General features: G+C 45.7%; 48 protein-coding genes and 10 pseudogenes (1 of these 58 running past the window's edge). 42 read left to right on the top strand and 16 right to left on the bottom strand.

Translation table 11 applies throughout. The annotated features are described in order from the left end of the window. Positions 1–181, top strand: a pseudogene (locus L1D11_RS15245) (aromatic amino acid transport family protein) (its annotated part extends 238 nt beyond the left edge of the window); the annotation flags it as partial. 157 nt (positions 182–338) lie between these two features. On the opposite strand, the gene L1D11_RS15240 reads toward L1D11_RS15245, so the two are convergent. Then, positions 339–776, bottom strand: coding sequence for a MarR family transcriptional regulator (locus L1D11_RS15240; protein WP_239831931.1), 438 nt, complete (start codon positions 774–776; stop codon positions 339–341). A 127-nt stretch (positions 777–903) separates the two neighbouring features. Between L1D11_RS15240 and L1D11_RS15235 the strand changes: the two genes are divergently transcribed. After that, positions 904–1,326 carry an organic hydroperoxide resistance protein gene (locus tag L1D11_RS15235; RefSeq protein ID WP_065681095.1) on the top strand — a complete coding sequence of 141 codons (423 nt, stop codon included), beginning with the start codon at positions 904–906 and terminating at the stop codon, positions 1,324–1,326. A gap of 86 nt (positions 1,327–1,412) precedes the next feature. Here L1D11_RS15235 and L1D11_RS15230 read toward each other — a convergent pair. Continuing rightward, a pseudogene (locus L1D11_RS15230) lies at positions 1,413–2,149 on the bottom strand (methyl-accepting chemotaxis protein); the annotation flags it as partial. A 1-nt stretch (position 2,150) separates the two neighbouring features. Between L1D11_RS15230 and L1D11_RS15225 the strand changes: the two are divergent. Continuing rightward, positions 2,151–2,345, top strand: a pseudogene (locus L1D11_RS15225) (TetR/AcrR family transcriptional regulator); the annotation flags it as partial. A gap of 116 nt (positions 2,346–2,461) precedes the next feature. On the opposite strand, the pseudogene L1D11_RS15220 reads toward L1D11_RS15225, so the two are convergent. Then, positions 2,462–3,154: pseudogene (locus tag L1D11_RS15220) on the bottom strand (fructose PTS transporter subunit IIB); the annotation flags it as partial. Here L1D11_RS15220 and L1D11_RS15215 point away from each other — a divergent pair. The 3 genes and pseudogenes from L1D11_RS15215 to L1D11_RS15205 all read left to right on the top strand — a co-directional run. Beyond that, positions 3,145–3,234: pseudogene (locus L1D11_RS15215) on the top strand (IS3 family transposase); the annotation flags it as partial. The pseudogenes L1D11_RS15220 and L1D11_RS15215 sit on opposite strands and share 10 nt — an antisense overlap. 51 nt (positions 3,235–3,285) lie before the next feature. After that, a pseudogene (locus L1D11_RS15210) lies at positions 3,286–3,489 on the top strand (IS6 family transposase); the annotation flags it as partial. A gap of 391 nt (positions 3,490–3,880) precedes the next feature. Next, on the top strand, positions 3,881–4,606 hold the full coding sequence (locus tag L1D11_RS15205) for a siderophore ferric iron reductase (protein WP_239831930.1): 726 nt from the start codon (positions 3,881–3,883) through the stop codon (positions 4,604–4,606). Here the strand turns inward: L1D11_RS15205 and L1D11_RS15200 are convergent. Further along, on the bottom strand, positions 4,603–5,811 hold the full coding sequence (locus L1D11_RS15200; protein WP_239831957.1) for an MFS transporter: 1,209 nt from the start codon (positions 5,809–5,811) through the stop codon (positions 4,603–4,605). The two genes, L1D11_RS15205 and L1D11_RS15200, sit on opposite strands and share 4 nt — an antisense overlap. Before the next feature lie 148 nt (positions 5,812–5,959). Here L1D11_RS15200 and L1D11_RS15195 point away from each other — a divergent pair, with 148 nt between their 5' ends. The 8 genes from L1D11_RS15195 (at position 5,960) to L1D11_RS15160 (ending at position 17,953) form a co-directional block, all read left to right on the top strand. After that, positions 5,960–6,727, top strand: coding sequence for an ATP-binding cassette domain-containing protein (locus L1D11_RS15195; protein ID WP_239831929.1), 768 nt, complete (start codon positions 5,960–5,962; stop codon positions 6,725–6,727). Positions 6,728–6,746: 19 nt separating this feature from the next. Further along, a complete protein-coding gene (locus tag L1D11_RS15190; RefSeq protein ID WP_239831928.1) occupies positions 6,747–7,643 on the top strand; it encodes an iron-siderophore ABC transporter substrate-binding protein in 897 nt (298 codons plus the stop codon). Beyond that, the gene (gene fhuB / locus L1D11_RS15185; RefSeq protein ID WP_239831927.1) at positions 7,643–9,637 is read left to right on the top strand and encodes a Fe(3+)-hydroxamate ABC transporter permease FhuB; all 1,995 of its coding nucleotides are present in this window, start codon (positions 7,643–7,645) and stop codon (positions 9,635–9,637) included. Before L1D11_RS15190 ends, fhuB begins: the two co-directional genes overlap by 1 nt. 218 nt (positions 9,638–9,855) lie before the next feature. After that, positions 9,856–11,649, top strand: a complete 1,794-nt coding sequence (locus L1D11_RS15180; RefSeq protein ID WP_239831926.1) for an IucA/IucC family protein — start codon at positions 9,856–9,858, stop codon at positions 11,647–11,649. Then, on the top strand, positions 11,642–12,559 hold the full coding sequence (locus tag L1D11_RS15175; RefSeq protein WP_239831925.1) for a GNAT family N-acetyltransferase: 918 nt from the start codon (positions 11,642–11,644) through the stop codon (positions 12,557–12,559). Before L1D11_RS15180 ends, L1D11_RS15175 begins: the two co-directional genes overlap by 8 nt. After that, positions 12,559–14,322, top strand: coding sequence for an IucA/IucC family protein (locus L1D11_RS15170; protein WP_239831924.1), 1,764 nt, complete (start codon positions 12,559–12,561; stop codon positions 14,320–14,322). The genes L1D11_RS15175 and L1D11_RS15170 overlap by 1 nt, the downstream gene beginning before the upstream one ends. Positions 14,323–14,385: 63 nt before the next feature. Continuing rightward, positions 14,386–15,696, top strand: a complete 1,311-nt coding sequence (locus L1D11_RS15165) for a SidA/IucD/PvdA family monooxygenase (RefSeq protein WP_239831923.1) — start codon at positions 14,386–14,388, stop codon at positions 15,694–15,696. 142 nt (positions 15,697–15,838) lie between these two features. Then, positions 15,839–17,953 (top strand): TonB-dependent receptor, encoded by a 2,115-nt coding sequence (locus L1D11_RS15160; protein WP_239831922.1) that lies wholly within the window; start codon positions 15,839–15,841, stop codon positions 17,951–17,953. A 695-nt stretch (positions 17,954–18,648) separates the two neighbouring features. On the opposite strand, the pseudogene L1D11_RS15155 reads toward L1D11_RS15160, so the two are convergent. The 3 genes and pseudogenes from L1D11_RS15155 to L1D11_RS15145 all read right to left on the bottom strand — a co-directional run. Then, a pseudogene (locus tag L1D11_RS15155) lies at positions 18,649–18,760 on the bottom strand (QacE family quaternary ammonium compound efflux SMR transporter); the annotation flags it as partial. Positions 18,761–18,863: 103 nt separating this feature from the next. Continuing rightward, complete coding sequence (gene pflB / locus L1D11_RS15150; protein WP_239831921.1) at positions 18,864–21,161, bottom strand: formate C-acetyltransferase; 2,298 nt, start codon at positions 21,159–21,161, stop codon at positions 18,864–18,866. Positions 21,162–21,392: 231 nt separating this feature from the next. Beyond that, positions 21,393–21,737, bottom strand: a complete 345-nt coding sequence (locus tag L1D11_RS15145) for an SMR family transporter (RefSeq protein WP_239834869.1) — start codon at positions 21,735–21,737, stop codon at positions 21,393–21,395. 322 nt (positions 21,738–22,059) lie between these two features. On the opposite strand from L1D11_RS15145, the gene L1D11_RS15140 reads away from it, so the two are divergent. From L1D11_RS15140 to L1D11_RS15110, 7 genes and pseudogenes are all read left to right on the top strand, one after another. Continuing rightward, a complete protein-coding gene (locus tag L1D11_RS15140; protein WP_239862608.1) occupies positions 22,060–23,457 on the top strand; it encodes an S-(hydroxymethyl)glutathione dehydrogenase/class III alcohol dehydrogenase in 1,398 nt (465 codons plus the stop codon). Between the two features lie 168 nt (positions 23,458–23,625). After that, complete coding sequence (fghA, locus tag L1D11_RS15135; protein ID WP_239834673.1) at positions 23,626–24,465, top strand: S-formylglutathione hydrolase; 840 nt, start codon at positions 23,626–23,628, stop codon at positions 24,463–24,465. A 149-nt stretch (positions 24,466–24,614) separates the two neighbouring features. Then, complete coding sequence (locus L1D11_RS15130) at positions 24,615–24,947, top strand: multidrug efflux SMR transporter (RefSeq protein ID WP_239834672.1); 333 nt, start codon at positions 24,615–24,617, stop codon at positions 24,945–24,947. Between the two features lie 186 nt (positions 24,948–25,133). Continuing rightward, positions 25,134–25,535, top strand: coding sequence for a hypothetical protein (locus tag L1D11_RS15125; protein WP_239834671.1), 402 nt, complete (start codon positions 25,134–25,136; stop codon positions 25,533–25,535). Between the two features lie 240 nt (positions 25,536–25,775). After that, positions 25,776–26,513: an NUDIX domain-containing protein gene (locus tag L1D11_RS15120; RefSeq protein ID WP_239834670.1), complete on the top strand. Its 738-nt coding sequence runs from the start codon at positions 25,776–25,778 to the stop codon at positions 26,511–26,513. Positions 26,514–26,615: 102 nt separating this feature from the next. Further along, a pseudogene (locus L1D11_RS15115) lies at positions 26,616–28,110 on the top strand (deoxyribodipyrimidine photo-lyase). Between the two features lie 379 nt (positions 28,111–28,489). Next, complete coding sequence (locus tag L1D11_RS15110; protein ID WP_239832998.1) at positions 28,490–30,604, top strand: methyl-accepting chemotaxis protein; 2,115 nt, start codon at positions 28,490–28,492, stop codon at positions 30,602–30,604. Positions 30,605–30,708: 104 nt separating this feature from the next. Here the strand turns inward: L1D11_RS15110 and L1D11_RS15105 are convergent, their stop codons facing one another. Then, complete coding sequence (locus tag L1D11_RS15105; protein ID WP_239832999.1) at positions 30,709–31,560, bottom strand: LysR family transcriptional regulator; 852 nt, start codon at positions 31,558–31,560, stop codon at positions 30,709–30,711. 98 nt (positions 31,561–31,658) lie between these two features. Here L1D11_RS15105 and L1D11_RS15100 point away from each other — a divergent pair, with 98 nt between their 5' ends. Next, positions 31,659–32,306 carry a glutathione S-transferase family protein gene (locus L1D11_RS15100; protein ID WP_239833000.1) on the top strand — a complete coding sequence of 216 codons (648 nt, stop codon included), beginning with the start codon at positions 31,659–31,661 and terminating at the stop codon, positions 32,304–32,306. A gap of 71 nt (positions 32,307–32,377) precedes the next feature. On the opposite strand, the gene L1D11_RS15095 is transcribed toward L1D11_RS15100, so the two are convergent. Beyond that, a complete protein-coding gene (locus L1D11_RS15095) occupies positions 32,378–32,611 on the bottom strand; it encodes a helix-turn-helix transcriptional regulator (RefSeq protein ID WP_239833001.1) in 234 nt (77 codons plus the stop codon). A 10-nt stretch (positions 32,612–32,621) separates the two neighbouring features. Next, complete coding sequence (locus L1D11_RS15090; RefSeq protein ID WP_239833002.1) at positions 32,622–33,170, bottom strand: DUF2975 domain-containing protein; 549 nt, start codon at positions 33,168–33,170, stop codon at positions 32,622–32,624. Positions 33,171–33,412: 242 nt separating this feature from the next. Between L1D11_RS15090 and L1D11_RS15085 the strand changes: the two are divergent. Continuing rightward, a pseudogene (locus tag L1D11_RS15085) lies at positions 33,413–34,044 on the top strand (hypothetical protein). 69 nt (positions 34,045–34,113) lie between these two features. Here the strand turns inward: L1D11_RS15085 and L1D11_RS15080 are convergent. Then, on the bottom strand, positions 34,114–34,521 hold the full coding sequence (locus tag L1D11_RS15080) for a hypothetical protein (RefSeq protein WP_239833003.1): 408 nt from the start codon (positions 34,519–34,521) through the stop codon (positions 34,114–34,116). A 258-nt stretch (positions 34,522–34,779) separates the two neighbouring features. Between L1D11_RS15080 and L1D11_RS15075 the strand changes: the two genes are divergently transcribed. From L1D11_RS15075 to L1D11_RS15065, 3 genes are all read left to right on the top strand, one after another. Beyond that, on the top strand, positions 34,780–35,445 hold the full coding sequence (locus L1D11_RS15075; RefSeq protein WP_239833004.1) for a flavin reductase: 666 nt from the start codon (positions 34,780–34,782) through the stop codon (positions 35,443–35,445). Between the two features lie 144 nt (positions 35,446–35,589). Next, the gene (locus L1D11_RS15070; protein WP_239833005.1) at positions 35,590–36,381 is read left to right on the top strand and encodes a CLCA_X family protein; all 792 of its coding nucleotides are present in this window, start codon (positions 35,590–35,592) and stop codon (positions 36,379–36,381) included. A gap of 88 nt (positions 36,382–36,469) precedes the next feature. Then, positions 36,470–36,793 carry a DUF4144 domain-containing protein gene (locus tag L1D11_RS15065; protein WP_239833006.1) on the top strand — a complete coding sequence of 108 codons (324 nt, stop codon included), beginning with the start codon at positions 36,470–36,472 and terminating at the stop codon, positions 36,791–36,793. A gap of 91 nt (positions 36,794–36,884) precedes the next feature. Here the strand turns inward: L1D11_RS15065 and L1D11_RS15060 are convergent, their stop codons facing one another. Further along, positions 36,885–38,213: an anaerobic C4-dicarboxylate transporter gene (locus L1D11_RS15060; protein WP_239833007.1), complete on the bottom strand. Its 1,329-nt coding sequence runs from the start codon at positions 38,211–38,213 to the stop codon at positions 36,885–36,887. A 411-nt stretch (positions 38,214–38,624) separates the two neighbouring features. Here L1D11_RS15060 and L1D11_RS15055 point away from each other — a divergent pair, with 411 nt between their 5' ends. The 10 genes from L1D11_RS15055 (at position 38,625) to L1D11_RS15010 (ending at position 50,162) form a co-directional block, all read left to right on the top strand. Further along, positions 38,625–39,284 carry an HAD family phosphatase gene (locus L1D11_RS15055; protein WP_239833008.1) on the top strand — a complete coding sequence of 220 codons (660 nt, stop codon included), beginning with the start codon at positions 38,625–38,627 and terminating at the stop codon, positions 39,282–39,284. Positions 39,285–39,495: 211 nt separating this feature from the next. Beyond that, the gene (locus L1D11_RS15050) at positions 39,496–40,122 is read left to right on the top strand and encodes an HD domain-containing protein (protein WP_239833009.1); all 627 of its coding nucleotides are present in this window, start codon (positions 39,496–39,498) and stop codon (positions 40,120–40,122) included. 42 nt (positions 40,123–40,164) lie between these two features. After that, the gene (locus tag L1D11_RS15045; RefSeq protein WP_239833010.1) at positions 40,165–40,662 is read left to right on the top strand and encodes an N-acetyltransferase; all 498 of its coding nucleotides are present in this window, start codon (positions 40,165–40,167) and stop codon (positions 40,660–40,662) included. Positions 40,663–40,759: 97 nt separating this feature from the next. Further along, positions 40,760–41,446: a DNA-3-methyladenine glycosylase I gene (locus L1D11_RS15040; RefSeq protein WP_239833011.1), complete on the top strand. Its 687-nt coding sequence runs from the start codon at positions 40,760–40,762 to the stop codon at positions 41,444–41,446. Between the two features lie 193 nt (positions 41,447–41,639). After that, complete coding sequence (locus L1D11_RS15035; protein ID WP_239833012.1) at positions 41,640–42,374, top strand: GntR family transcriptional regulator; 735 nt, start codon at positions 41,640–41,642, stop codon at positions 42,372–42,374. A gap of 468 nt (positions 42,375–42,842) precedes the next feature. Next, positions 42,843–44,288 carry a xanthine dehydrogenase small subunit gene (gene xdhA, locus L1D11_RS15030; RefSeq protein WP_275665927.1) on the top strand — a complete coding sequence of 482 codons (1,446 nt, stop codon included), beginning with the start codon at positions 42,843–42,845 and terminating at the stop codon, positions 44,286–44,288. After that, on the top strand, positions 44,281–46,686 hold the full coding sequence (gene xdhB / locus L1D11_RS15025; protein ID WP_239833013.1) for a xanthine dehydrogenase molybdopterin binding subunit: 2,406 nt from the start codon (positions 44,281–44,283) through the stop codon (positions 46,684–46,686). Before xdhA ends, xdhB begins: the two co-directional genes overlap by 8 nt. Positions 46,687–46,752: 66 nt before the next feature. Next, on the top strand, positions 46,753–47,634 hold the full coding sequence (xdhC, locus tag L1D11_RS15020; RefSeq protein ID WP_239833014.1) for a xanthine dehydrogenase accessory protein XdhC: 882 nt from the start codon (positions 46,753–46,755) through the stop codon (positions 47,632–47,634). A gap of 59 nt (positions 47,635–47,693) precedes the next feature. Next, a complete protein-coding gene (guaD, locus tag L1D11_RS15015; protein WP_239833015.1) occupies positions 47,694–49,028 on the top strand; it encodes a guanine deaminase in 1,335 nt (444 codons plus the stop codon). 255 nt (positions 49,029–49,283) lie between these two features. Beyond that, entirely contained in the window at positions 49,284–50,162 is an 879-nt protein-coding gene (locus L1D11_RS15010; protein WP_171367479.1) for an AEC family transporter, read from the top strand. Between the two features lie 85 nt (positions 50,163–50,247). Here the strand turns inward: L1D11_RS15010 and L1D11_RS15005 are convergent, their stop codons facing one another. Beyond that, entirely contained in the window at positions 50,248–50,691 is a 444-nt protein-coding gene (locus L1D11_RS15005) for a hypothetical protein (RefSeq protein ID WP_239833016.1), read from the bottom strand. Positions 50,692–50,907: 216 nt separating this feature from the next. Continuing rightward, a complete protein-coding gene (locus L1D11_RS22660; protein ID WP_275665928.1) occupies positions 50,908–51,036 on the bottom strand; it encodes a hypothetical protein in 129 nt (42 codons plus the stop codon). 16 nt (positions 51,037–51,052) lie between these two features. Between L1D11_RS22660 and L1D11_RS15000 the strand changes: the two genes are divergently transcribed. The 6 genes and pseudogenes from L1D11_RS15000 to L1D11_RS14980 all read left to right on the top strand — a co-directional run bounded on the left by L1D11_RS15000 (position 51,053) and on the right by L1D11_RS14980 (position 56,970). Then, on the top strand, positions 51,053–51,415 hold the full coding sequence (locus tag L1D11_RS15000; RefSeq protein ID WP_345772741.1) for a transposase: 363 nt from the start codon (positions 51,053–51,055) through the stop codon (positions 51,413–51,415). Then, entirely contained in the window at positions 51,391–51,531 is a 141-nt protein-coding gene (locus tag L1D11_RS22765; RefSeq protein WP_345772742.1) for a hypothetical protein, read from the top strand. Before L1D11_RS15000 ends, L1D11_RS22765 begins: the two co-directional genes overlap by 25 nt. Positions 51,532–51,712: 181 nt before the next feature. Further along, on the top strand, positions 51,713–53,050 hold the full coding sequence (locus tag L1D11_RS14995; RefSeq protein WP_239833017.1) for a Tat pathway signal protein: 1,338 nt from the start codon (positions 51,713–51,715) through the stop codon (positions 53,048–53,050). An 84-nt stretch (positions 53,051–53,134) separates the two neighbouring features. Beyond that, positions 53,135–54,976, top strand: coding sequence for a phospholipase (locus L1D11_RS14990; protein ID WP_239833018.1), 1,842 nt, complete (start codon positions 53,135–53,137; stop codon positions 54,974–54,976). 334 nt (positions 54,977–55,310) lie between these two features. Beyond that, positions 55,311–55,756, top strand: a pseudogene (locus tag L1D11_RS14985) (IS5 family transposase); the annotation flags it as partial. 110 nt (positions 55,757–55,866) lie between these two features. Further along, the gene (locus L1D11_RS14980; protein ID WP_239833019.1) at positions 55,867–56,970 is read left to right on the top strand and encodes a hypothetical protein; all 1,104 of its coding nucleotides are present in this window, start codon (positions 55,867–55,869) and stop codon (positions 56,968–56,970) included. A 3-nt stretch (positions 56,971–56,973) separates the two neighbouring features. Here L1D11_RS14980 and L1D11_RS14975 read toward each other — a convergent pair whose 3' ends face one another. Both L1D11_RS14975 and L1D11_RS14970 read right to left on the bottom strand, forming a co-directional pair. Continuing rightward, entirely contained in the window at positions 56,974–57,444 is a 471-nt protein-coding gene (locus L1D11_RS14975) for a hypothetical protein (RefSeq protein ID WP_345772743.1), read from the bottom strand. A gap of 12 nt (positions 57,445–57,456) precedes the next feature. After that, a partial coding sequence (locus tag L1D11_RS14970; RefSeq protein WP_239833600.1) for a transposase domain-containing protein occupies positions 57,457–57,671 on the bottom strand: 215 nt, incomplete at its 5' end.

Genomic DNA, 57,671 nt, shown 5'->3' with positions numbered 1-57,671 from the left:
GTTTGTGAGCATGTTAGATAATGCGGGAATGGTATTAGTGTTCTTAGCTATCTGGGGGCCACTCGCGATGGTGGTTAAGGTGCGCCGCTTATCAGGCAGCTATGTCGCAGCCGGTAGCGACACAGCACTGATGGAAACATTTGGTTTTGGCGCTTTAACTTTCGAGTCTTGGTTTATGGGGAAAATTTCGATAGACCAAACTATCTGTTGGTATTTAAACGACAGCAGATACAAAAAGCCCGCTATTCTTAGTTGAATTAGCAATCGCAACTAATTAAAAGTAAAGGCTAACGGGCTTTTTCAATGTCTAATTGTCATTGCCGAGATCTAAAAAGTACTTACTTGGCTAAGTTACCAAGCAACTGCTCACACTGTACTTTCAGTGATTTAAGCTCACCTTCACTCATCTTAGAAATGCAAAGCATTTTTACTGGCACGGTTTGCGCTTGTTCTTTGAGTTCGACCCCTGCAGGTGTCAGTGTGATCACTCGAACTCGTTCATCTTCAGTACTTCGGCTTCTAAGCACGTAACCTTTCATTTCCAAACGCTTGAGCAATGGCGTCAATGTACCAGAATCTAAATGCGTTTTTGCGCCTAGGGCTTTGACATTTATCTCTTTTTCTTCCCACAGCACCATCATCACAATGTACTGCAAGTAAGTAAGATCAAGCGCTTTTAGTAAAGGTTGATACGCTCTACTCATTGCATTCGACGCACTATACAGCGCGAAACACACCTGATTATCTAGCTTTAGATAGTCATCTTGGTCGCTCATGATCACTTCACCAATAAATTAAATTGTGCACAATATACTTGCGCGCTCAAATTTTATCAATTAAGCTAGCTTTAAAATTAAGTTGCGTACAATTTAATTTTACACAACCAAAAAAAGGACTAGATCAATGACAACGCTCTACACAACTTCTGCAACTGCAACGGCAGGTCGTAACGGCCAAGTATCAACAGATGACAACCTGCTTTCAGTAGCGTTGAGCTACCCTAAAGAAATGGGCGGAACAGGTGAAGCGACCAACCCTGAGCAACTGTTTGCTGCGGGCTACTCTGCGTGTTTCTCAAATGCTCTACTTCACGTAGCAAAAGAGATGAAAATTAAGATTGTATCGGCGCCAACGACCGCGACAGTTGGCATTGGCCCAAATGAAAATGGCGGCTTTGCTTTAACTGTTGCTCTATCGATTGAACTGGATCTAGAGCAAGAACAAGCTGTGACGCTTGTGAAAACCGCGCACCAAGTCTGCCCTTACTCAAATGCTGTTCGTGGCAACATTGATGTGAAATTGTCGGTTAACGGACAAGCGCTTTAAGCGAAAAGTTTTACCTTTCCCTATAAAAAATGTCCCGCACTGGGTGGGACATTTGTTTGCATAACTCTCAATTTCAAGTCAAGCACTTAGCTCTTAAACGTGTTGGCAATCTCTTTCAATGAAGCTGCCAGTTCAGCTTGCTCTTTGGCAGTTGCTGCAATTTGGGTTGCGCCAGTGGTCGACTCTGTCGACTTCTGTTCTACCGCCATGACGTTTTGTGCAATATCTTGAGCCACACCGCTTGCTCTTCTGTTGCGGTAGCGATCTGTTCCGTCATGCTCAAGATCTCACTTATCGAAGCTAAGATGCTTTGTAAGGTTTGCTCGACCTCTTTTGAATCCTGTACTGCGTTTGATGACATCTTCTTACTGTTATCAATCACGTTGAAGACGGTCTGCACATCTGATTGTAGAGAACTGATGAAGCCTTCAATCTCCAATGTCGATTCTTGCGTACGCTGAGCCAGTGTACGAACTGCATCAGCAACGACCGCAAAGCCACGGCCTTGCTCACCAGCTCGCGCTGCTTCAATCGCTGCATTCAATGCCAATAGGTTGGTTTGTTCTGCTACCGACTTAATCACATCAATCACACTGTTAATATTATTGCTACTCTCGTGCAGATGAGTAATTTTTTCGGCTAGGTCATTAATTTCAGATGCTAGCTTTTCGATAGAGTGGTAAGACTCTTGAACCGCACTCAAACCTTCTTGCGACTGCTCATCAACCATCTTTGCAGAGCTTGCTGTCTGCTGAGTTTTCGCAGCTACTTCATTTACTGTGGCCGACAACTCTTCCGTTGCCGTCGCAACCAAACCAATTTGGATGGAAGGTGAGTTCGCTAAGCTGATTACCGAAGCACAAGAGCTTGGTGAAATAAGCAAAGAGCGTGAACCTGTTCAACTTGCTCGACATGTTCAAGTTCAAATAGCAGGCCTGCGTACCTACGCAAAAACATGCGATGACATCGATTTGCTTAACTCAATGGTTGAAGACGTATTTAAGTATCATCCTTTTTAAGTACTGAACTCAGGCATAACAACAAAAAGACTCCACTGTTAGCCAAGGGCTAGAGCGGAGTCTTTTTAGTTTTGATCTCGTTAACTTTGTAGACGATTAACTCTATAGCTTAAGGGTTATACCTTTCTCATGATCAGCGCCTGCGCATTGAGCATCGCCTCTTTGGTGCTGACATCTAAGATCTTCACATTCGCAAAACGCTCAACTTCTTTAATCGCCACATCATGAGCGAAGATCACCAACCTCGCCCTTTCAATATCTTTCTGTGTAATGCGATTACCTATTCCGTTGGCACCTTGGGTCTCAACCTTTATCCGAACTCCAAGGTGATGGGCCGCTTTTTCTAAAGACTTAGCCGCCAAGAAAGTATGTGCGACACCTGACGGACAAGAAGTAATCGCGAGTACATCCGCTTGCCCTTCTTCCGTCACCGAACAACCTGCAGACTGATAAGAAAGCTCGTCGCCTTCTACCACATTCTTTTTAAGCAGTATCACTATGAATGCCGTGGTTAGCGCCCCTGCAAGAGTACCAATGATGTAGCCAATTTTGCCATCGACTACAGGCAGAACAATCCATCCGCCCCATGGTGCATGGTTTACCACATGGAACATAAAGCCAACCACGTTACCGACAATACCGCCAGCAACCACAGCAGGTAGCACTCGCGCAGGGTCAGCGGCGGCAAAAGGAATTGCCCCTTCACTAATACCAATCATCCCAATGATGCCTGCGGCTTTGCCCGCTTCGCGTTCGTCTCGCTTAAACTTCTTCGGTGACAGAAAAGTCGCCAAAGCCATACATAGAGGTTGATTATAATCGGACAAGAAGGCACAGTGCTCTTGGGTATCTAAGCCCAGTTAACTTTGAAAATCAAAATGTCGCTTAATGAAGTGTCCAGTCTGGCTGGAGCAGATCAAAACGGGGCGTACCATACACTTTGGACATTAAATACCTGAACAATATCGTTGAGCAAAGCCACCGTTGGGTGAAGCAGAAAACACGTCAAGCTCTAGGTTGGAAGTCAAAGGAAGGAGCCTTGGCCAGTTTGCATGGGCGTGAAGTGTGGACGATGTTGAAACAAGACCAGATAGATGTTGAAGGCCAAACGGCCTTTGAGCGATTCTACGCACTAGCAGTATAATTGTAACTGTTGGATAGGTCTGTCACGCCTCTAACTAGATTTGCGACAGAACCTGATAGTACCCACTCGCACATATCACAACTAAAGTAAAAAAGTGCGCTTGAAGCAGACGAAATTAATTTGGTGTTAATGCTCATTTTTGCTGCTCCACGATGAGATCAGCGCATGGTCGGGCGGTTTCAACGCAGCGTTCAAGGGTAACGGGCACATGCCAGCTTTGCTTGGGATCAAATAATTCCCCCTGACGTGCTCAGGGACTTACCATGGCAACACTAATCGGCGATGAACATTTTTTAGTCTTTAACACAAATCGTAATGAGAATCGATTGTATTAACTGACACAATTACTTATCCTGTACGCTTCCTAGGTAGCACAGATAAGCACTATCCAATGAGTGATCATTCGTTCTTTGAACATCTGTTTGAATATTCCAAACAGGTCACCCCATATCTAGATGGACAGTTAGCCCCTTTGGCAACTAGTGATCCGTCGCTAATTCATCTTGGCCATCCTAGCTCGCAGTCTATTCGCGAGCTCTATGTAAGCCTGGAGAAAGAACACCCAGAAGCTGGCGCCCCTTACTGGTTGACCCGAAGCTGGACTCTACTCTGCTGGCAACCGATTTATGTCGCATTTATCTCCATTTACGCCTGTCGCGGCTTACCTGACCTAACTAAAATGGCGCAAAAGGTTCAGCCAAGGTTTATTAGCGGCTTTCAATTTGAATCATCCGACTTTTCTCAAGGCACAGAGTCAGAGCTGATTGAGCAGGCAGGTAAGCAACTCGTTGAACTATTTGAGTACTTCCGAAATGAGATGAGCCAGTGGACGCGCATCCGGCCCGGATTTACGCGTCATCTGTTCGCCGACAGTATACTTGGCTGCATAGTCAAACTTCATCAGTTGGCCCCTGCTTTGGATGAAGAGTACCTAATGCAACAGGCTCGACTGTGGTTACATGCCTGCCGGCTACCAGAGAAACTACTTAGCTCTCTTAGCTATGACCCTCACTCCAACAGTCTGAAACTCTTTCGAACCAGTTGCTGCCTAGTTTATAAATGCCATGGGCGTCAGTTATGCAGTGACTGCCCAAGGCATCCGGCTAATAAACGCTAAGCGGTTTTTATCTCCTTCTCCTGTTGTCGGTTCACCGCGAGATAAGCAATCAACACGATTATCGCGGAAAAGGTAATACACAGATATATTGGATAGTTGGCGGAGATGGTGGCAGTCACCGCCATTAATGACGCCACACCGTAACCTATGGTGTGGAACATCGAGATGTAACCTGCCACGGCGCCCGGATAGTCGCGTTGCTGCTCGGTCGCCGAGCTGGTATATGCTGGTACAAGTAATGCTGCGCCACTGGCAGCCAGCGTCATCGCTACGCCAAATACCCATATGTTAACGGTAAGAAACAGGGCGAATCCGACCAATAACAGGACAGAACCAATTCGATACATAGATAGTGGCGTGAGCTTTTTCTTTTTGATCACAATAACTTGCGTAACAAACGTGCAGGCAGCACTGATAGTCAAAAGCACTCCAATCGCATCACTAATTTGCCCGGTATTCCACTGTGTCACGCTGCCAATCAATGGAGAGAAGCTGTATTGCAGCAACGCAATCGCCGCGCACAATAGCAGTCCACTGAACAGATATGGCAGTAGTTTTCTTTGCGGTAACCAAGGCAAGGACTCCTTCTTAGCTTGAGTTTTCTCTTCTACCGATGGCGAAGGAAGCATCATTGCAGCGACCAGCGCCACGCAGGGCAACGCCACCATCACCATTAACGGCGCATAGGGAGACAGCTTTAACACCAGAATTGAGATCAGTGGACCAATCAACCTACCCGCACTCAAACCAATGCTGACAGAAGTGATGGCTTGTAGCCGGTTCTCTTCACCGCACAGCAGAATAGTCCAGTGCTGACTGGCTGGGACCATGCCTGAAACCGTACACCCATAAATCATTCGCGCCAGCAGTAGCCCTACCAGACAGAGACTGACCAGTGCTTCATTAGTGTGACTGACAAAAGCAAACACGCTGAGTAACGAAAAGCTAAGCGCCATACCTGCCAGGGCTCTCACCACGACGATCTTTGGTCCATGGAGATCGCTGTAACGCCCCCAATAAGGAGCCGAAGGAAGAAACAGTAAACTACCGACTGCAATAAGAATTGACCAGGTCGACAAACTAAAAGCGGACTTCTCGACCAGAAAAGGCAAAGAGACCAGCAGGCCATTTTGCCCAATCCCCATTAAGGCGGCCGCAAGGCCAACGACACCCAATTGGGCGGTTTTATTTTGTGTAACTGACATCATATTGAAAACACTATAAGCGCAAGAGAAAGTGCAGTGTAGCTAGAGAAACTCACACCACAAAGTGATTATGAAAGTAATTATCATTTCTATTTCGATATGTTAACATTACCGACTCGTAATCAATAACACAACTTGATATTTCGTCATGTACCAACTTGTCGACGCGTCGTATGAAATCGACGACAAGACCATACTTTCCCCTACTAACCTGACTTTCGCCCAAGGAGAGATCACCACTCTGCTAGGTCATAACGGTTGTGGTAAGTCGACCCTGATTAAACTCTTAAGCAGGCAAAACGCGCCAAGTCATGGCACGGTATTGTTCCAAAATGAGCAAGTCTCTTCCTACAGTCATCTGGAATTTGCCCATCAAGTTGCTTACCTGCCACAGCATCCACCAGTCACCGATGGCGTAACAGTGCGCGAACTTGTCTGTTTCGGTCGTTATCCATGGAAAGGGGCTTTTGGACGCTATAGTCAACAAGATTACGCCATCGTCGAGTCAGCAATTGAAAAAGTAGGTCTGAGTAATCTGGCCGAACGATATGTGGCGACCTTGTCCGGTGGTGAAAGACAGCGCGCATGGGTAGCAATGCTGCTTGCACAGCAAAGCCAGTGCATCTTACTCGATGAGCCTACTTCTGCGCTCGATGTCGCCCACCAGCATGAATTACTCGCTTTAATCCGCGAACTTAATCAATCATTGGGTCTGACCGTGATTATGGTTTTGCATGACGTCAATATGGCCGCCAAATTCAGTGACCGCTTAATCGCCCTTCACTCAGGCAAAGTGATTGCTTCGGGCATTCCAGAAGAGCTGATGACACCAGATACGCTGAGGAAGATTTACGGTATGGAACTGGCACTGTTCCCTCACCCGACGACTGGTCAGCCAATAAGTTATATCCCTTAACCCAAAAAAGGAATTCATTGTGAAAAAGTTCATCGTGATGTTGTGTGCAGCTTTAGTCTCTACCCACAGTTACGCTCTTGAGATTACTCATGAAATGGGGGTGAGCACTTTTGAACAGCCACCCAAAAAAGTGGTTGCGTTAGACTGGGCACTTACTGAAACCGTACTTAGCTTAGGTATTGAGCTAGAAGGTGTCGCCAACCCTCAGGGCTACCAGCAGTGGGTAGCAGAACCAGAGCTAAGCCCAGAGGTCACTAATGTAGGCTCGCGCAGAGAACCTAACCTTGAACTGCTGAGTGAACTTAAGCCTGACGTAATACTGGTCAGTAAACATATGGCCGCAGCTTACCAGCCGCTTAGCCAGATCGCTCCTGTCCTTGTATTCACTATCTACAGTGAAGAAAAACAACCGCTAAAATCAGCAGAGTCCATTACTCGCTCTTTAGGTCAGCTATTCGACAAGCAACAGCAAGCAGAGATGGTGATCAGTCAGACACACCAGCGTCTGGCTGAAAACGGTCGTAAAATCCAGGCCGCTGGTTCTGCACAAAAACCGGTTATTTTTGCTCGTTTCATCAACGACAAGACACTCCGTGTCCATAGCAAAGGCTCTTTAGCTCAAGACACGATTGACGCAATGGGCATGCGCAATGACTGGAACGAAACCACAAACATGTGGGGATTCACCACTACCGGAACTGAAAAGCTTGCCGAACACCAAGGTGCCAGCGTGATACTTTTTGGCCCTCTTAAGGAGAAAGAGCGTAAACAGCTTAACCAGTCGCCACTTTGGCAGGCAATGGAATTTACCCGCACTGATTCAGTCTATGAACTTCCTGCAATCTGGACGTTTGGCGGCCTTATCGCTACACAACGTTTCAGTGACCATATCACTCAACAGTTAGTTAGACCTTAATGGACGCAGGCAATATCGCGCAGCGCAGTAGCCAAAACTTCAATATCAAATCGATTCTACTAACCATCGCTGTCATGGCGCTGGTTAGTGGGTTACTGCAAGTGACCGCTCCCTATTCACAGGGAATCGGTTTAATTTGGCAATCGCTGTTTCACTTCGATTCGGCCAACTACCAACATATCATTACCCATTACACTTACCTGCCAAGGCTCGCTGTGGCGCTGATTTGCGGCTTCGCACTCGCGGTTTCTGGCTGCGTGATGCAGTTTGTATTGCGCAATCCAATCGCCTCTCCGACGACGCTTGGGGTCGCAGCAGGAGCTGAGTTCGGCATGGTGCTCGGTCTGTTACTGCTCCCAGCCACCAGTTTAATTCCTAATTTTGTTCCGGCCTTTATCGGTGGCTGCCTCGCTACAGGACTGGTTTTTCTCCTTAGCTCTAGCAGAGGGTTTTCACCATTGCATATGGTTTTGGCCGGTCTGGTGGTCAGCCTTTTCCTTGGTTCGGTTAACACCATGCTGTTGCTATTGCATGAGCAACGTTTAACGACTGTTTTTGTCTGGGGTGCCGGAGTACTCAACCAGAATGACTGGTCGAGCACTCAGGTACTTTTGCCGCTTGTTACCCTACCCACTATCCTACTGTTGATACTGCAGAGACCTCTGTCTGTACTTCAGTTCGGTGACAATGTTGCCACTTCCTTAGGGGTCAACATCAAGCAGATTAAATTGCTTTGCCTGTCACTGGCTATTTTTATTACTGCAGCCGTGGTCAGTGAAGTTGGTCTGATCGGCTTTGTCGGTATTGTTGCACCGGCAATAGCGAGAATGTTGGGCGCGCGAGCACTGGCAAAACAGATTATTGTCAGTGGCTTAGTCGGCAGTCTACTGCTATTGATTGTCGATCTTGTGATTCAGCCTTTCTCAGGTGTCGGAGGAGAGTTGCTACCCACAGGAGCAATGACCGCCCTCATTGGCGCACCATTTTTACTCTGGTTATTGCAACGAACCAAACTACAATCTGACCTCAAAGCCCGCACCGATTCGGTTGGCCAGTATAGAACCATTGGCGCGACCAGAATTACCGTCATGCTTATTTGTGTTCTGTTAGCTGCTGTCATCATTGCTTTAATGGTCGGCAAAACTCCGTCATGCTGGAGCACAACACTCACTCAGTCTCTGTTTGATCTGAGAGCGCCACGAATCATGGTTGCGCTATTGGCAGGGATCGGGCTGGCCTTTGCTGGCACAGTGATTCAGCGTATTTCCAACAACCCAATGGCTAGCCCTGAAGTACTGGGGATCAGCTCTGGCGCAGCATTGGCTCTGGTTCTCGGTACTCTGACTGGCGTAGCGATTGAGCGGGAACAGCAAATGCTACTCGGTACCCTTGGAGCGGCTTCAGTAACAGGCTTAGTCTGGTTAATGGGCAGACGACACAATTTCGCCCCAACGCAAACTTTATTGACGGGTATCGCACTTAGCGCAGGACTGGACGCCCTGCTAAGAATTGCCATGAGCTCAGGCCACGACAACGCCGCCGCCCTGCTTACCTGGCTGTCAGGCTCAACCTATTTAGTCAGCCTTGGTGACATGTGGCTATTAGCTGGCGGTGTCTGCCTTGTTGGAATTTTGGCTCTCTCGCTTCATCGCTGGGTTACTCTGGTCAATCTCGGTGAAGTGACTGCCACTAGCCTCGGCCTCAACGCGACTATGGTCAGATTGGTGCTGCTTATCGTTGCGGCGTTAACAACCCTCTGCACTATAGTTATTGGCCCATTAAGCTTTATTGGCTTGCTAGCGCCACATATGGCGCGTTCACTCCATCAATATCGCGCGATACCGCAAATGATCACAGCAGCACTTCTAGGTGCAATTATTATGGTCACGGCGGACTGGATAGGCAGAACGCTATGGTTCCCTTGGCAATTCCCTGCTGGACTATTAGCCTCGCTGATCGGCGGTGGTTACTTCCTCTATTTAATGAGGAAATAGCAGCGAATGGTCGCGAAACAGCGATTAAGTTGCGCATATGCGGAGGTCTCGATATGGACCTCCACTATGCAACCATACCATAAAGCTTATTGATAAATTAAACACTTAGACCTCTCGTTACCATTTTCGACAAATTATTAAAAAGCAGTTGATTATACGAATGATAATAATTAGCATTCATACTGTCAGTTTAATTAATAATAATTTGAGAAAGAAAAATGAATCGTAAAAACGATCGGCTCAACCCAGAGAACTCAAACCAGCAGGTCAGCAATAATGACCCCGCCTTAGCTTGTTTTCTCAACTCTCTCGCCCGAGAAAGTCATACCGTACAAATCGAATCACGTCCGCAAGGTTACACTTATCAGTTGCCACTATCAGGTGGACGAACCATTCACATACCGCTTAGCTACTTTTCGCAATTGGGTAGTCACGAGTACCAACTGCCTGCCCTGCTACTTAGTGGTGATTCGGTAACGACATTATCCGACAATCAGCTTATCGAATTGATGGTGTCCGAACCTGCGATTGTCGGATTCATCAGTGAAGAACAGAAACAGATCTTCGTGACTCGCGTGCTGGAAAGTCAGCGCAACACCAGTCAAGGTATCCAACATTCTCCTTATCAAACCCGACTCTTTACCGACAAACTGGACTTCAAAACCGCAGAACAAGGTTTATTAATAGGTCATTCATTCCACCCAGCACCGAAAAGTCGTGAACAGTTTAGTCTTGAGGATGCCAAAGTTTACTCACCAGAACTTGGTGGTCAGTTCCAGCTCTACTGGCTAAGCGTTGATAACCAGCTTATTGCCCAGGGAAGTTCTGCAGGTATCCAATGCCAACAACGTATGTCAGAGCTGGTCGCTCATGAACCAAAACTACAACAAGCGTTAACCGAAGCTATCGCACAAGACAAAAGCCTGCTGCCTGTCCACCCTTGGCAATGGAGCGTAATGGCAAGTAACCCTTCGATAGAGGAATACCTTAAGAACGGTCAACTGAATAACCTTGGCCAAATCGGTGTCAACTGGTATCCAACCTCTTCAACCCGTTCGCTCTACGCGCCTTCACTGCCTTATATGCTTAAGTTCTCTCTAAGCGTAAAGCTGACCAACTCAATTCGTAACCTGTCGCTTAAAGAAGTGGTTCGCGGCACACGTCTCAATGACTTGTTCCAGCAAGAAATTCTTGATCAGCAGCTTGGTAAAGGCTTTGGTTTCCAACTGATGCAAGAGCCAGCTTATATCGGCCTTAAAGATAGTCAGGGAAATATCATTGACGAGAGCCTTGTGGCATTCAGAGACAACCCTCTCGAAGATAGACCCGAGCAGGAAGCGGTAGTTCTCGCGACATTAACCCAGCAAAACCCTTATGGTGGTTCCAGCTTGGTAGCCGAGCGAATTCGCCATTACGCGCAACAGGACAATCTGTCTCATCAGCAAGCTGCGAAGCAGTGGTTTGATGCTTACTGTACCCACAGTGTCGTTTCTCTTTTCCACTTACAGGCTAACTTCGGCATTGTTTTCCTCGCCCACCAGCAAAACATTGTGATGCAACTTGAGCAAGGTTTCCCTGTCGGTATGTACTACCGAGATTGTCAGGGAACTGGATATACAGACCTTGCACTGCAGCGCTTCGGCAGCCTGCTCGGCGATGAGAAAGAGACGCTAGAAAACTACTGGAACCAAGAGAAGGTCGAGCGCTATTTCGCTTACTACCTAATCATCAACTCTACCTTTAACGTTATCTCAGCAATCTGTGCCAACCTCGATGTGCAAGAGTCACAACTGATCGAAATTCTTCACGATAAGCTCGCTGCTCTGCTGCAAAGCGGTGTTAATGATGATCGCTGTCTGAACTATGTACTGAACAGTGAGTCATTGTGTTGCAAGGGCAACTTCTTCTGCTACCTGCAGAACTTTAACGAGAACTCTATTCCCGATCCGGCAGTCATTTACTTTGATCTGCCTAACCCTCTCGCTCGCGTCAAGGAAGCCGCAGATGTCTGATTTCACCACTTTTATCTATCAGGATAACCCCACTCCCAATGTACGCGTTACCGTTCAGGCCAGTGACCTTGATCACTCGGCCTTATTCGAGACATTGGTTAATGAACTTGACCAACTGTTTAGCCTGCACAAGCAGTTAGAGTCCATCGCCCTCGCCAGCGACGATCAACAGGTAGAGCAGCGACTCACTCAAGAGTTTCCTGTCATCAACGGTGAGCTTCATCGCAGCGGTTTTTATCAATTACCGCTGTTTTGGCATCGCCACAAAACTTCAACCCATTTCCCAAAGCGTTTAGTTCAGTCGAACGACCAATACCGACATCACCCTTTAAGGCCGTCAAAGCCCGAAGGATGCGTTTATCAGAGATATGACGTTGATGCTGAGTTGGAAGTAAGCTTCCGTACCGTTGATATCGACAAGGATCTGGCTCAGTTTACTCGCTGGATGAACGACCCGCGCGTGGCCCATTTCTGGGAGCAGGCATGGAGTGAGGAAAAGCTGGCAGAGTTCCTACAGCAACGCATGGCAGACCCCCACATTATTCCACTGATTGGTGAGTTTAACGGTCAACCTTTTGGCTATGTGGAAGCTTACTGGGTAGCAGAAGACAGACTCAGCCCTTACTTCGACGTACAGGACTTTGATCGAGGTATTCACCTGCTTGTCGGTGAACAACAGTTCCGTGGTCCTAAGTTCTTTAATGCCTGGATGAAAGGGATCAGCCATTACTTGTTTATCGATGACACGCGGACTCAGCGTATCGTTCTCGAACCGAGATCGGACAATCAACGCCTGTTTAATCGCATCCTGCCTTTCGGTTACGAGAAGTGTTTCGAGTTTAACTTCCCACACAAACGTTCAGCTTTGCTGATGATGACACGTGACCGTTTCTTCTCGGAGCAGTGGTAATGGAACAGATAGCGCTACATAAATACTGGCCGCTGGCTAACCAGAAAATGGTCGCCAAGATCATCAGCGAATTCGCCTATGAGCAGGCGTTTCGTTTCGAGCAGGATGCTCAGGGTTATACGCTAAAGCTAGCCAATCAAGTCAGCTACCAATTCCAAGGTAGTGAAAACATTTGGGGTCAGGTTCTGATTGAACCTGGCTCAATTGTCCGCCAGCCACAACAGAGCATTTCCGCAGCCCTTTTAATGCGTGACTTACAGTCTCTGCTCAACATGACTGATGACGCATTCGCCGAGCACTTAGAGGATCTTAATGCGACTCTACTCGGCGACTGTAAGTTGATGCAGCGAAAAGAGGCGCTGACCGCTCGAGATTTAGCCCTGCTCCCTTGCGAGCAGCAGCAGACCTACTTCGACGGTCACCCTAAATTTGCCTTTAACAAAGGTCGACGCGGCTGGGGTAGTGATGATTTAAAGCTCTACGCACCGGAATCAGAACGCGCCTTCCAACTTGGCTGGGTGGCAGTGGAACACTCCATTCTGCAACTCGCGACTAACGATAGCGTCAGCTGGCAAGAGCTACTTAACTCGTCAATGAATGAATCAGAGCGTAAAACCTTGGATAGCATTGTCGCTTCCTACGGGGTTGATATTGCAGACTACAGCTATGTTCCAGTTCATCCGTGGCAATGGAGCAACAAGCTATCGCTACTGTTTATCCGTGAAATGGCTGAGAAGAAACTGATCTACCTCGGCGAGTTTGGTGATCAGTTTCTGCCACAACTCTCATTACGAACGTTAAGTAACATCACTCGACCTGACAGCTACGACATTAAGCTACCACTAACAATCATGAATACCTCATGCTACCGAGGCATTCCCGGCCGCTATATTCTTGCAGGTCCTACTGCATCGGACTGGATAGAATCTGTGTTTAGTTCAGATCAACTGCTGGTTGAAAAGCAAGCTGAAGTTCTTCAGGAGCCCGCCGCAGCCTTTGCAGCTCAGGCCGATTACCAGTTACTAGAACAGGCACCTTATCGCTACCACGAACTGCTTGGCGTTATCTGGCGTGAATCTGCTGCATCAAAGCTCAAGCAGGGTGAGCAGGCAATTCTGATGGCGGCTTTAATGGAAAGCGACAATCAGGGCAATCCGCTTATCGCAGAATACATTGAACGTTCAGGCGTCTCTGTTGAAGCGTGGCTGAGTACGATGTTCGATGCGGTCGTTATTCCTTACTACCACCTGTTGTGTAAATACGGTGTCTCTCTGATTGCTCACGGGCAGAACGTCACTCTGGTATTAGAAAACGACCTTCCAAAGCGCATTCTACTTAAAGATTTTCAGGGCGACATGCGTCTGGTTGATAGCGATTACCCAGAGCAGGCTGCGCTTGAGTCGAGCGTAAAAGAGGTAACAGTGCGCCTCGAAGAAGAGTTGATCATCCACGATCTACAAACTGGACACTTCGTTACCACGCTGCGTTTTATTTCGCCTTTGGTCGCTAAGCTCGGCTTCTCAGAGTCGCAGTTTTACGCCCTGTTGGGTCAGCGAATCAAAGCCTACATGGAGCAGCAGCCTGACTATCAACACCGATTTAGTAAATTCGATCTATTCAAACCGCGCATTTTGCGCATAGGCCTTAACTTAGCCAAATTCCGCCACAGTACCGATGCCAGCGCATCGAGAATGTTACCCGATATGGACGACATGCTCGACAACCCGCTAGTGGCCGCACTGCAAGCAGAAAACAAGCTTTAAGCGACAAAACAATAATAATGGCAAGTTAAGCCGCATAAATAACCCAAGAAAAGGATTGTGCTCATGGAACACACTCACAACGTCAAACTCGATCTAGCTGGTATTGGAGCTGGCCCATTTAACCTTAGCGTCGCTGCGCTGTTAAATGAAAAGCCACAAATTAAGTCACGCTTTTTTGAGGGCAGAGAACACTTTGCATGGCATCCAGGCTTACTGTTGGATAACACCAACATGCAGACCATGTTCCTCAAAGACTTGGTCACGGCGATCAGCCCGGAGAGTCGTTATTCGTTCCTCTCGTATCTGGTCAAAACTAAGAAGTTTTATCGCTTCCTGTCGGCAGAACTGCAGTGTATCAGTCGTCATGAATTCTCTGACTATCTAGCGTGGGCTGCGCATCAGATGGACAATGTTCAGTTCTCTACTCGCGTAGAACAGGTCGAATACACAGGTAAAACCTTCAACCTGCATACAAACCAAGGGGTTTATCAGGCTGACAACTTGTGTATCGGTACAGGTAAAGTGCCGTTCATCCCTGAATGTGCTCAATCTCATATCGGTGAACGCGTTTTCCACGCCGCTGAAATCGGTCTGCGTGACAGAGATTTCACGAACAAACGTGTGATGATTATCGGTGGCGGTCAGAGTGGCGCAGATATCTTTATCAATGCACTGCAAAGTAAATGGGGTAAACCGAAATCGCTCGATTGGTTGTCACGTCGTTCTAATTATCAACCGCTTGATGAAGCTTCGTTTACTAACGAGTTCTTCACACCTGATTACGTTGATGCGTTTATTAACCTGTCTCCGACGGTAAAGAACACCGAAATCACCAACCAGAAGCTCACCTCTGACGGTATTACCCAAAAAGCGCTGCTAACGATTTATCAGGAGCTCTACCACCGCTTTGATGTTCTTAAAGAGGATAAGTGGGTCAAATTGTTGCCTCACCGCACCCTGACTCACATGAGCCAGAACTCTGAAGGCTTCAAGCTTACCGCCAACAATGCTCTGGGGCAAAACCTCGAAACTCATCAGGCTGACATCGTTATTCTGGCAACTGGTTTTGAAGCACCTTACCCAGCGTGTCTGCGCGATCTGCTGCCGCTATTAGATATGGATGAGCACAACCGTTATCAGATGAATGCCGACTTCGAACTTAAGTGGGAAGGTCAGCAAACTAACAAAATCTTTGCGGTGAATGCGGGCATGCACAGTCATGGAATCGCGGAGCCACAGTTAAGCCTGATGGCGTGGCGCAGTGCCAAGATCATTAACCGTCTTGCCGGTGAAACCTTATTTGATAACGATGCAGGCCGCGGAATGATCGACTGGCTGAGCCCAACGCCAAGCAGCGAAAAAACCACTATTTAAGCCAATTTTTTCATTACCAGTTTGAGCACTTTGTCTCGGAGAACACCCGGGGCAAAGGCTTAATTACCAAAGCAATAACCAAGGTCATCACACAAGGGAACAACTCTTTTGGAGCCTATAAACAATAAACATAGAGAAGAAAATGAACGTTATAAAAGGAAGTTTTCCACTATCCGCCATCGCATTAGCAGTCGCTGCTACCACTGTATTCCCCACGCACGCAGAACAATACAGCAATCAAGAGAAGATGGTGGTTGTTTCAAGCCACATGCCAAAAGCGATCAGCGATATTCCGGGCACCGTTTGGTACATTGACTCAGAGACTATCGAGCAAGAATACCGTGGTGGTAAAAGCCTTGATGAGATTCTGGCAGCGACTATCCCTTCACTGGATGTAAGCAGTGGTGGCCGTACCCACTCAGGCCAAAACCTACGTGGCCGTAGCCTGATGGTAATGATTGATGGTGTTTCGCTACAATCAGTTCGCTCTTTAAGCCGTCAGTTAGACTCAATTGACCCATTCAACATCGACCGCATCGAAGTACTCTCTGGTGCAACATCGATTTATGGTGCTGGTTCTGCGGGTGGTGTTATCAACATCATCACTAAAAAAGCGTCTGGTGAAGAAGTCGAATTTGAATCATTTGTTGGTGGGACTTCAGGCTTCTCATCAAGCGAAGATTTTGACTACAAACTGGCTCAGTCAATAGCAGGTGGTAACGAGAAAGTTCAGGGACGCGCATCGGTTGCTTACACCAAAACACAAGGCTATTTCGATGCCGATGGTGAGATGGTAACTCCGGATATTACTCAGGGTTCGACTCAGTTTAACGAAACCATTGACCTGCTAGGTAACCTACAGATTAACATTGCTGAAGGCCAGCAGCTAAACTTGTTAGCGCAGTACTACGATAGCCAACAAGACACCCCTTACGGCCTGTACTTTGAAAAAGATGGCAGCGGTAACTTCCAGTTTGTCGATGTCAGAGAAGGCTACTCAGCAGATCGAGAACAAGGCACAGAGCGTGTCATGTTAAGTGCGGCATACAGCAACAACAACTTCTTAAACCACCAGCTCATCTCCGAACTCTCTTACCGTACCGAAGATCACACCTTCATGCCTTACACAGTTGATGGCAAGGCAACTCTGTCGACTAACTCCTCTCGCCAATCTACTGATATTTTGGCAATGAAAGCGGCACTTAATAAATCATTGGGTTCTTGGAACCTGACCTACGGTATCGACGGTTACATCGATAAGTTTGATAGCGACAAAGCGATCTACGATCAAGCTACGACCGAGGCAACGGGCGGTTTAGTACACGTCATCAGCGAAATGCAAGGTCGTTACCCGGGGATCGACACTCAATCCATCGCCAGCTTCATTCAAGCGGAATACCGCATCATGGAAGATTGGTCACTTCAGGCGGGTTATCGCTACCAGAAAATGGACATAGACGTGTCTGACTTCCAAGCGACGTCTAGTTCGGACTTCATTCCTGGTGGCTCGACAGATTACGCTGAAGGCTTGTTTAACCTTGGTACTATCTATCACATAAACCCTACTTCTCAGGTTTGGGCTAACTTCTCACAAGGTTTCGATATCCCTCAGCTATATCGCTACTACGGTAAGAGCGCTACTCAAGATGTCGCAGCCTCTAAGCTAGATGGAATCAAAACCGACAGCTACGAGATCGGTTACCGTAACGATTTAGATAATCTCTCACTGCAATCTGCAATCTACTACTCGCACTCAAGCGCAACCGTTCAGTACGAAGATGACCTATCTATCTCAGGACTTGCAGATCCAAAACGTGTCTACGGCGCGGAAGCTCAAATCAGCTACTGGGCAACAGACATGCTACAGCTTGGTCTATTAGGTCACTATGTTGTGACAGAAACTGAAACAGACACTGGCTGGGAAGATCACAAAGCGATGGAGGCGAGTACTTCTAAAGCCGGCGCTTGGGTTGGTTGGTACGACAACGACTACAGTCTGAAGCTACAAAGCCTGACTATGTTTGACTACGAAGATGCTGATCAACGTGAGCTAGATGGCTTCACAGTCGTTGATTTCACAGGTAACTACCAGCTTCCAGTTGGTAGCTTAGGTTTCGGTATTAAGAACCTGTTCAACGAAGACTACTACACAACCTGGAGTCAACGAGCTCAACACTGGTACACGGGTAGCGATGCGCTCTACCAATACAAAGGTCGCGGCCGTACTTTCACTCTCAACTACAAAGTGAAGTTCTAAACGCTTAAAAACCGAGCTTGTTACAACAATCACGACCCGGCAAAATTTAGCTGTGATTCATCACTAAGTACAGCTTTTTGACCGGGTCCGAATTTAAGTACCTTCAAGCAACAAGTTTTTACTATAGAATGTTGAAAATCGGTGAAAAATAGAAAAAGCGTCTCTTCTAAGCGAGCAAAACCAATATTGAATCTTTTACGCTACACCATAAGTGCTTACTTTGCCTAGCTTCGACTAGGGTGGTTCAAAATATGCAAGAATTAATTTTTGTTTTTATGAATCATGAGATAGACCAGCAATACCAGTGGGTTCATGGCTTTCTCAACAAAAAGGCCTTTCTCTAATCAAAACCTGAGAAGATCATCCCAAAATTCTCAACTTTCCATCAACGCGAACAAAGCAAATCTCGGCATTTGTTGCTAGCCAGCGCTCTGCTATACACAACGCACTCTTCCAAAGAACTATCCATCACATCATACAGTGCAATGGTGAACACATTTGCTAGAGATAGCTGCTAACTCACCTTTGTCCCTAACCGACCTTACCAACATAAAAAATCATTTTTATTGGATGATTCTTGTTGCCGTCACATGAGCAGAATTAGGTTAAATTCCGGTTGTCTTCGAACACGCCTGTTATAGCTGAAAATAATAATGGGGCAAAAGCGAGGTAGAGTTCTTAATGACTCACAGTTCTTAATGACTCACCGACGTCGAAAACAGGTTGATAATCACCATACCTGCCAAAATCAAAGCGATGCCAATGATCGCGAGATATCGAGCTTTTCCCGTAGACCAGCCAAACAACGCAGAGCCAACAACATCATTACGCTATATTCGACGCACAAAAAGCGCGAGAGACGGATGTCATTCTCGCGCTTTTTTAGAACCGTATAACTCGAAGTTTTTGGTTAGATCTTAGCAGTAAACGTACGACTAATTACATCTTGTTGCTGCTCACGTGTTAGCGAGTTGAATCGTACAGCGTAACCCGATACTCGGATGGTTAACTGTGGGTACTTTTCTGGATGCTCAACAGCATCCAACAACATGTCACGATTAAGTACGTTCACGTTAAGATGTTGCCCACCCTCAACGCGAATCGAACCTGCACTTTCCTCGTGGTGGAAGTAACCATCCATTAGTGCTGCCAGGTTCACTTTTTGGCTTAGGTCATCTTTACCTAGTGCATTTGGTACGATTGAGAAGGTGTAAGAAATACCATCTTTAGCGTATTCGAACGGCAGTTTGGCAACTGAAGATAGTGACGCTACCGCACCTTTCTCATCACGGCCATGCATTGGATTTGCGCCTGGGCCAAATGGCATACCAGCACGACGACCATCTGGTGTGTTACCGGTTTTTTTACCATATACAACATTTGAAGTAATCGTAAGAATAGATTGCGTTGGAACCGCTTCACGGTAGGTGTTCATTTTCTGAATTTTCTTCATAAAACGTTCAACCAAATCGCAAGCAATTTCATCGACACGTGAATCGTTGTTGCCGAATTTTGGATATTCCCCTTCAATCTCAAAGTCGACAGCGATGCCATCTTCGTTACGTACTGGTGTTACCTTCGCGTATTTGATAGCCGCTAACGAGTCAGCAACAACCGATAGTCCTGCAATACCACAAGCCATTGTGCGATGAACATCACGATCCATTAATGCCATTAGCGATGCTTCATAGCTGTAACGGTCATGCGAATAATGGATCACGTTCAGCGCAGTGACGTATTGCGTTGCAAGCCAATCCATCATGTCATCAAAGCGTGGCATTAAGCTTTCAAAATCAAGAACTTCATCTTCGATACGAGCAACTTGAGGGCCAACCTGCATGTTAGATTTTTCATCAACACCTCCGTTAATGGTGTAAAGCAACGCTTTAGCAAGGTTTGCGCGTGCACCAAAGAACTGCATATGTTGACCAACCACCTGTGGGCTCACACAACATGCAATTGCATAATCGTCGTTATCAAAATCCGCACGCATTAGATCATCGTTCTCATACTGAAGTGATGAGGTTTCGATAGACACTTTAGCCGCGTATTGTTTAAACGCGATAGGCAGTTGCTCAGACCATAGAACGGTCATATTCGGCTCTGGCGCTGGGCCCATCGTGTGCAATGTGTGCAAGTAGCGGAAAGTCGTTTTGCTAACTAGGGTACGGCCATCAACACCCATACCAGCCATCGCTTCTGTTGCCCAAATTGGGTCGCCAGAGAACAATGAATCGTACTCAGGTGTGCGTAGGAAACGAACCATACGAAGCTTCATGATGAAGTGGTCAATCAATTCTTGCGCTTGTTTTTCATCAATCAGACCAAGTTTAAGGTCACGTTCAATGTAAACATCGAGGAAGGTTGATGTGCGTCCTAACGACATCGCAGCACCATTTTGAGACTTAACCGCAGCTAAATAGCCAAAATAGGTAAATTGGATTGCTTCTTGCGCAGTACGAGCAGGAGAAGACATATCAATGCCGTACTTCAAACCCATTTCTCGCATTTCATCAAGGGCACGAATTTGATCCGTAAGCTCTTCACGTAAACGTAGTGTCTTATCTAAATCACCACCCGTTTCAAGCATCTTCTGAGTCGATTTGAACTGCTCATTTTTGTCTGATTTCAGGAAGTCGATACCGTACAAAGCAAGACGACGGTAGTCGCCAATGATACGTCCACGACCATAAGCATCTGGCAGACCAGTAATAATACCAGAACGACGACATGCTTTAATTTCGTCAGTATAAAGATCGAACGCTACTTGGTTATGCGTTTTACGGTACTCAGTGAAGATCTTTTCTATTTGTGGTTCTAATTCACGACCGTACACCTCGCACGACGTTTTCACCATTCGAATACCACCATTAGCGATAATGCCGCGTTTCAGAGGTTTATCGGTTTGTAGACCCACGATTTTTTCGAGGTTTTTTGCAATGTAACCTGCATCATGTGAGGTGATAGTGGAAACGATATCAGTATCAAAATCGACCGGGGCATGAGTGCGACTTTCTTCTTTAATACCCTCCAGCACAGATTCCCATAGCTGTGTCGTCGAATCCGACACGTCCTCAAGAAAAGATTCATCGCCTTCATAAGGGGTATAGTTTCGCTGAATAAAATCACGTGTATTAACGGATGTTTGCCAGTCGCCGGCTTGAAATCCCGCCCAAGCTTCCATCATATCGGTTGTCGGAATAGTCATAATGACCTCCTAAGTTATTGATAAACAGATAATATTGATGATTATTTATAATCATTGGTTTCTGCTAGCTATACTAAACCGACCAATCTATGAGTAAAGTGAGCTGTTTTCATGGAATACATGCATAAAATGCATCTATTAGAATTACTATATTATATTCAATATCTTATGAAGGTTAACAATCTTTAGTATTCCAATTCGTTTGTTGCTTAAGAAGTAGGGGGTTGTCTCTTAATGACTCACCGAACTCGAAAACAGGTTGATGATCACCACACCAGCCAAGATCAAAGTGATACCAATGACTGCGTAGATATCGAGCTTTTTCCCGTAGACCAACCAAGACAAAGCTGCGACTAGCACTATCCCAGCCCCGCACCAAATCGCATACGCCACGCCTAAAGAAATGGTTTTCACTGTGAGAGACAATAGGTAAAAAGCAAAGCCGTAGCCAGCCAATACTGCAGCAGTCTCGGGCAAAGAAGTAAACTGCTGCGTTTTAGGTAATAGAGAAGTGGCGATCACTTCAAGAACAATGGCAAGTGATAGCAGCACTGGTGGTGGGAGAGATAAAAGCATGTTCAAGCCTACAACTGGAAAATAGGCGGCAAGCTTATGTTCTATTTATTTCCAATAAATGTCCCTTCTACTTAGTTACTGTTTAGAGTCTCGATAGATTCTCTTAGCAACACCTTCCCTTTCACGCCCCCTTCAAATTTCATTAATTATTACACGTGAGTAATAATTATTTTCTATTTAATGGGATTATCAAAACCTGTGACCACACATATACTGGCTCCAACAAAACGAGAGAGCGGGAGCAATTAAGCTCGACTACGCTTAACGGGTTGAACTAAATTGAAAAGTTATCCGCTGTACTGACATATAAAGGAAGCATCCAATGACTATCGAAATCAAACCTGGTCAAACTCATATCCAATCTAAAGCTATGGTTGCTTGGAAAGCTGGTGAGCCACTAAAGCGTGAAACGGTTGACGTTGAACTGCCAAAGGCTGGCGAAGTACTTGTTCGTATCGTTGCTACTGGTGTTTGTCACACTGACGCATTCACTCTTTCAGGTGACGATCCAGAAGGTATCTTCCCTTCTATCCTTGGTCACGAAGGTGGCGGTATCGTTGAAATGGTTGGCNTGACTATCGAAATCAAACCTGGTCAAACTCATATCCAATCTAAAGCTATGGTTGCTTGGAAAGCTGGTGAGCCACTAAAGCGTGAAACGGTTGACGTTGAACTGCCAAAGGCTGGCGAAGTACTTGTTCGTATCGTTGCTACTGGTGTTTGTCACACTGACGCATTCACTCTTTCAGGTGACGATCCAGAAGGTATCTTCCCTTCTATCCTTGGTCACGAAGGTGGCGGTATCGTTGAAATGGTTGGCGAAGGCGTAACAAGCGTTGAAGTTGGCGACCACGTTATCCCACTTTACACAGCTGAGTGTGGCGAATGTAAATTCTGTAAGTCTGGTAAAACTAACCTTTGCCAAGCGGTTCGCGAAACTCAAGGTAAAGGCCTAATGCCAGATGGCACAAGCCGTTTCTCTATCAACGGTGAGCCAATCTTCCACTACATGGGCTGTTCTACTTTCTCTGAGTACACTGTACTTCCAGAAATCTCACTAGCGAAAGTAAACAAAGAAGCACCTCTTGAGGAAGTTTGTCTTCTAGGTTGTGGCGTAACCACTGGTATGGGTGCGGTACTGAACACAGCTAAAGTTGAAAAAGGCGACACTGTTGCTGTATTCGGCCTAGGCGGTATCGGTCTTTCTGCAATCATCGGTGCTCGTATGGCTGGTGCAAGCAAAATCATCGGTGTTGATATCAACGAGAGCAAATTCGAGCTAGCGAAACAACTTGGCGCGACTGACTGCATCAACCCAATGAAATTCGATAAGCCAATCCAAGACGTTATCGTTGAGATGACAGACGGTGGTGTTGATTACTCATTCGAGTGTATCGGTAACGTAAACGTGATGCGTCAAGCTCTTGAGTGTTGTCACAAAGGTTGGGGCGAATCTGTAATCATCGGTGTTGCAGGCGCAGGTCAAGAGATCTCAACTCGTCCATTCCAACTAGTAACAGGTCGTGTATGGCGTGGTTCTGCTTTCGGTGGTGTTAAAGGCCGCTCTGAACTACCAGAAATCGTAAACCGTTACATGGCGGGTGAGTTTGGCCTTCAAGAGTTCATTACTCACACAATGAGCCTTGAAGAAGTAAACGACGCATTCGACCTAATGCACAAAGGTGAATCTATCCGTACTGTTTTACACATGGACAGATAATTCTCCTTGGTCTCGGCACCTAGGTGTCGAGACCACAGTTCTGACGTAAACATCAGAGCGAAACTGTCTTCACCACCTCCTGCCCGGTGGGTGGTGAAACCTCTAGCCTAAGCTAGACAAAATACAATACATTAATTCCGAAACCATCAACCTAACGGAGCACAATCAATGACAATCGAAAACATTAGCCAAGCAAAGGTTGCTGGTGGTTGGCACAAACAATACACCCACTTTTCTGCAACGCTTGACTGCGATATGCGTTTCGCGATTTTCTTGCCACCAAATGCAAGCAAAGAAAACCCAGTTCCTGTTTTGTATTGGTTATCAGGCCTAACCTGTACCGATGAAAACTTCATGCAAAAAGCCGGCGCATTTAAAGCTGCAGCTGAGCAAGGCATCGCTATTGTTGCACCAGATACAAGCCCACGTGGTGAGAACGTTGCTGACAATGAAAGCTACGACTTAGGCCAAGGTGCAGGCTTCTACGTGAATGCCACTCAAGCGCCATGGGATAGCCATTACCACATGTACGATTACGTGGTAACAGAGCTTCCAGCACTGATTGAGTCTTTCTTCCCTGTGACATCTGTGAAATCAATTTCTGGTCACAGCATGGGCGGACACGGTGCCCTAACGATTGGCATCAAGAACGAAGATAGCTACCGTTCTATCTCTGCATTTAGCCCAATCAGTAACCCAATGCAATGCCCTTGGGGCCAAAAAGCATTTAACCAATATCTAGGCTTAGATATTGAAGAGTGGAAACAGTACGACGCCTCTGAGCTTCTAAAAACGAAAGGCACTAAGCTGCCAATGTTGGTTGACCAAGGCGAAGCGGACAACTTCCTAATTGAACAACTGAAACCTGAACAGTTAGTTGAAGCAGCCACAGTAAGCAATGCCGATTTAGAGCTACGTATGCAGCCTGGTTATGACCACAGCTACTACTTCATCTCTAGCTTTATTGACGAGCACATTGAGTTCCACGCTACTTACTTAAACAAGTAGTCACTCCTATTTAGCCCGCACCTTGCAAAAGCGTGAGGTGCGGGCTTTTTTGTGCCTGCAATATGAGCTAATCCGCGATTAGCACCAATTACCACTTTCAAACACTCTTGCTATAACAACACAAACAATACAAAGATAAAGGTACGAATATGAGCTGGTTTTTCTTGATAATGGGCGTAATGGCTGAAGCACTTTCTCACGTTGCACTTAAAGCCACCGACGGATTTAGTTTGTCTAAACCAGTCCCAGCTTTACTGGTTATCTCAGGACACTTGGCCGCCTTTTTATTCTTAAGCCAAGCCATGAAAGAGATGCCGGTTGGTGTGGTGCACTCTTTATGGGCTGGACTAGCGATTTTGACGGTGAGCTTAATCTCGAGCTTTGTTTACAGCCAACATCTGGACACTAAAGTTTGGATTGGCATGGGGCTTGTTGCCGCAGGCGTCATGTTGATCAATCTATCACAAGGGCACGCTCATTAATTGAACAATGAGTTATCATAAGGGGCTTACCCGTTCAGATTTACAAGAAACAAGTTATGAACAGTGAGTCAATTCGTTCAAATTTCCTAACAGAGTGATGCCGCCTTCACTTATTCATACTCTTACAATAGACAAATCAAACCTGTTACCATAGCGCCTTCAACATCACCTATTTTGAAGGTTGTTATGAAAGCAATTAAGACTCTTTTCTTCCTGATGGTTTTATTGAGCGGTCTGTTTACCGCTTGGCTGTTTATCCCGATTCCAGCAACAATGGACAAGCAAACGCTCGACATTCCATTAACGGAACCGTTCAAGCTTGTGGCATACCGCAGCAACCCGAATGATGCGAGCAAGCCGCTAACCTACCACTACTATGTGATTTCAGATGTGGTTGGCGTGGACGACATGGACCCGTTCCTGATTACGACAGACCAGTTTGTGAAGCTTGGCGAATTCGACGAGAACACATTCAACTTAACGGTTAACGGTAAAATTGAGAGCTACACCAACGATTTGTGGATCAAAAAAGCCGACGGCAAACTACAGCACTGGTACGTGAGCATCGATGCGAACTATATTCGCTAAGATCAAACTGCAATAAACCTAATTTTAAAACTGCGCTTTGGCTTCCAAGCGCAGTTTTTGTTTTTAGCCTCCCGCTTCAAACTCTCCCTACCCTCTCTACATTCACTCACGATATTCCTCTCCAAGGTGATACAAACAATCTAAATGTCGCGCTCCGTGTAGGTGTTATAAGCTATTGAGATACGATAAGCTCAACCCATACTCGACTCCCTATAAATCAAAAACAATAAAGGATCACCCGTGGAATTTACGCTCGACAAATTTAACGGCATCATCATCGACCCAGCGACAGCGCCTCAAGACGCTGACTCATTTCATACCGAACTCAGTGAAATCACCGAATTTTCAAAACAAAACAACAAAGGTATTACTTGGATTAGCTTACCTATTTCACTCTCGCACCTTATCCCTGTCGCGACTGAGCTTGGCTTTGTGTTTCACAACTGTCTAGAAGACGAGATAACGCTGATCCACAAATCCGAGATTGTAGAGTTTGTGCCTTTCATTCCGACCCACACTTTAGGTGTTGGCGCGTTAATAACTAACGAACACAACCAAGTACTGATGATTAAAGAACACGGCATGACAGATTATAAATTACCTGGCGGTCATATTGAGCTAGGTGAGGGTATTGAAGAGTCTGTGGTTCGAGAAACCTTTGAAGAGACAGGCATAGAAGCCAAGTTCGTTTCAGTGGTTGGGATGGCAACGCGCCATCGATATCAATTTGGCAAATCGAACCTCTACTTTGTTTGTCACCTTATCGCTCAGACTCAAGAGATTGCGATTCAAGACACGGATGAAATCGCAGAAGCCAAATGGGTAGATGTGGAAGAGTTCATCCACAACACTGAGAACTACCCGTTCAACCGTCAGATGGTCGCGTCGTTGGTTGGCAAACACGGTTTGGAGCTCACTCAGCTAAAAGGTAATTCAGGCCCAACCCACAAGCCAGAGATCTTCTTTTCGAAAAGCTAGAACGCTCATAGTTAGCCCTTCCATTATCAATAAATAAAATTCACTTCCAGTGAGACATTTAGCCCTCTGATTCGTAATGCTTCAAAACGAAAGAGGGCTCAGATGCAAACAATCAACATAGTGTGGCTAAAGCGCGATTTAAGGCTTACCGACCACACACCTTTACAACAAGCATTATCAGGTCAACACCCAACGATATTGCTCTACATTTTCGAACCCATGCTGCTAAACAATACCCACTATTCTGAGCGACATTGGCGGTTTGTTTGGCAATCACTCCAGTGCATGAATCAGTCGTTGAAAGAGTATGGACATCAGGTTTCCATACTTAGTGGCAATGCGATGGACTGCTTCGAAGCGATCCAATCTCGTTACCACATCAAAAACGTCTTCTCTCATCAAGAGATAGGATTAAATTGTACCTTTGAGCGTGACATACAACTCTCTGCTTGGCTTAAAGAGCACAACATCCCATGGCAAGAGTTCGCACAGGGCGCTGTCGTGAGAGGGTCGAAAGACAGAATCGGTTGGGACAAGCATTGGAACAGTGTGATGCGTGCTCCCATAGAAGGAAGTCAGTTAACTACGGAATCACTGCATACCCTAGATGCTGAAGAGCTTGAACTCGCTATCGAGCCTCCACAAGCATGGTTAACCAAAGTTAACGGCATACAAACTGGCGGAAGTGCACTGGCATGGGCAACGTTACACGACTTCTTTGAGCGCCGTGGGCGCGATTATTATCGCAGCATCTCAAGCCCAGAAGCCTCACGCCATGCCTGTACTCGACTATCCCCATATTTGGCTTGGGGCAACATATCGCTGCGTGAAGTTTATCAACACCTATTGGGGCACTGGCAAGTCGCGGGATTTCGTCGCAGCTTGATTGCGCTCTCTTCAAGGCTTCATTGGCACTGTCATTTCATGCAGAAGTTTGAATCGGAATGCGCGATGGAATATCGCTGCATCAATCACGCCTACGAAGCACTCTTACAAAATGAGACGGTAAAAGATCCCTCATATCTACAGGCATGGAAGATGGGGGATGACAGGCGTGCCGTTGGTCGATGCCTGTATGCGCTGCCTGCATCATACGGGATATATTAATTTCCGTATGCGCTCAATGCTGGTGAGCTTTCTCACTCACCATATGAACATGGACTGGCGTGATGGTGTCACTCACTTAGCGCAGCTGTTTCTCGATTTTGAACCCGGCATTCATTACCCACAGTTTCAAATGCAAGCTGGAGTAACGGGCATCAACACCATCCGAATTTACAACCCAACAAAGCAAGCCCAAGAACACGACTCTGATGGAGATTTCATCCGAAAATGGGTACCAGAACTTTCAGACATACCCAATCCACTTCTGTTTGAGCCTTGGAAAATGACGCCTATGGAAGTAATGATGCACGAGCTTGAACCGGATTCTCGTTACCTTAACCCAGTCGTCGATCTCGACACTAGTGCTAAAGAAGCACGAATGCGTTTGTGGTCGTGGCGAAAGCTAACAGAAGTAAAACAAGAGCGAAGTCGTATTTTGACTCGCCATGTCAGGCCATCAAAAAGGCAAAGCAAATCGACACGGGTGAGCTAATACAACGGCGCCCTATCTTTAAATCACTTATAAGAAGAGTGGTAATTCACCGGGCTAAATAAAATTAATAGTGATATGAGTCACATTATGAGTAATCTACATATGGTCACAATATAAAAAAGCAGAAGCGTAATCTTAGCAAGAAACTAGGCTACCCAATCATCATTAAAAATCAATAAATACATATAATTAGCAATATATCAATGATGATTTATGCTTTCATCTAAACCTAGCTCTCAAAACCAAAACTGCACGTCATGCAATCTTATTTATAGCTTTGATCACCCTATTCTTTTTGTGTTCATTATTTTGTATTTTCCGTTCACTTATCTTGTTTAAAATCTCTGCAAAACTACCACTATTTAGATAGAGAGAGCATATGTTTAACAGTATACGAACGCGAATTGCGGTGAGTGCGGGTGGGGCGATGGCTTTCACCCTGCTGATCGCAATGGGCATGACCACTAGCGCTTTTACCGACGTGAATAAACAAGTCACTGAGAAAGTGAAACTGCAGTTAACCGATGCTACGGCAACCGATTTACAACACACGGCACTTCAGCAAGGGTTGAATATTTCCAACCAACTTAACCCAGTATTAGCCAACCTAAAACAAGCGAGTGCAATTATTGAATTGAGTTCAGAAACTGACGCTAGCGCAGACCTTATCGTTAAACAGTTTACCGCCGCTTTAGAAGCACAAAACAAAGCCGTATTTGCTGGCTACATGGTGTGGGAGAACAAGACTTGGCCACAACAAACCGATCTCAATGGCGAGATAAGCTTGGACAGCGAATTAGGTTTTAATAGTGAGGGCTACCTTGCCCCTTTCTTCTCTCCCAATGACCAAAACAGCTTTGATGCGGTCGCAATGGAGAGCTTCAGCAATACCGAGTTAAACAGCAATGGCGAACGCAAAGACGACTGGCACTTAATGCCTTACCAAACAGGTAAAACATTCGTAATGGAACCGTACTTCTATCCGGTTCGTGGTAAGCAAGAGCTTATTACTACCATCAGCCAACCAATCAAACAGAACGGTAAGATCATCGGTTCACTTGGCTTCGATTTGTCACTTCATGAACTGCAAATCCAGAGTGAAGATCTTGCTCGTCACCTGTTCGACGGACAAGGTAGAATCCTCATCACTTCATGGAAAGGCATTACCCTAGCCAACAGCAGTGCCGGAAACATGGTGGGTAAGAAAGTCTCGCCAGAGCTAAAAAAAGAATGGTCGCGAGTTCAGTCTATCGCTAAACAGTCTGGGGCTGGGTTGGTTACATTTGGCGGAGATGAGTACGCCATAACTGCTATCGATACTAGCGACGCACCGTGGGTAGTCATGGTATCGGTTCCCAGTAGTCACCTTGCAAAAAGTGTCGACGAGTACACCCAGTGGAGTGATGAACAGAACTCGAAAGCGCTTGATAAAGGTGTGTGGGCGGGGATCGTCGCCGTTCTTCTAGGCATTATATCTATGGCATTGATCGCCAACTCTCTGGGCAAAGTTCTCAATAACTTGGTCGAGCGATTCAAAGATGCCGCACAAGGCGAAGGCGATTTAACCTATCGCATCGAAGTAAAAGGCAAAGATGAGACCGCGCAATTGGCTCACTGGTTCAATACCTTCCTATCTCGTATACAAGAGATGCTACTTACTGTAATGGCGACAGCAGACCAAGTCGATAAGAACGCAACTGAAGGTCAAGCCCGTGCAGAGGTTTCACGTGACCAGTTGAATGCTCAAGTAAACGAAGTGAACTCACTGGCCACTGCAATCAATGAGATGAGTGCAACTGCGCAAGAAGTAGCGAACTCAGCCGTTCAAGCCGCTGCGGCCGCTAGCCAGGTACAAAGTAATAGCCTTAACGGCATGACACGCATGGACAATGCCGCCAGCGCAGTTGATAGCTTAGCGGTTCAGGTGAATGATGCGCAGCAACAAACGCAAAATTTAGTCGATTCGAGCACCGCTATTCAAGGTATTTTGAGCGAAATTGGGGGTATTGCAGAACAAACGAACCTACTGGCTCTGAACGCTGCCATTGAGGCTGCTCGCGCGGGATCAGCAGGGCGAGGCTTTGCGGTGGTGGCCGATGAAGTGCGTAATCTAGCAAACCGTACTCAAGGTTCGACCGAAGAGATCCGCTCAATGCTGACGCGTCTAGAGCAAGAGACCCAATCTATCGTGGTATTGATGGAGCAAAGCCAAAAGCAAGCGAACGATACCAAAGGCGAAACTCAAGCAGCTCATTTAGCGCTGTCTGAGATTAACCAAGCCATTGAAGTCATCAACGACATGAACAATCAAATCGCTTCTGCAGCTGAAGAGCAAAGTTCAGTATCTGAAGAGATTAACCGTAATGTAGTCATCATTAACGACACCGCCGTGGAAGTGATGGACACCATGACCTCCTCAGTAGAAATCAGTAATGAGCTGACAGTAAAAGCCGGAGATTTACACGGAGAGTTGAGTAAATTTAAGCTCTCTTAATTCGCTCTCTCCTCCATAAAAACAAGGCCGAGAAACGCAATGTTCTCGGCCTTTCTATTTATGGTTCGCTCTCAGCATCAATGCGTCTCACCGAGCAACCAATCTTAATTGGAATCCAACTCAATCAGCTGATTGAGAACCTCTTTGTCCAACACAGGGTGATGCTTACTCGCGAGCAACAGTACGATATCCACCGCAGGTAACGGCGGCATGTCGTCGAGAATCTTCAAATCAGGTGTGACACTGAGCTTACCCATCGCACCAATTGCCAACCCAGCTTTGACGATTGCACGCTGCGCTGAAGCCGTATTACTGCACGCCAAAAGTTGATAAGGCGTGTCTTGTTTGGTTAAACCATTCACCGCCGCAGCATGGTATTTACAATCCGTCTGGAACAGGGCGAGCGGGACAGGTTTAGAATCATCAAACAAAAAATCAGGGCTGCTTATCCAAACGCCCACATCATTGGTTAGCCAATATCCCTCTTCGCTATCGGGAGCACGAGTGACAATCGCAGCATCAAGCCTACCATCATCAAGCCACTCTCTAAGCGTAATGCTTGGCAAGCTAAATACTTGAATGGAACACGTGGGTTCTGCGTTTTGCAACAGCTTAATCACTTTCGGCAAGATGCTGTCGTTATAGTCTTCAGGGCAACCTAATCGCAGAGGCTGTTTGTCTTCATAACGTTTTACTTGTTTCAAAGCCGTATTGTGGAGTGCGACGAGCTGCTCCGCATGAGAACGCAATGCCAAGCCCGCCTCAGTCAAAACTAGGTTACGTCCTTCCTTTTGAAACAGGGTGACGTTCAGTTTTTCCTCTAACTTGCGCATCTGAGCACTAAAGGCCGATTGGGTGCGATTAATCTGCTTCGCAGCACGTGTAAAACTGCTGGTCTCCACAAACGCGAGAAAGCCTCGCAACGCATCAATATCCATATTGAAATCACCATCCATCGTTTTTATTAATGTATTGCATCAAAATTATCCGTTAGTGCGCCGTAATACAATCCCTTAAGCTCAAATGCATACCCACCAAACGCAAGGAAGCATTTATGCAGCTTTATATTGCTAATCAGAACTACTCCACTTGGTCACTGCGCGCATGGCTAATATTCGATCACTACAACCTCAACGCAGACGTCATCAAACTTAAGCTGTTCACACCAGATTTCTACGACACGTTAGCGAAAGTGACACCCACTGCAAAAGTGCCGACTCTGGTTGATGGTGACGTTGCAGTGTGGGATTCACTCGCCATTCTCGAATACGTTAATGATGCCTACCTAAACGGTGCGGCATGGCCAGCTTCAGTTGCAGAGCGCGCCTTGGCCCGAGCTATCTCGGCAGAAATGCACTCTGGTTTTTTCAACATCAGAAATGAGTTACCAATGAATTGCCGAGCTAAAAGAAAGCTGGTTTTGAGTGAGGGCGCCCAGAAAGACATCGCCCGCATCGATGCCATTTGGTATGAGCAAATGGAGCGATACCCAGAGGGCTGGCTATTTGGTGAATGGTCGATTGCTGATGCGATGTTTGCACCAGTAGCACTGCGAGTCGAAACCTACGGCATCAAGCTTTCGGATAAAGCCCAACAGTATCAACAACGTGTGTTGAATAGTCCGTCGATAAAGAAATGGTTGGCAGAGGCGAGTTTAGAAAAAGATATCGTTGAAGAAGACGAGTCAGGAGAGCCGGTTTAATTTGGATCGAATGAGTCTCGAATAAGTTCGAGACTCATTGTTTTCATAAGGGAATACGATCTACTGACTCGCTATTCAGCAGTAGCGCTGTCTTGGTGAACGTTCGCTTCAAATTCCAATATGTCACCCGGTTGGCACTCTAACACTTCACACAACTTGTCTAGTGTAGATAGCCTTACCGCTTTGGCCTTGCCATTCTTTAACACCGACAAGTTGGCTTCAGTAATCCCAACCTCTTGTGCCAATGTCTTTAATCGCATTTTTCGCTTGGCCATCATAATGTCTAAATTAATGCGGATAGTCATGACAAGTCCTTTAAATCGTTTGGCTGTGCTCATCAGCCAGAATATAACCTTCTTTCATCACCCATGAGATGATTAAAATAATTATACCGACTATAAGGGTCAAAAAGTCCATCCCCACAAAACTAACCTCAAATATACGCTCACCTGGTGGGTTATTGAACGACAAAATCACTGACATCAATGAACCATAGATAACGGAGCCGAATACCCAATAGAACAAGCTATATCCGAGCTTCTGGTAAAACATGGCATTTTCTAGTGAGAAGATTTCGCCTCGCTCATAGTTACGGAATAAACGTATCAGAACGACTAGTGCGTATACCAGGATGCTAGACATCGCTAAGCTTGTGAACGCCGCAACCATTCTTGTTGTCATAGTAAGCGGCAACATCGTGTAACTCCCGATATCATAAGTGAGGTAAAAAATACCAGTAGAACTAATAAAGTCATAGGGAGTCTCAACAGTTAACCAGAAGTAGCACACCATGATAGGAGTAAGTACAAGAAAGGACTGCAATAGCATGCGAACACGTCGGCTCTGTTTTTGGATGTTAGACATAGTTAATGTTCCTGTGGAGTTGACAGGAGGATACTAAGATCAAAAAAAACGATGATCAACAATAATTTATCGAAAAACGATAATTTATTGCTTATTTACAACGTTTAATGAGTGAGACCCACATAGTCCTTCATCTACACCACAATAATTTGGTCGATTGTGATCGCCGAATCACAATGTGCAGGTGTGATTGTTTATATTCAAATAAATCCAAATAAATTCAAATAGTTAAGATAAACATCATGCTACGAGCAACGATCGCATGACTAAGTGTTACTAGCTTCGCCGTATCTGCCAACGCACCTCTTCCTTCTGGTGAAGACCGGATCAATCATGCTACTGAAGGGTTAGCACCTTACTGATTGATGCCTAGCGCTCAAGGGGAACTGATAGGCAACATCCCTACTTTCCGCTGTGATGACGGTACCTTGCTCGATGTTTCCGATGTGTGACCTGAACTGAACAAAGGCTGGATCATGCCGCACTTTGGCAAAGAGTTCACTCGGATGAAGTCACGCCAAACCTATGCCTATGGCGTGCTCTACCATCTTACCGGAGACAAGCAGGCTTTAGCGCTTACCAAGCAAGGTACCTACTACATCATTGACCAACTAGAAAATAAGCAAAATGATGGTGTAGGGCTTGAACCTAAGCGTACCAAGGCTTTTTATTGGGGCAATGGCTACCATCAATTTGAGCATACTTTGATTGGTTATTTATACGCTCAGCAAGTTGCCGCTAAACCAGAAACCCTTTACTACGCTAGAACAGTGAAATGCCAATGGAACCGTATTACTACCAAGGGGATGTAGTTAAGTTGGAGAATCTTAGAGATGGAACACAGAAGGTCAGCTTTAATAACATTCGACCTTAGCGTGGGGTTAGCTCTGAATAAATAGACTCACGACAAAGCCTGAAAAACAATTTTCAGGCTTTTTAATGACTACTTTCTTTTACCCTGCTCAACCAGCTTTTCATTCCACGCCGTGTTACCGTCACGCTTGGTCACATCATATTCAGAACAGAACTGAGAGATGGTCATGTTGCTGTCGCCAGTAGCAAGTTTAAGAGCCAACTGAACTTGTTGAAGCTTGCTTTGTAAACGCAAGATTTGGCCAGCATTTGGGCTTTTCTCTTTGGCATATTTTAAAGCCGCATGTTTACGCTCGGCAGCACCCGCTCGGCGATCTGCTTCTGATAACAGATACTTTAATTGAGCAACACTTTTACCTTTCTTGAAGGCAGGATCAAGCAACTCAACGCATTCATCAAACGATGGGTTGATAACGTATGGATCAACTTTATGAGCTTGTTGGCGCATCCACTCTAGAGCGAGTTTTTCATCTGACATAATTAAATCTTTACCAAAGAAATAGCCCTATATGGTATCGCTCAATAGCAAACCGCTGCAATAACAAATTTAATCAGCACGCCTTTTAATGGGCTTAGAACGAAAAAGCACCTAAATGTGACAAAGGCGAACCAATATACCCAGTTAACAACTCGCACAACACAGATTACTGAGCGAATGATTTCTTTGATCGGTAAAAAGCCCATGTTCGTACATATGGGTTCAAAAAAAGTTCGTTGAATCAAATAGGAAGAGAATATGAAAGACATCACCCTGTCAAAGAACGATCTTCAAACAATGGATCAACGCCAGCGCATTCGTTTAGTTAATTCCCTGTCTGGGTTCAAAAGCGCCAACCTCATTGGTACTTGTGATAAACAGGGTGTCGAGAACCTTGCGACAGTGAGCTCGGTTATCCATCTTGGGTCTGATCCTGCTCTGCTTGGCTTTATTGTTCGTCCTGACAAAAGTCGTCGTCATACGCTAGAAAACATTGTAGAAACTCAGCATTTCACCGTTAACAGCATTGGAGCCGATTTTGTGAAAAAGGCCCATCAAACCTCGGCTCGCTACCCCAAGCCAGTCTCTGAATTTAACGCGGTCGGTCTCACACCCTATTATGACGACTTTTTTCCCGCTCCCTTCGTCTTGGAAAGCAATTTAAAAATAGGGTTAGCGTTCAAAGAAAAGATCACAATCGAAAGCAATCAAACTCAAATGCTGATCGGTGAGGTTGTAACGATTCACGCACCCAAGCACGCTCTAATGCCGGATGGCTACCTTGATTTAGAAGCGTTGGATATAGTCACGGTATCAGGACTTGATAGCTACCACGTAACTCAAAGGCTGCACCGATTAAGCTACGCCAAACCCGGTGAGCCATTGTTTCCGCTCACCCGAGAAGGCGATCCCACCTCATGGTAAGTCCTTCAACCTAACTCAAAGTCATTTTGTTCAGCAATTTGCCATCAAAAGTGCTAACTTCCTTTAATTCTAAGAGATGCATCTCCGACAAGTGCGTCTCGCTGAGCATCCCATTCATTCTTCTGTCTGTTTCCAAGGACTCTTTTGAAGTTAACTCGCTTTAAATACAAAACGCGCGAAGGCCCAGACTACCGACATGGCGACCAATTGTCTTTCATGGACATTAAACAGACCTTCGGTATGGGCAGCATTCGTGTGGGCGCTTGGGTAACCAAAGAAGAGAAGGACTTGGCTGCGAACTTGATATTCGATTCGCTAGCAGACTTAGCTTACATCTTGGCTTTGCCACCAGAAGCAATTGGCCTGCGCGGAACCTTAGGTTTAGCGTTCGGCAGTGGCGGCAGAAAAGGCGTGCAAGCACACTACGCGCCTAACCAACGAGAACTAGCCCTCGCTAAGAATGCCGGAGCTGGCGCGCTCGCTCACGAGTTTTGGCATGCATTTGACCACTACATTGCTGAAAAAGCGTTTGAGATTGGTGACACCTCAGGCCCGAGAAAACACATCTTGTTTGCCAGCGATTGTTGGTTACACGATCGAAAAGTAAGACCTCATCCATTAAACGAGAGTCTGATGTCGCTGTTCGACACTACACTACTCAGTGAGAATAACTTGGATAAACACGATTACGTTACCCGAAGTGTCATAGCCGACAAAGCGACATCTGCCCGTTATTTCTCGTTACCAACAGAGATGATGGCACGCGCTTTTGAATCTGCCATTGAATCCTGCTCAGATATCGAAAACTCATATCTAGTCGATGGTACAACAAAGCCGGATATGTTCCCCCTCTATCCAGACCTCACGCATAGAGAAGAAATCTACAATGCGATACAAGGCTATTTTGCACCGCTAGGCCGCTCTTTAAGTAAGTAGCGTTTTGAACAGCTAGAACAATAGATGATCCAAAGTTCAAAACTGTTTATAGTCGATACACTTCAACATATATGATTCAGAGGCTGTAATGATCCGTTGGCCATCTTTAGTAAAACTCGACGGCGATGATGAACTGATTTACGTCGCATCCGAGAGTGACTTTCAGGCAGAATGCTCAGACATGATCTTGGGCGAAGATGATTACCTCATCGATTCTGAAGGTAAAAACTATTCGCTTAGATCCAGCTCACACCAACTATCTCTCACCAAACGACCTGAGCAATATTCGGTTGAAAACGTGACCAAACTGATTCGCAACCATGAGTTCCAGAAAGCCGAAGTGTGCCTAATGAAAATTCACTTCCCAACTATTGAAGAAGCGATTCAGTCTTTGGCTTTTGAAGCTCGTTAATATCGACTCAGAAAGCCAGTGCTTCAAATCTCCCAAACAAAAACAGCGCCAATACAGGCGCTGTTTTTTTGTTTATGAGCTTGATAATACATTAAGCGATAAAAATCTGTGCCAGTGCGTAGCCCAAGCAACATGCGCCTACTACACCGATTAAACCCACCGACATGAATGAGTGGTTAAAGTACCACTTACCAATCTTGGTAGTGCCAGAGACATCGAAGTTCACTGTTGCGATATCTGATGGGTAGTTCGGAATGAAGAAGTAGCCGTAAACCGCTGGCATCAAGCCGATAAGCAGCGCTGGGTCTAACCCTAAACCAAGGCCAACGGGTAGCATCATACGTGCAGTAGCCGCTTGTGAGTTCACCACAACCGATACGATGAATAGCGCTAGCGCGAACGTCCAAGGGTAATTCGTTACCATTTCCACGATGCCAGATTTGAACTGAGGCATTGCGTATTGGAAGTAAGTATCCGACATCCAAGCGATACCGAAGATAGCAATCGCCGCCACCATACCCGATTTAAATACCACGCCATTTGGCACGTCACGCGGGTCAGTTTTGGTCGCCAACAAGATGATACCGCCGAAACAGAGCATCATCATTTGGATGATCACCGACATCTTAATTGGCTTATCGCCGTCTACGATAGTTCTGATCTCAGGCACCATAGCCACGATAACAATCACGACAATCGACAATAGGAAAATCAAAACCGCATTACGAGCCGAACTAGGTAGCACTTCATCTAATGATGTTGCTGTGGTGCTCTCAATACGCTTTTTCCACTCAGGATCTTTCAAACGCTCTTGGTACTCAGGATCGTCATTCAGTTCTTTACCGCGTTTTAGGCTGTACAAAGAAAGTAGAAAGGTACCGAATAGCGTTGCAGGCACCGTCACCAATAGAATTGAAAGCAAAGTGATAGAGTGTTGAATATCCGACAACTGCGCTAAGTAATAAACCACGGCCGCCGAGATTGGTGATGCTGTAATCGCTAGTTGAGATGCAACAGAAGCTGCTGCCATCGGGCGCTCAGGACGAATCCCATTCTTCAATGCCACATCACCGATAATAGGCATGATGGAATACACCGCGTGGCCAGTACCCAATAAGAAAGTCATCGAGTAGGTTACGAAAGGGGCTATCATGGTAACGCGTTTCGGGTTCTTTCTTAGCACCCTTTCCGCCACTTGTAGCATGTATTTCAAGCCACCAGCCGCTTCGAGGATCGAGGCACAAGTAACAACAGCAAGGATGATCAACATTACTGTGACAGGTGGAGATGTTGGTGGCATCTTGAAGACAAACACCTCAATAACCAAACCAATACCAGAAACAACACCTAAGCCAATACCACCATACCGAGAACCGATATAGAGAACGACAAGTAAAAATAGAAACTCAAAATACAACATAAGCAACCCTACTAAAAATCTGGACTAATGATATTTTCTTCCTAAGCTCAGCCATTTACTTATTGCTTGGTCACACTATGATTGCAGGCTCCCACAAATTGTTTTTTCTAAGATTATGGTCACGCTAACCTACCTGTAAGTTTATGAAATGTAATAAGAAACCAGACAAACGAGCTAAATTTGTTATGTGGAATAATCATAATTGTTTCTATTAGAACTGGATAGCCTATAAAATATCAAGCTCATAACTGAACGATATTATCCCAACCACAATCAATCACACTTTAAGTCACTCAGAAACATATTATCAAGCCGATCGGATACATTCTTACTGAACGCTGACTCGCCTATACCTAGTGGCTATGTCAAAATACTCGCCCTCACGACCACAACACATAAAGAACCACGGATATGAAATTCCAAGCAGCTATTTTTGATATGGATGGCCTACTCCTTGATACTGAGCGCCTGTGTATGCAGATTTTTGAAGAAGCATGTCACGCGCAGGGTGTCCCATTTTTAAAGGACGTTTACTTAGGCATCATCGGCTGTAACGCAAAAACTATCGAACAGATTTTTAGAAATGGTTATGGCGAAGATCTTGATTATCCGGCTCTAAATAATGAATGGCGTACTCGCTACAGCGCGATTGTTAAGAACCAAGCGATTCCAGTCAAAGATGGCGTGATTGAGTTGCTTGAATGGCTAAAATCAAACGACATTCCAATTGCGGTGGCAACCTCCACTCAGCTAGATATCGCAAAGAAGAAGCTTGAGTTAGCAGGCCTAGATTCTTACTTCACTTCACTAAGCACAGGCTGCGAAGTGAGTCACGGTAAGCCTCACCCTGAGATTTACTTGCTGGCGGCAGAACGCCTAGGTGTTGCGCCTGAAACCTGCCTAGCGTTTGAAGATTCAAACAACGGCATTCGTGCATCAATGGCGGCGAATATGATTAGCTTCCAAATTCCAGACTTGGTTGAGCCTTGCGAAGAAGTAAAAGCGCTTGGACACACCATCAGCCCTTCTCTGCGTGATGTGCTAGCACAGCTTCAACAAGCTGCAGCTTAAACTCTCACTACTGTTGATAATGTTTTTATCTGTCTCGTCCTAAAATACGTAGACAAGCCTCTCTATCAAGCCGACTCACAGAGTCGGTTTTTTTGTTGATATTCCTTTAATAAAAGATAAAAACTCGCCCTTGAAACTGTTAAGGTCGATGTGAAATATATGCTAAGTAATAAGCAACATTGCTAACGTCTAAATATGGAGAAAGAGACGCGTGAAGGAAAAGTTTGAAGACCAACTGCTTGATTTTGCACAGCGAGAGATGACACAAGATGCCGCGCACGACATCAGCCACATCAAGCGCGTAGTCAAAGCTGCAAAGGCTTTATGTATCAAAGAACAAGCGAAGCTTGAGGTCGTACTGCCTGCTGCTTATCTTCATGATTGTTTCACCTTTCCTAAGAATCATTCAGACAGAGCCCAAAGCTCAATAATGGCAGCAGACAAGGCGATATCTTTCCTTAAATCTATCGACTATCCCGCGTCCTATCTGGATGAGATCCACCATGCGATTGTCACGCACAGCTACAGCGCTAACATCACGCCAGAGACCTTGGAAGCTCAAATCGTCCAAGATGCCGATCGCCTTGACTCTCTCGGTGCAATTGGCATTGCACGCTGTCTCTACGTTGGTCAAAGCTTCAATGCCGAACTCTATAATCATGAAGACCCGTTCGCGAAGCAGCGCGACTTGGATGACAAGAATTACAGCGTCGACCATTTCTACGTGAAGCTGTTTAAGCTCTCTGAAACCATGAATACAGAATCCGCCAAATTAGAAGCCAACAAACGCACTGACTACATGCGTGGCTTTATTGAACAGTTGGGTGCGGAAGTTTAGCGGCTTAGAAAAAGAGACACGCGATAAGGAAGAGACAAAGATATGGAAATAAACCGCTTTAAAGCCTCCAATGCCGACGAAATCGTCACTTGGTTCACATCACTCGAAGACTACGTACTATGGGGCGGACGAACCTTTGGTTGGCCGTTAGAAGCGGCTTCAATCATCGAACGGTCTCAAGAGCCCCATGTCGAGCTTTACACATTCTCCACGCCTAGCACTAATCCAAATACCAATGAATTGCTCGGTTTTATGGAGTTTCAGCGCATGTCAGACAATGAGCTTCGCTTTTGCCGAGTTGCGATTCACCCAGACCAACGAGGCAAAGGACTAGGGCAATCTATGATAGAAAGTGCATTAGAAGCTGCGAAACAAATCCCTGATGTCACCATCATCAGCTTAGCGGTCTTCCAGCAGAATATCGGAGCAAAACGTTGCTACGACAAAGTGGGTTTTCAGGTGGTCGACGAAGAGCCGAGCGTCAAAGAATTCAATGGTAAAACATGGCCCTTGTATCAGATGGAATTAAAGCTCTCTTAATTGGCTTTCATTTGATTTGAAGACAATGGCTTAAGCTCCTTTTCATATAGAAATTAGTCCCCATATCATAAAGAATCGCTTTAGTTTGGAACCTCCAATGACCCAAGAAAAATTCGACACCATTTACCAACGTGCCGCTCACCGTAAAGGTGGCGCAGCCGAGTTAGAAAAGATTGTTCGTGCGCCTCTTTCACAAGCCAAGCTATCGCAAATCACCGACGACCGCTGGCTGGCAGCCTTTACCGAAAAGGTATTCCAGTGCGGTATTTCATGGAATGTAGTGAGAAAGAAATGGCCGCAATTTGAAGAAGTGTTCTTTGAGTTCGACATCGAGAAAATGTTAATGCTGCCAAATGAGATGTGGGAACAGAAAGCACAAGATCCACGCATTATTCGCCACCTCACCAAGGTGATGACCATCCCTGCCAACGCCACCATGATTCACAATGCCAAGCGTGAAGCGGATTCATTCTCTCAAATGGTAGCCGACTGGCCTGCAGAACGGATAACAGAGCTGTGGGATTACCTGAAGAAACACGGCAAGCGATTGGGCGGAAATACAGGCGCCTACACCCTGCGTCAAATGGGCAAAGACACCTTTATCCTTTCTTCTGACGTTGAAGCGCACCTGCGCAGCACCGATGTGGTCGATAGCGGCCGTAACACCAAGCGAGCACAAGTCGCGGCAAGTAAGGCTTTCAACGAATGGCAGCAGCAATCAGGTCGTAGCCTGAGCGAAATCAGCCAGATCGTGGCATACAGCTGTGGCGATAATCGCGTCTAGTTTTAGGGCGAATGACTTAAAGATCTAGATTGCACACAGTTTCCTGCAAATAAATGTTACAAATCATTAACAAATAAGCGTGTGTCGCACTTTCATCCGGTGGCATTGTATAGATAAGTGTATACAATAGAGAGTAATACTCATGAATTATTCTCGACCAACCCAACTCGACTAAACAAGGGTCCTTATCTCTATGACAGTTCTCAAAAACTCTGTCTCCAAAGGTGTAAAAACGAAAGTAACAGGCCAGACTCAAGACGATGTTGTTTACTGCCATATCTTCGACGCGATACTAGAACAAAGGCTGCCACCAGCCACCAAATTAAGCGAAGAAGCCCTAGCAGAAATTTTTAGCGTTAGCCGCACTATCATTCGCCGTGCCTTACTGCGTTTATCGTTAGAACAAGTTGTGGTGATCCGTCCTAACCGAGGTGCTGTGATTGCAGCCCCAACAGTAGACGAAGCCAAGCAGATATTTAAAGCACGTGAAGTGATGGAAATTGCTATCACTGAGCTAGCGGTTAAGAACGCGACCAAAGCTCAAATCAAAGAGTGTAGAAAACTGGTTGCGAAAGAAAACTGCGCCTTCGAGCAAGGTGACTACGGCTCTGGCTTACGTTTGTCTGGTGAGTTCCACATCAAACTGGCTGAAATGGCTGAGAACGCGCCACTGCTGGCATTCCAACGTAGCTTGGTATCGCAAACCTCTCTGCTTATTGCCCAGTACGAAACCGGTAACCATTCAAATTGCTCTCTCGATGAGCATGAAGGTTTACTTGATGCAATAGAGTCTGGCGATGAAGAGCAAGCCGTTGACCTAATGCGAGAGCACCTGAGCCACATTCGCTCCAAGCTAAATCTAGACAGCAACACAGCTTCGAGCGATCTGCATGTTGTGTTCTCTGATTTGCTTAAAAACAAGTCATAACGAGTTGAGTTCCAGCCTAGCTCTAACAGCTTCCTGTTGACAACTTTTTGTTAATAACTTTCTGTTAACAAAAAAAGAGAAGTAAGCCTCAGGGTTTACTTCTTTTTTATGCCTTCCCCATAATGATAGACGCGAAGATTGAATCATTTTCGTCTCAAAATACTCTTGATTTAGACCTAAATAGCGCTCTTAGCTTCTACAACATTTAATCCACCAAAGCCAAGACCGTGCCTTAATTTTGTATACATAGCCATTAATACACTCACACCATAAAACTCAACACTTCTAATTTAAATCCTAATAAAACAGATGATTAAATCCAAAGTAAAATTGTACACAACCCCAAACCAGCCTTGATTGTTGCATTTTTGTAAATGAATAGTTGACCATAGGGTCAGGATGAATAATTATTGACCTAGAAGTCAAAAAGAATACACATTGAAAAATGTCGATTTACAAGGAGGTCTCTTGATTACTTTTTTGCTCAATCAGGAAATAAGACGTGAAGACAATCTGTCGCCGAATATGACAGTGCTCAACTACCTTCGTACCAAGGTTAATAAAACGGGTACCAAAGAAGGTTGTGGGTCAGGCGACTGCGGTGCATGTACGGTGGTTCTGGGTGAAGTGGTTGATGGACAGCTGCAATACCGCTCGGTGAACTCTTGCCTTACGTTCGTTTCAGCGCTGCACGGTAAACAGCTAATCACAGTAGAAGATCTGCAAAACCGAGATAAGTCACTGCACCCAGTGCAAAAAGCGGTGGTTGATTTTCACGGTTCACAATGTGGTTACTGCACGCCAGGCTTCATCATGTCGATGTTTGCGCTAGGCAAAAACAAACCCGATGCGAGCAAAGAAGATGTCATGGAATCACTGGCAGGTAACCTCTGTCGTTGTACCGGTTACCGACCAATTGTTGATGCTGCGATGTCGCTTTCAACAGACCAACCTTTGATCGACCAATTTGCTGAGCTTGAACGCAACACCATCAAGAAGCTAGAAGATATTCAAGACACCGAAGCCAACTTACGCCTTGGTCACCTCACCGCTTTTTCCCCGAAAAGCACTGACGAGCTGGCCAAGCTTTTTCAAGCACACCCGAACGCTAAGCTGGTTGCTGGCGGTACGGACTTAGCGTTGGAAGTGACACAGTTCCATCGTGAAATTGAAACACTGATCAGCGTAAACCTTGTTGAAGACATGAAGGTATGCGAAGAGACAGACACTGACTTAATCATTGGTGCCAACCTGCCTATCAGCAATTCTTACGCACTACTGAAAAAACACTACCCGGATTTTGGTGAGCTGTTACACCGCTTTGCTTCCCTGCAAGTACGTAACCAAGGCACCATTGGCGGTAATATTGCCAATGCTTCACCTATCGGTGACACCCCTCCTCTGTTGATTGCCCTGAACGCAAAGATCAAACTTCGTTGCGGTGATGAGTCACGCACCATGCCGATTGAAGATTACTTCATCAGCTACAAGGTGACGGCTCAAAAAGAGAGTGAATTCATTGAACAAATCATCATCCCTAAACCAGCCAATGACAGTTTCCGAGCTTACAAGCTATCTAAACGTTTAGACGATGACATCTCTGCAGTATGTGGTGCGTTTGATATTCAAATCGAAGAAGGCAAGGTAACACATGCTCGTATCGCCTTTGGTGGTATGGCTGCAACACCTAAGCGCGCAACCCTTTGTGAAAATACGTTATTAGGCAAACCATGGACAGACGCTAATATTAAGTTAGCGATGCGAGAACTGTATAACGACTTTGAACCGCTATCTGATTTCCGTGCAAGCCAAGAATACCGTTCATTGTCGGCAGCAAATATGTTGCGTCGTTACTTCATTGAACAGCAAAACAAAAATAACCAAATCGAAACAAGGGTAACGTCTTATGTCTAAATCAAATTCCTCTGTTCACAAGAGCAATGCGATGACCCACGAAGAGATGGTTACCATTGCAAAACAAGACCTAAAAACTGGCGTAGGTAAAAACGTTAAACACGACAGTGCAGCCAAGCAAGTCACGGGCGAAGCGGTATACATTGATGACCGCCTAGAGTTCCCAAATCAGCTGCACGTATACGCACGCCTGAGCACTCAAGCACACGCCAACATCACCAAGATAGATTTATCACCGTGTTACGAATTTGAAGGCGTGGCTATTGCTATTCAAGCCAAAGACGTACCGGGTGAGCTAGATATCGGCGCAATTCTTCCAGGTGACCCTCTGCTTGCCGATGGCAAAGTAGAATACTACGGCCAACCTGTGATTGCGGTAGCAGCCAACGATTTAGAGACCGCACGCAAAGCCGCACATGCAGCCATTATTGAATACGAAGAGCTACCTGCCATTCTTGATGTCAAAGAAGCACTGGCAAAAGAGCACTTCGTGACAGAGAGCCACACTCAACAGCGTGGTGACTCGAAAGCCGCATTGGCAAAATCGAAACACGTGATCTCTGGTGACCTAGAGATCGGCGGTCAAGAACACTTCTACCTAGAAACCCAAATCAGTAGCGTTATGCCAGCCGAAGATGGCGGTATGATCGTCTACACCTCGACTCAAAACCCGACCGAAGTTCAAAAACTGGTCGCGGAAGTGATTGGCGTACCGATGCATAAAGTCGTGATTGATATGCGTCGCATGGGTGGTGGTTTCGGTGGTAAAGAGACCCAAGCAGCCTCTCCAGCCTGTATGGCTGCGGTGATTGCCCATCTCACAGGCCGACCGACCAAAATGCGTCTACTGCGTAATGAAGACATGCAGCAGACGGGGAAACGCCACCCGTTCTACAACCAATATACCGTCGGTTTTGACGACAACGGTGTGATTCAAGGTACCGACATTACCGTTGCAGGTAACTGTGGCTACTCACCAGACTTATCAAGTTCTATCGTCGACCGCGCGATGTTCCACTCAGACAATGCTTATTACCTTGGCGATGCAACTGTGGTCGGTCACCGATGCAAAACCAACACAGCATCGAACACCGCATACCGTGGCTTTGGTGGTCCGCAAGGCATGATGACCATTGAACACATCATGGACGAGATTGCGCGTTACCTGCAAAAAGATCCTTTGGAAGTACGTAAGGCGAACTATTACGGCGAAGAAGGCCGTAACGTGACCCATTACTACCAAACCGTTGAAGACAACTTTTTACCTGAGATAACCGAACAGCTTGAACGCAGCAGTGACTATCACGCACGTCGTAAAGACATTGCCGAGTTCAACAAGCAAAGCCCTATCTTGAAGAAGGGCCTAGCGATCACACCAGTGAAATTCGGTATCTCATTTACTGCGACTTTCTTGAACCAAGCAGGTGCGCTCATCCATATCTACACCGATGGCAGTATTCATTTGAATCACGGCGGTACGGAAATGGGGCAAGGCTTAAACATCAAAGTGGCACAAATCGTTGCACAGGAGTTCCAAGTCGATGTCGAACGTATCCAGATCACCGCTACAAACACAGACAAAGTTCCGAACACATCACCAACCGCAGCCTCATCGGGCGCCGACCTCAACGGTAAGGCCGCGCAAAACGCAGCAATAACCATTAAGCAGCGCCTGATCGACTTCGCTTCTGCACACTTCAAAGTGTGGCCTGAAGAAGTAGTATTTAAGAACGGTATGGTGCAGATTCGCGATGAGATCATGACCTTCAACTCGTTTGTTGAACTGGCTTGGTTTAACCAAATCTCGCTATCGAGCACTGGCTTCTACCGCACGCCGAAGATCTATTACGATCACGAGAAAGCACGCGGTCGCCCGTTCTACTACTACGCGTATGGCGCCTCTTGTTCAGAGGTTATCATCGATACCCTAACCGGCGAAAACAAGATTCTGCGTGTCGATATTCTGCATGATGTAGGCGCTTCATTGAACCCAGCAATTGATATCGGCCAAGTCGAAGGTGGCTTTGTGCAAGGTGTCGGCTGGTTGACGACAGAAGAGTTGGTTTGGAACCAGCAAGGCCGCTTGATGACCAATGGCCCTGCGAGTTACAAGATCCCAGCGATTGCTGATATGCCAATTGATTTCAGAACGCACCTTTTAGAAAACCGTAACAACCCAGAAGACACCGTCTTCAACTCGAAAGCAGTGGGTGAACCGCCTTTCATGTTGGGTATGTCGGTATGGAGTGCATTGAAAGATGCGATTAGCTACGTGGCCGTTGATGGCGCAATTCCTAAGCTCAACACACCAGCAACGCCAGAGCGTATTTTGATGGCGATTCAGGAAGTCTCTGAAACAGCCCCGACTTCGGTCGATACTCAATCAGAAACGGCTTAAAGCTGATAGATATGGCTAGGGCGTAATAAACAGCTCAGGAAGCATAGAAGGGATTTAGGAGGACATATGTTTAAGGATAATTGGATTCACGAACTGGCAAAACTGGAAGAGAACTACGAACCATGTGTGATGGTGACAGTGCTTGAAGACAGAGGCTCAGTGCCACGTGATGCGGGTACCAAAATGCTTGTCACTCGTGACCGAATCATCGCTACGATTGGTGGTGGTCACCTTGAACATGTGGCCACTAAAATGGCGCGTGAGATGCTGATAGCCAGTGAAAAATCGCTCAAAGTAGAACGCTTTAACCTAGGGGCTCGTTTGGGACAATGTTGTGGCGGAATGGCAACATTAAGCTTTGAGCCGATTGGTACTCAACAGAACCATCTCGTGCTGTTCGGCGCTGGCCATGTTGCCAAGGCGCTGCTGCACATTGTCGCGACCCTACCCTTCCGTGTGACCTGGATTGATGAACGTGAAGAAGTGTTCCCTGACACGCTTCCTCACGGTGTCAAAAAGCTAGTCACAGACGATCCGGTTGGCGAAGTTAAACACATGCCACCGAACAGCTACTACCTAGTAATGACCCACAACCACCAGCTTGATTTCGATTTAACGAAAGCCATTATCGACCGTGAAGACAGCCGTTACTTCGGCATGATCGGCTCGCTGACCAAGCGTAAGAAGTTCGACTTCCGCTTAGAGCAACGTGGTTACAGCCAAGAGCAAATTGAAACTATGGTTTGCCCGATTGGCATTAGCGCCGTGAATGGCAAACATCCTGCTGAAATTGCGGTATCGGTTGCGGGTGAACTGATCGCACACTATCAGGGCCAAGCACTTGAACAAAAGCGCCCAACCAAACAATATCAAAATCAGGATTTGACCGATCAACACAGTCAATCAAGCGATGTAGGCGAACCTCCTTTGGAAGAGAAGATCGCCTAATACAAGTCGCAAAGCTTCGGTAGCCATAACGTTACTGAAGTCATTAAAAGGAAGTAAACATGACAACGCAACGCAAAGCTTATCGCGCCAGTATTTTACACAGCGTAGCCGACCCAAAAGACGTCGGTATCGATGAGTCTTACGACTATTTTGAAGATGGTGTTTTAGTGGTTGAGAATGGCCACATCGTAGACTTAGGCCATGCCGATGACGTATTGGCACGTCAGCCTAAAACACTCGAAGTAAAAGAATACAAAGACAAACTGATCACCTCTGGTTTTATTGATACGCACATCCACTACCCTCAAACGGGGATGATCGCGTCTTACGGTGAGCAGCTTCTTGATTGGTTAGAGAACTACACCTTCCCAGAAGAAAAGCGCTTTAAGAATCCAGTCTACGCACACAAAGTGGCAAAGCTATTCCTAGACGAATTGGCAAGCAACGGCACCACCACAGCACTCGTGTTTGGCACGGTACACAAAGAGTCGGTCAACGTATTCTTCGAAGAAGCTGAGAAGCGCAACCTACGTATGATCGCAGGTAAGGTTTTAATGGATCGCAATGCGCCCGATTACCTTACCGACACACCAGAATCTGGCTATATCGATTCAAAAGAGTTGATCGAAAAGTGGCATAAGCGCGGTCGTTTACACTATGCTGTGACACCTCGCTTCGCGCCAACCAGCACACCAGAGCAACTTGCTACTGTAGGTAAACTGCTAGAAGAATATCCAGACGTTTACATGCACACCCACCTTTCTGAAAATAAGAAAGAGATCGACTGGGTTTTAGAACTCTTCCCGGAACGCGACAGTTATTTAGACGTATACGACCACTATGGCTTACTGCATAAACGCTCTGTATTTGCACACGGTATTCACTTATCAGACTGCGAATGCAAACGCCTAGCGGATACCGAATCAGCCATTGCCTTCTGCCCTACTTCAAACCTGTTTTTAGGCTCTGGCTTATTCAAGTTGCCAAAAATGGAAGAGCACGGTATTCGTGTTGGAATGGGGACAGACGTTGGCGCTGGTACCAGTTTCTCGATTCTTCAAACCATGAGCGAAGCGTACAAAATCATGCAGCTTCAACAAGAGAAACTTCACCCAGCTAAATCGCTATTCTTAGCCACATTAGGTGGTGCACGTTCTCTGCATTTAGAAGATAAAATCGGTAACTTAGAAGTAGGCAAAGAGGCCGACTTCGTGGTACTGGATCTGCACGCGACACAACTGATGCGCTTCAGAATGGAACAAGCGACCAAGCTTGAAGAAAAACTATTTGTACTGATGAGCTTGGGTGACGACAGAACCGTCAGCGAGACTTACATCTACGGTGAGAAAGCCTACGACGTCAATTTCAAAGATTACAAAAAGCTTGTGAGTTAGCGAATAACTCACTGTTGTTAGGTAACCTTTGTTGTTAAAGAACCCGTCCAGATTCGCCTAACCTTAAAAGACCAGTTGCTAATGCCACTGGTCTTTTTTGTGCTTCATTCAAAGAAATACAAATTATTGCCAGTGGTGTGCTCAACACCCATGACGCAGCCAAGTTATGTTGGTACGTTAGACGGTGGTAGACCAAATATTGTCCGTTTAAAACTATTGTCCGCTTAAAACAACACACGCTTAGAAAGGAATTCTATGTTCGAACAGGTCGTTAGCATTCTGTTTCCCGTTTTTGCACTCGCCAGTGCTGGCTTTGCAGTTGGTCGTTGGCTTAAGCCCGATTTCAAGCCAATCAATCGGATCAACATGGATGTTTGTATCCCTGCTTTGGTGTTTGCATCGCTGACCACCATGCCACTCGACACCGAACAACTGCCGCTAATTTCTGCTTCTTTAGTTGCGGTGTTAGTGCCCGCACTGCTGATGATTCCGATCTGCAAAATCTTTAAACTCAACTTCAAAGCTTGGGCTCCGCCACACATGTTTCGTAATAGCGGTAACCTTGCGATCCCCCTATTCACGTATACCTTTGGCGAAAGTGCCTTAGCTCCAGCGGTACTGCTGTTTGTGGTATCGGCATGTGTTCATATCAGTGTAGGCTTAGCGTTATTAAGCGAAGGTAACCCGATCAAGCAGATCTTCAAGATGCCAATATTCTTGGCCGCTTTATTAGCAATGACACTAAATTTGTCCGGTATTGCAGTGTGGAATCCTATCTACGAAGCCACATCGCTGCTTGGGCAAGCTGCTGTTCCTATCATGCTGCTGTCGCTAGGCTCACAAATGGTCAACTTGAGGCTGAGCGGTCTGAAAGTCGGCTTATTATGTACAGCGCAATCTCTGTTCACTGGAGCGATCGCTTTTACGATCATCTACTTCTTCATTCCTCTACCCACTCTACACTTGCAGATGATGGTACTGTTCACCATGCTGCCACCTGCTGTGATGAATTATCTGTTTGCAGAAAGGTTCAACGTAGAGCCGCCTAAGGTCGCCTCAATGGTTTTATTTGGCAACTTCTTAAGCGTGGTAACGCTGCCGATACTGCTGTCTTTTGCCTTGTCGATGTCCTAAAAATTACTGCGAGACCGCTGTACGACAGGCACAAAAAATGGGCAGATAGACTGCCCATTTTTACATTAGGATGGAGGTAATAGGCTTACTTCCAGAACTGAATGCTATTGAAGTTACTGTATTTCTTCACTGCACCATCGTACTTCGCTTTCATTGCAGCGAAGTCGCTATCCGTTAAATCAGATGCTGTTGAAGACTCTAGATCCACAGCTTTAAGCGTCTCAAGTGCACTTGCTTTTAGGCTAGCTGCTGAGATTTTCTTGCTACCATCATTAGTAAGCGTTGCAGACGTCACTTTCTCGCGTCCCGCAAGGTCGGCTGCAGTTGCAGTACAATTCTCGTCTCGGTTGAAACCTTTGTACCAAGTCAGCGTTTTTTCACCATCAGCGATTTGTTTGATCGTACAAGCATCAGGACTCAGGCCAACCAGTTTATTCGCATTATTAAAGTTATAAGCAATTAAGTCTGACGGAGACTGTTTTGAATACTTATCTTTTTGCGTGATCTTGTTGTCTGTTGAGCGAGCCATACGACTAACCGTCGAAGCAAAATAGAAATCAGAGTTACCTTTAGACGGAGATACCGTATCTTTTATCGCCCAGAAGTACGGTGTCTTAGTATTTTCTAAACTAACGTTAGAACCGTATAGGTACGCAAAAGAGTTGACGATAGCATCTTGGCCATCAGCAAAGTTGTCAGCCCACTGGTACGCTCGGTAGCCAATTTTCTGACCATCTTCCGACCCTTAATCCATGTAATGCTCGATGGTGAACTCACCGGAAGGCGCTTTCTTCACTTTCGCAAGATCACCGGCTTTGATGCGTAATTCAATGGAACTAAATCCAGAACCTACGATCTGATCTGCTACGTCCACTATCTCTCGTAGCCCCATGCCTAAACCACGTTACAAAACAACCAACTGGAAGCAATACAACCAATCACTTATTAACCGTGGCTCTTTGATCTTTTGGATTGATGAAGAGGCAATAAGCAGGTGGGCGCAAAGCAAACAGAATAAGCGCGGGAGGCCACGTCGGTTCAGTGATTTAGCCATCACGACAGCACTTATGGTGAAGCGAGTTTTTTATATGCCGCTGAGAGAACGGCAGCCTTTTGGGAACGGGGTCACCCTCGAAATCTCGACGTGGGTTGTCAGAAGTTATGCGGCTCAAATAAGTATTGGAAAGAGCGGTATGGATACCACAAACGTTCACTCTCAGAAACCGCGATGTATCGAGTTAAGCAGCTGCTAGAAGGGCAACTGAACTTAAGAAATTACAATGCCCAAGTGGGTGAAACTTACGCGATGATAAAAGCGTTGAACAAGCTTACTGGGTTAGGTATGCCTGAAACTTATCGTATTGACTAAGAAATACACGAAACGGGCGGCTCTGTCTCTAAACTGAATTACGCATCAAAGCCTCGATATGCGCTTGATTACACTTCCTTACAGTAAAATTATCCTTTAGGTGTTAATTTCTCGATAAGAGTAAGGCTCGAACTTGCTCCAAAACAATAAAAACTTTTGAGTACTTTTGGGAATAAGACATATGAACATAAGAAGGCGAGACTTTCTTAAATCAGGCTTGATTGGTGGTTCAGGTTTACTTGTAAGCACCTCTGTTCCGGCTCTTCCGAGATTCTCATTCGCTGAGAAAACAGGCGTAATGACAGTATCTTTTTCTGGCACAGCTTGCACTCGTGATGAAGGAGAGGCCTCCCGTGAGGAAAGTGATAAAAATATCTACCTTCCTTCAACAGGCTATATTCCCGTTAGAATCATCAAGGAGCTGAAAGGTGTTGGAATGACGGTAAGGGGGGCCGGTGAGAATGACTGGGCTCATACCAGAGATACCAGTGAACCACTGATGGTCAACGGTCCACTTAACGCGCCAGATGAACTGCTGTCTGATATTTCTAGCTATATTAGCGGAAACCAATATACCAAGTATAAGGAGTCCCTTGCAGGTTGGACTATGCCTGCATTAGCACTGCACGGTGCAAACTTGGCTGCGGCAAGTAAAGGGGATGTGTTTAACCTAATCGGTCATAGCCGAGGGGCCTGCGAAGCCATCATGGCTGCTTGGTTCTTATATGCATATGGTGACGAAAAAACACGTAATATGCCTGTTAATATCTTCGCAATAGATCCGGTTCCTGGGCCTGGCACATGGTGGAGTATTCTTACTCAACTGCCTCCAAACGTGGTTAACTACGTAGGCGTTTATTCTTGGGATCAATCATACAACCTAAACGTGCAAGATCATGCCTTCCAAGCCCTAGTTCCTCGGCCAAATGGAAGGATGAGAAACGAAAATAACGATATCACGATCCACAATCAGTCATGGTGGGACTGGATAAAAAGGTATCCAGGCTGGGCAAGCATGGCAAACGATGTACAACAAGCCGATCCTCTTGCTCCAGATAGTAACCGACCTCAACCTATTGGTTATGAGCTCTATGCCTGTCGTGGTAGACACGGCACAGTAGCCGGGAATACTACCAGTGACGGTTATTATTCTGCCGATAAGGTATGCGCAACGGTTGCTCCTGTCCCTGAGCTAATCTACAAAATGGCTAGAGGTTACCTGACCCAATGGGGAACAGATTTTGCTGTTCCTTGCGCTGTTGAAAAAAGTGTTACAGACCTAAGAAAAGAAATTCATACCTTCCATCGTGAGTTCGACATTATGGGAGGAGGAGAAACTCGTAATAGTAACTCCCTTCCCGGAAGGCCGTATGTCCGAAGAATCTCATCAATTTGGGGTCGTAACCCGAACGATACCTATTATATGGACGATGTAGTTGGCGATCCGCCATATAAACTCGCTTATCCAGTAACCAAAGAGCGAAGCAACAAAGGCTGGGTTGATTGGAAGTTTTTATGATCCCCAAATTAATTGGTGGCAGAGTTAAATCGAAATCCGTTTGTAAATTGACAAGCTGTTTATAAACAGCAGGTTAAGGTGAAGATGAGTAAAATAGAGTTAATCAAAGAAGAACTATCAAAAAATGACCTTTTCTACCATGACAGTGACATGAACTATGTCAGGTTACTTGATACTCCCAGCATATGGGGGATGTCGTTTGGTCCAGAGATAATGCCTCGTGCAATTGAACGTCAGGGGGAATTTGAGCGGGCACTTGTTGAGGTTGTACAGAAGACTCGTTATCGGTGTGATATCTCGTCGCTAAACAGTCCAGATCCTGATTGGGCGAGAGCGATTCTGGGAGCAATAGATACCGCACTTACGGAGCCTATGGGCCGAACCGAATCACCACAGTTCCGGTTCATATTTGGTCAGACGCCACTCTACCCTATCAATGAGCCAGATAATCTTATTGACTTCAAAGCCGCTCTGGTTCGCTTAATCAGAGCGCGCTCAGCATATTGGGAGATCATGCCTGAATTCGTTGTGGGTAGGTTCTACCAAAGAGTGACTGGTTCTTGGATGTCTTTACAGAAAAAATTTCTTCCAGCGTCATTAATTTCTGATTCTGATACAAAAATGACTTGGAATCACACCAAAATTATAGCCTGTGATGGTGTTGAGTCTTTGGTTGGTGGCCATAACTTGAATATGGATCTTTTCCGAAGCTATCCTCCCGTACATGATGTTTCTGTTGTTGTCCACGGTGCGGCCAGTTTAGGTTCTCAATTGTTCCTTAACGAACTATGGACGGCGGATACATTTCTGCTTACTAAGGAGTCATTAGATACTGATGACCTCACTTGGTACAACAGGGATAGCGAACCCAACTATCCACATGATCCTCTTATGATTAGTTATGTTCAGGATTACATACAGGAAAAACAGAATAGTATTCTAGAGGTCCATGAAACCGGTATTCAACCTGGAGTCGATCCTCAACCTCCCGTTTTACCTCCTTTACCTTCAGTCAATCAAATCGAAAAGTTTGATTTGCGTTCAGTCTCAGACTTAGATGCTAATGTTTTTGAAGAGCGTCAGGTGTATCACTCATACGATAAGCTAGAGGACTACAAAAAATCTGACCGCATACTCACGGTCGGTAAGTATTGGACAGGGCCTAACCGAGATACCGATTTTAAGATAGGATCGGAAATCATGAAAAAAAGCCTTATTTTAAATGCGAAACATGTTATCCGTATGTCGCAACAGGATGTGATCAGTGCTTGGAAAAAGAACTGGAAAGATCACGTCGTATGTCATTGGATTATCGAAGCATTACTTAAAAATGAAGGATTAACTGTTCAGATCGTTGTATCTCCACTAGACGCAGGTGCGGGAGCAGAAGGCGATCAGTACTCATTTGGATCGGGAGCGGTACGGACATTTGGATTGATGGAGTATTACATGACTCACGATGCAGATACCGATCAACTACTTGATGACGATGATGGTAAGCGCAAGGACGCTTTATCTCGTCTCTTCATCGCTCCATTCTTTTTTACCGATAAAGTACCTGAAGACAAGACAACTGAAGGTGAGACATACAAATGGCCAGACCTTCCAGAGCAAGGAAAAACAGCAACACTTAAATTCCAGCCATTGTCAGAGAGACCACCTAAGCAAGGAATTATTGGGCATCCATTTTGGACGACAGTGAGTGCGAGTGGGTTCTTCTATGGGGCTGTTGATTCAGCTCCCGGTAACCATTCAAAAGTAATGATTGTCGATGATGAGGTTTGTATCGTAGGTTCGGATAATCTTTACCCTGGTAATTTGGCCGAGGTCAATTACCTTATTGAAGGTGAGCATGTTAATGATTTACTTGAGTCTTACTGGGAGCCTTTGTGGAAATATTCAGGCCCGCATGCTTACTCAGGTTAGTCTATTAACGTCAGGGGGCCCATAACGCGCCTCTCTTTACCTGCCTCAGCGTCCACATAGATACGATCGCCTTACGAAAGCTGGTTAATAAACAGACCGTTATGTTCCCGTTTGGCAATTATAATTCCGTGCTGGTTTTGCGAGGGTAACTAGGACACGTTGATCTTTCGTGAGTGTTTTTTGAACAGCATGGTAAAGGTTTATAATTTGCTTCGCCAAAAGTAAAACCATAACCAATACCATGCCAAGACAAGACAAGACAAGACAAGACAAGACAATGCTAACTGTTATTCGATGGGAACTGCTACTCCAAGTTATGAAAAGTAAAGGTGTAGCTACTGATAGCTCAGAGCAAATAGGAAAAAGTCGCGGGGCAACTCAACCAAAATTCACTTAGCCGTGGATAGTGGTGGCCTACCGATTTGCTTTGATTTATCAGAAGGACAACGCCACGACATAGTGCATGCCGAAAGCTTAGTCGAGAAACTCGATGAAGCTAATACCATCGTTTGTGATAAAGGATACGAAAGCGAACCTTTCCGTACTTTTGTTAAGGAACGTGGCGGAGAAACAGTAATTGCTAAACGCAATCACGGACAAGATATCGACAAAGACAGTATGGATTGGTGTCTATACAAGTGTCGTCACTTGGTCGAAAATGCCTTTGGGAGAATTAAGCATTATCGAGTGATTTCAAGTAGATATAAAAAGTTAGAAAGGAATTCTGCCAGCATGTTATTACTGGCATTCATCTTAATGTGGCTACCGATATATTGTTGAACACGAAATGTACAGCAAAGATCAACACGCTCTAGTAATTTGAAATAGACAATAAGTTTTACGATGTCTATACGTAGGCATTTTTATTAAATTTTTAGAGGAAAGCTATAATGAAAATTAAAAAAATCATAAATACGTTTTTAGCTATTAATATTTTAATAGGCTCGGCTCATGCCGGCATTATCAATAATAATGAACCCTGGTTGGACGTTAGCGGTGAAGAAATTACTGCTAACGGCGGAAGTCTCATCAAAGAAAATAATGCTTGGTATTGGGTTGGCCATAAATTAGACCCCACAGATCAGGAGGTTAACTTTGACACTGTCATGTATAAAAATGATGACTTCGGTAGTTCGGGTTGGAAGAAAGTAGGTATAACCATTGACGTAGATGTCAACCCTGATACTGGCAAAGCATATGCGTGGGGGCGCCCATCTATACTGAAAAATCGCAATGGTAAATTTATTATAGCAGTAAAAAAGTCGGGTAATCTTGGCTTTTGGGTTAGTGACGGAAAGAACATAGAAGGGTCATATTCATACTTACAAGAATGGTCTCCGGGTGGAAAGTGGACTGTTCAAGACATGTCATTAACTAAGATAGATGGTAAGGGTTACCTAACCGCTCATTTACGACGTGGCCCAAAAAACAATCGAGAGCATAAGATCTCTCTTTATAAACTGACAGACAATCTTACTAACGTGAGTAATTTGCTCTGGGAAGAAACAAGAGGGGGCGTTGAAGCGCCAAATCTTTGGCGAGCAAATGGTGGTAAATATTACATAACTGTGTCTCAAACTAATGGCTGGGGGCCTTCATCAACAAAGTATTGGCTTGCTGAAAGTTTTGAGCCCACGAAAGCAGAATTTACTTGGTATGGTGCAGTTGATGGAGACAACTGGCATGAATTCCCGTTCATGCATGACGGTAATGAGGCCAGACGCCAAGATGGTGGAACTATTACCACAGGACATCAAGTAAGTTACATGTCTCAACATAACTTTATTCAATATGTAGATGGGCAGTTGATATATAGCGGAGACCGATTCCCAATGTTTTCAAAATATGATGATAATACCGTTTGGGGAGGCGGGAATAATTTGATGCTTCCGGTTACTTTTAAAGAAAATGGCCAACCAAAAATTAAGTGGGCTAAAGTCTGGAGCCTAAATGGAGGAACATACGACATCATGGACGTCTCTTGGTATAGGTAATAATTAAGACTTTGCACATTTATCTAGCTTAAGCTCTGCTGTCACCTTAGTTAGGCGCAGAGCAATCGCGAAACACACTAAGCAAGGACTCACATACCAGAAGAGGCTCTCTAAAGGCTGCTTTACCTGTGCCTCTCTGGTTTTTATGTATTGGTTTTTCTGCTTCTCATACTGACTCAGCATACCATCTACCCACACTGCATCACTTTCTCCTAGTGAAACACTAGGCGCAGGAACCGTAAAATCAGCCGCATTTGGCAACAGAGTGAAATCGACATCTTTAAACGTCATCGCGATGTTCAAATACCACAAACACGCTTCATGGTGCTGAACGTGATTATCTAAAGAAGGCTGACCTGTGCAGGTATCACTTCTCAGCTTATACAAAGAAAACTGCTGTACAGACTCTAAAATCGCCACCGCTCTGGTTTGTTCTGTCTCGACCCAATCACCGTATGCGCCCCATGAACCCACGGGGCGGTGTTGTTAATGTTTGAAGTTCCAAGGTAGGAGCGCATCGATATCAGGTTCAGCTTTCGCGAGCTCTTTCATGCACTTGACTATGTAGTCGTAGAGGATAAGGCCGTTGGCTTTCGCTGTCTCGACGATGCTGTAAAGCATCGCGCTCGCATCAGCACCATTTGGTGTATTTGAGAAGAGCCAATTTTTTCTTCCAATGACCAGCGGTTTAATGGCGCGTT

It is taken from the genome of Vibrio sp. Isolate32 (genome assembly GCF_022397955.1).
Taxonomy (GTDB): Bacteria; Pseudomonadota; Gammaproteobacteria; order Enterobacterales; family Vibrionaceae; genus Vibrio.
This window is presented reverse-complemented; position numbering and strand designations above follow the sequence as displayed.

What these genes read in the sequence shown, in the direction of transcription:
- L1D11_RS15240 (WP_239831931.1), bottom strand. Translation starts at nt 776, where the DNA reads ATGAGCGACCAAGATGACTATCTAAAGCTAGATAATCAGGTGTGTTTC.
- L1D11_RS15235 (WP_065681095.1), top strand. Translation starts at nt 904, where the DNA reads ATGACAACGCTCTACACAACTTCTGCAACTGCAACGGCAGGTCGTAAC.
- L1D11_RS15205 (WP_239831930.1), top strand. Translation starts at nt 3,881, where the DNA reads ATGAGTGATCATTCGTTCTTTGAACATCTGTTTGAATATTCCAAACAG.
- L1D11_RS15200 (WP_239831957.1), bottom strand. Translation starts at nt 5,811, where the DNA reads ATGTCAGTTACACAAAATAAAACCGCCCAATTGGGTGTCGTTGGCCTT.
- L1D11_RS15195 (WP_239831929.1), top strand. Translation starts at nt 5,960, where the DNA reads ATGTACCAACTTGTCGACGCGTCGTATGAAATCGACGACAAGACCATA.
- fhuB (WP_239831927.1), top strand. Translation starts at nt 7,643, where the DNA reads ATGGACGCAGGCAATATCGCGCAGCGCAGTAGCCAAAACTTCAATATC.
- L1D11_RS15180 (WP_239831926.1), top strand. Translation starts at nt 9,856, where the DNA reads ATGAATCGTAAAAACGATCGGCTCAACCCAGAGAACTCAAACCAGCAG.
- L1D11_RS15175 (WP_239831925.1), top strand. Translation starts at nt 11,642, where the DNA reads ATGTCTGATTTCACCACTTTTATCTATCAGGATAACCCCACTCCCAAT.
- L1D11_RS15170 (WP_239831924.1), top strand. Translation starts at nt 12,559, where the DNA reads ATGGAACAGATAGCGCTACATAAATACTGGCCGCTGGCTAACCAGAAA.
- L1D11_RS15165 (WP_239831923.1), top strand. Translation starts at nt 14,386, where the DNA reads ATGGAACACACTCACAACGTCAAACTCGATCTAGCTGGTATTGGAGCT.
- L1D11_RS15160 (WP_239831922.1), top strand. Translation starts at nt 15,839, where the DNA reads ATGAACGTTATAAAAGGAAGTTTTCCACTATCCGCCATCGCATTAGCA.
- pflB (WP_239831921.1), bottom strand. Translation starts at nt 21,161, where the DNA reads ATGACTATTCCGACAACCGATATGATGGAAGCTTGGGCGGGATTTCAA.
- L1D11_RS15145 (WP_239834869.1), bottom strand. Translation starts at nt 21,737, where the DNA reads ATGCTTTTATCTCTCCCACCACCAGTGCTGCTATCACTTGCCATTGTT.
- fghA (WP_239834673.1), top strand. Translation starts at nt 23,626, where the DNA reads ATGACAATCGAAAACATTAGCCAAGCAAAGGTTGCTGGTGGTTGGCAC.
- L1D11_RS15130 (WP_239834672.1), top strand. Translation starts at nt 24,615, where the DNA reads ATGAGCTGGTTTTTCTTGATAATGGGCGTAATGGCTGAAGCACTTTCT.
- L1D11_RS15125 (WP_239834671.1), top strand. Translation starts at nt 25,134, where the DNA reads ATGAAAGCAATTAAGACTCTTTTCTTCCTGATGGTTTTATTGAGCGGT.
- L1D11_RS15110 (WP_239832998.1), top strand. Translation starts at nt 28,490, where the DNA reads ATGTTTAACAGTATACGAACGCGAATTGCGGTGAGTGCGGGTGGGGCG.
- L1D11_RS15105 (WP_239832999.1), bottom strand. Translation starts at nt 31,560, where the DNA reads ATGGATGGTGATTTCAATATGGATATTGATGCGTTGCGAGGCTTTCTC.
- L1D11_RS15100 (WP_239833000.1), top strand. Translation starts at nt 31,659, where the DNA reads ATGCAGCTTTATATTGCTAATCAGAACTACTCCACTTGGTCACTGCGC.
- L1D11_RS15095 (WP_239833001.1), bottom strand. Translation starts at nt 32,611, where the DNA reads ATGACTATCCGCATTAATTTAGACATTATGATGGCCAAGCGAAAAATG.
- L1D11_RS15090 (WP_239833002.1), bottom strand. Translation starts at nt 33,170, where the DNA reads ATGTCTAACATCCAAAAACAGAGCCGACGTGTTCGCATGCTATTGCAG.
- L1D11_RS15080 (WP_239833003.1), bottom strand. Translation starts at nt 34,521, where the DNA reads ATGTCAGATGAAAAACTCGCTCTAGAGTGGATGCGCCAACAAGCTCAT.
- L1D11_RS15075 (WP_239833004.1), top strand. Translation starts at nt 34,780, where the DNA reads ATGAAAGACATCACCCTGTCAAAGAACGATCTTCAAACAATGGATCAA.
- L1D11_RS15065 (WP_239833006.1), top strand. Translation starts at nt 36,470, where the DNA reads ATGATCCGTTGGCCATCTTTAGTAAAACTCGACGGCGATGATGAACTG.
- L1D11_RS15060 (WP_239833007.1), bottom strand. Translation starts at nt 38,213, where the DNA reads ATGTTGTATTTTGAGTTTCTATTTTTACTTGTCGTTCTCTATATCGGT.
- L1D11_RS15055 (WP_239833008.1), top strand. Translation starts at nt 38,625, where the DNA reads ATGAAATTCCAAGCAGCTATTTTTGATATGGATGGCCTACTCCTTGAT.
- L1D11_RS15045 (WP_239833010.1), top strand. Translation starts at nt 40,165, where the DNA reads ATGGAAATAAACCGCTTTAAAGCCTCCAATGCCGACGAAATCGTCACT.
- L1D11_RS15040 (WP_239833011.1), top strand. Translation starts at nt 40,760, where the DNA reads ATGACCCAAGAAAAATTCGACACCATTTACCAACGTGCCGCTCACCGT.
- L1D11_RS15035 (WP_239833012.1), top strand. Translation starts at nt 41,640, where the DNA reads ATGACAGTTCTCAAAAACTCTGTCTCCAAAGGTGTAAAAACGAAAGTA.
- xdhB (WP_239833013.1), top strand. Translation starts at nt 44,281, where the DNA reads ATGTCTAAATCAAATTCCTCTGTTCACAAGAGCAATGCGATGACCCAC.
- xdhC (WP_239833014.1), top strand. Translation starts at nt 46,753, where the DNA reads ATGTTTAAGGATAATTGGATTCACGAACTGGCAAAACTGGAAGAGAAC.
- guaD (WP_239833015.1), top strand. Translation starts at nt 47,694, where the DNA reads ATGACAACGCAACGCAAAGCTTATCGCGCCAGTATTTTACACAGCGTA.
- L1D11_RS15010 (WP_171367479.1), top strand. Translation starts at nt 49,284, where the DNA reads ATGTTCGAACAGGTCGTTAGCATTCTGTTTCCCGTTTTTGCACTCGCC.
- L1D11_RS15005 (WP_239833016.1), bottom strand. Translation starts at nt 50,691, where the DNA reads ATGGCTCGCTCAACAGACAACAAGATCACGCAAAAAGATAAGTATTCA.
- L1D11_RS15000 (WP_345772741.1), top strand. Translation starts at nt 51,053, where the DNA reads ATGCCTAAACCACGTTACAAAACAACCAACTGGAAGCAATACAACCAA.
- L1D11_RS22765 (WP_345772742.1), top strand. Translation starts at nt 51,391, where the DNA reads ATGTATCGAGTTAAGCAGCTGCTAGAAGGGCAACTGAACTTAAGAAAT.
- L1D11_RS14995 (WP_239833017.1), top strand. Translation starts at nt 51,713, where the DNA reads ATGAACATAAGAAGGCGAGACTTTCTTAAATCAGGCTTGATTGGTGGT.
- L1D11_RS14990 (WP_239833018.1), top strand. Translation starts at nt 53,135, where the DNA reads ATGAGTAAAATAGAGTTAATCAAAGAAGAACTATCAAAAAATGACCTT.
- L1D11_RS14980 (WP_239833019.1), top strand. Translation starts at nt 55,867, where the DNA reads ATGAAAATTAAAAAAATCATAAATACGTTTTTAGCTATTAATATTTTA.